The organism is Streptomyces sp. NPDC020845, from assembly GCF_044334165.1.
Lineage (GTDB): Bacteria > Actinomycetota > Actinomycetes > Streptomycetales > Streptomycetaceae > Streptomyces.
In genome coordinates, this window is the sequence record NZ_JBIRSJ010000029.1 from 1 (window position 1) to 57,079 (window position 57,079).

49 protein-coding genes and 4 pseudogenes (1 of these 53 cut by a window edge) are annotated in these 57,079 nt (G+C 68.8%); 35 read left to right on the forward strand and 18 right to left on the reverse strand.

The genetic code is table 11. From position 1 onward, the window contains the following. Window positions 1-296: 296 nt before the first annotated feature. The 5 genes and pseudogenes from panD to ACH4U7_RS48820 all read right to left on the reverse strand — a co-directional run bounded on the left by panD (window position 297) and on the right by ACH4U7_RS48820 (window position 3,605). A complete protein-coding gene (gene panD / locus ACH4U7_RS48800; RefSeq protein ID WP_398534200.1) occupies window positions 297-737 on the reverse strand; it encodes an aspartate 1-decarboxylase in 441 nt (146 codons plus the stop codon). 579 nt (window positions 738-1,316) lie between these two features. Then, window positions 1,317-1,703, reverse strand: coding sequence for a transposase (locus ACH4U7_RS48805; protein WP_398534201.1), 387 nt, complete (start codon window positions 1,701-1,703; stop codon window positions 1,317-1,319). 89 nt (window positions 1,704-1,792) lie between these two features. Beyond that, a pseudogene (locus ACH4U7_RS48810) lies at window positions 1,793-2,625 on the reverse strand (integrase core domain-containing protein). A gap of 26 nt (window positions 2,626-2,651) precedes the next feature. Beyond that, window positions 2,652-2,804 (reverse strand): annotated as a pseudogene (locus ACH4U7_RS48815) (alpha/beta hydrolase); the annotation flags it as partial. Between the two features lie 177 nt (window positions 2,805-2,981). Next, the gene (locus tag ACH4U7_RS48820; RefSeq protein ID WP_398534202.1) at window positions 2,982-3,605 is read right to left on the reverse strand and encodes a LysE family translocator; all 624 of its coding nucleotides are present in this window, start codon (window positions 3,603-3,605) and stop codon (window positions 2,982-2,984) included. Between the two features lie 109 nt (window positions 3,606-3,714). Here ACH4U7_RS48820 and ACH4U7_RS48825 point away from each other — a divergent pair, with 109 nt between their 5' ends. Next, entirely contained in the window at window positions 3,715-4,689 is a 975-nt protein-coding gene (locus ACH4U7_RS48825; protein WP_398534203.1) for a LysR family transcriptional regulator, read from the forward strand. A 248-nt stretch (window positions 4,690-4,937) separates the two neighbouring features. Here the strand turns inward: ACH4U7_RS48825 and ACH4U7_RS48830 are convergent, their stop codons facing one another. Then, window positions 4,938-5,093 carry a Tn3 family transposase gene (locus tag ACH4U7_RS48830; protein ID WP_398534204.1) on the reverse strand — a complete coding sequence of 52 codons (156 nt, stop codon included), beginning with the start codon at window positions 5,091-5,093 and terminating at the stop codon, window positions 4,938-4,940. A 276-nt stretch (window positions 5,094-5,369) separates the two neighbouring features. Between ACH4U7_RS48830 and ACH4U7_RS48835 the strand changes: the two are divergent. Then, a pseudogene (locus tag ACH4U7_RS48835) lies at window positions 5,370-5,658 on the forward strand (integrase core domain-containing protein); the annotation flags it as partial. Here the strand turns inward: ACH4U7_RS48835 and ACH4U7_RS48840 are convergent. Further along, on the reverse strand, window positions 5,632-5,991 hold the full coding sequence (locus ACH4U7_RS48840; RefSeq protein WP_398534205.1) for a TetR/AcrR family transcriptional regulator: 360 nt from the start codon (window positions 5,989-5,991) through the stop codon (window positions 5,632-5,634). The pseudogene ACH4U7_RS48835 and the gene ACH4U7_RS48840 overlap by 27 nt on opposite strands. A 342-nt stretch (window positions 5,992-6,333) precedes the next feature. Here ACH4U7_RS48840 and ACH4U7_RS48845 point away from each other — a divergent pair, with 342 nt between their 5' ends. The 13 genes and pseudogenes from ACH4U7_RS48845 to ACH4U7_RS48905 all read left to right on the forward strand — a co-directional run. Continuing rightward, on the forward strand, window positions 6,334-7,311 hold the full coding sequence (locus ACH4U7_RS48845) for a thiamine pyrophosphate-dependent dehydrogenase E1 component subunit alpha (protein ID WP_398534206.1): 978 nt from the start codon (window positions 6,334-6,336) through the stop codon (window positions 7,309-7,311). After that, on the forward strand, window positions 7,308-8,345 hold the full coding sequence (locus ACH4U7_RS48850) for an alpha-ketoacid dehydrogenase subunit beta (protein WP_398534207.1): 1,038 nt from the start codon (window positions 7,308-7,310) through the stop codon (window positions 8,343-8,345). The genes ACH4U7_RS48845 and ACH4U7_RS48850 overlap by 4 nt, the downstream gene beginning before the upstream one ends. A 243-nt stretch (window positions 8,346-8,588) precedes the next feature. After that, entirely contained in the window at window positions 8,589-9,815 is a 1,227-nt protein-coding gene (locus ACH4U7_RS48855; protein ID WP_398534280.1) for an IS110 family transposase, read from the forward strand. 52 nt (window positions 9,816-9,867) lie between these two features. After that, entirely contained in the window at window positions 9,868-11,340 is a 1,473-nt protein-coding gene (locus tag ACH4U7_RS48860) for a dihydrolipoamide acetyltransferase family protein (protein ID WP_398534208.1), read from the forward strand. A gap of 159 nt (window positions 11,341-11,499) precedes the next feature. Next, entirely contained in the window at window positions 11,500-12,327 is an 828-nt protein-coding gene (locus tag ACH4U7_RS48865) for an SDR family NAD(P)-dependent oxidoreductase (protein ID WP_398534209.1), read from the forward strand. A gap of 38 nt (window positions 12,328-12,365) precedes the next feature. Further along, window positions 12,366-13,550, forward strand: a complete 1,185-nt coding sequence (locus ACH4U7_RS48870; protein WP_398534210.1) for an acetyl-CoA C-acyltransferase — start codon at window positions 12,366-12,368, stop codon at window positions 13,548-13,550. Further along, on the forward strand, window positions 13,547-14,065 hold the full coding sequence (locus tag ACH4U7_RS48875) for a MaoC family dehydratase N-terminal domain-containing protein (protein ID WP_398534211.1): 519 nt from the start codon (window positions 13,547-13,549) through the stop codon (window positions 14,063-14,065). Before ACH4U7_RS48870 ends, ACH4U7_RS48875 begins: the two co-directional genes overlap by 4 nt. Next, window positions 14,062-14,529, forward strand: coding sequence for a MaoC/PaaZ C-terminal domain-containing protein (locus tag ACH4U7_RS48880; protein ID WP_398534212.1), 468 nt, complete (start codon window positions 14,062-14,064; stop codon window positions 14,527-14,529). Before ACH4U7_RS48875 ends, ACH4U7_RS48880 begins: the two co-directional genes overlap by 4 nt. Continuing rightward, entirely contained in the window at window positions 14,526-15,575 is a 1,050-nt protein-coding gene (locus tag ACH4U7_RS48885) for a phosphotransferase family protein (RefSeq protein WP_398534213.1), read from the forward strand. The genes ACH4U7_RS48880 and ACH4U7_RS48885 overlap by 4 nt, the downstream gene beginning before the upstream one ends. A 54-nt stretch (window positions 15,576-15,629) precedes the next feature. Continuing rightward, window positions 15,630-16,898 carry an acyl-CoA dehydrogenase family protein gene (locus ACH4U7_RS48890; protein ID WP_398534281.1) on the forward strand — a complete coding sequence of 423 codons (1,269 nt, stop codon included), beginning with the start codon at window positions 15,630-15,632 and terminating at the stop codon, window positions 16,896-16,898. Next, a complete protein-coding gene (locus ACH4U7_RS48895) occupies window positions 16,895-17,734 on the forward strand; it encodes an enoyl-CoA hydratase/isomerase family protein (RefSeq protein ID WP_398534214.1) in 840 nt (279 codons plus the stop codon). The genes ACH4U7_RS48890 and ACH4U7_RS48895 overlap by 4 nt, the downstream gene beginning before the upstream one ends. Window positions 17,735-17,912: 178 nt before the next feature. After that, on the forward strand, window positions 17,913-18,107 hold the full coding sequence (locus tag ACH4U7_RS48900; protein WP_398534215.1) for a cobalamin-dependent protein: 195 nt from the start codon (window positions 17,913-17,915) through the stop codon (window positions 18,105-18,107). Between the two features lie 226 nt (window positions 18,108-18,333). Further along, window positions 18,334-19,285 (forward strand): annotated as a pseudogene (locus ACH4U7_RS48905) (methylmalonyl-CoA mutase family protein); the annotation flags it as partial. Between the two features lie 43 nt (window positions 19,286-19,328). Here ACH4U7_RS48905 and ACH4U7_RS48910 read toward each other — a convergent pair. The 3 genes from ACH4U7_RS48910 to ACH4U7_RS48920 all read right to left on the reverse strand — a co-directional run bounded on the left by ACH4U7_RS48910 (window position 19,329) and on the right by ACH4U7_RS48920 (window position 23,698). After that, complete coding sequence (locus tag ACH4U7_RS48910) at window positions 19,329-21,131, reverse strand: SpoIIE family protein phosphatase (RefSeq protein WP_398534216.1); 1,803 nt, start codon at window positions 21,129-21,131, stop codon at window positions 19,329-19,331. Between the two features lie 94 nt (window positions 21,132-21,225). Next, window positions 21,226-22,725 (reverse strand): MFS transporter, encoded by a 1,500-nt coding sequence (locus ACH4U7_RS48915; RefSeq protein ID WP_398534217.1) that lies wholly within the window; start codon window positions 22,723-22,725, stop codon window positions 21,226-21,228. A gap of 271 nt (window positions 22,726-22,996) precedes the next feature. Continuing rightward, on the reverse strand, window positions 22,997-23,698 hold the full coding sequence (locus ACH4U7_RS48920; RefSeq protein ID WP_398534218.1) for a TetR/AcrR family transcriptional regulator: 702 nt from the start codon (window positions 23,696-23,698) through the stop codon (window positions 22,997-22,999). 229 nt (window positions 23,699-23,927) lie between these two features. Here ACH4U7_RS48920 and ACH4U7_RS48925 point away from each other — a divergent pair, with 229 nt between their 5' ends. Further along, complete coding sequence (locus ACH4U7_RS48925) at window positions 23,928-25,160, forward strand: acetyl-CoA C-acyltransferase (RefSeq protein WP_398534219.1); 1,233 nt, start codon at window positions 23,928-23,930, stop codon at window positions 25,158-25,160. 10 nt (window positions 25,161-25,170) lie between these two features. On the opposite strand, the gene ACH4U7_RS48930 is transcribed toward ACH4U7_RS48925, so the two are convergent. Beyond that, on the reverse strand, window positions 25,171-25,914 hold the full coding sequence (locus ACH4U7_RS48930) for an SDR family NAD(P)-dependent oxidoreductase (RefSeq protein ID WP_398534220.1): 744 nt from the start codon (window positions 25,912-25,914) through the stop codon (window positions 25,171-25,173). A 144-nt stretch (window positions 25,915-26,058) separates the two neighbouring features. On the opposite strand from ACH4U7_RS48930, the gene ACH4U7_RS48935 reads away from it, so the two are divergent. The 9 genes from ACH4U7_RS48935 to ACH4U7_RS48975 all read left to right on the forward strand — a co-directional run bounded on the left by ACH4U7_RS48935 (window position 26,059) and on the right by ACH4U7_RS48975 (window position 38,182). Continuing rightward, window positions 26,059-28,197, forward strand: a complete 2,139-nt coding sequence (locus tag ACH4U7_RS48935; RefSeq protein ID WP_398534221.1) for a hydantoinase/oxoprolinase family protein — start codon at window positions 26,059-26,061, stop codon at window positions 28,195-28,197. Continuing rightward, window positions 28,194-29,915, forward strand: a complete 1,722-nt coding sequence (locus ACH4U7_RS48940; RefSeq protein WP_398534222.1) for a hydantoinase B/oxoprolinase family protein — start codon at window positions 28,194-28,196, stop codon at window positions 29,913-29,915. The genes ACH4U7_RS48935 and ACH4U7_RS48940 overlap by 4 nt, the downstream gene beginning before the upstream one ends. 75 nt (window positions 29,916-29,990) lie before the next feature. Continuing rightward, window positions 29,991-31,130 (forward strand): LLM class flavin-dependent oxidoreductase, encoded by a 1,140-nt coding sequence (locus tag ACH4U7_RS48945; protein WP_398534223.1) that lies wholly within the window; start codon window positions 29,991-29,993, stop codon window positions 31,128-31,130. Between the two features lie 5 nt (window positions 31,131-31,135). Beyond that, on the forward strand, window positions 31,136-31,891 hold the full coding sequence (locus tag ACH4U7_RS48950; RefSeq protein WP_398534224.1) for an SDR family NAD(P)-dependent oxidoreductase: 756 nt from the start codon (window positions 31,136-31,138) through the stop codon (window positions 31,889-31,891). Between the two features lie 4 nt (window positions 31,892-31,895). Further along, window positions 31,896-32,840, forward strand: coding sequence for an alpha/beta hydrolase fold domain-containing protein (locus ACH4U7_RS48955; protein ID WP_398534225.1), 945 nt, complete (start codon window positions 31,896-31,898; stop codon window positions 32,838-32,840). Window positions 32,841-32,888: 48 nt separating this feature from the next. Next, window positions 32,889-35,630, forward strand: a complete 2,742-nt coding sequence (locus tag ACH4U7_RS48960; RefSeq protein WP_398534226.1) for an ATP-binding cassette domain-containing protein — start codon at window positions 32,889-32,891, stop codon at window positions 35,628-35,630. Further along, window positions 35,627-36,442, forward strand: coding sequence for an ABC transporter ATP-binding protein (locus tag ACH4U7_RS48965; protein ID WP_398534227.1), 816 nt, complete (start codon window positions 35,627-35,629; stop codon window positions 36,440-36,442). The genes ACH4U7_RS48960 and ACH4U7_RS48965 overlap by 4 nt, the downstream gene beginning before the upstream one ends. Beyond that, window positions 36,439-37,215, forward strand: coding sequence for an SDR family NAD(P)-dependent oxidoreductase (locus ACH4U7_RS48970; protein WP_398534228.1), 777 nt, complete (start codon window positions 36,439-36,441; stop codon window positions 37,213-37,215). Before ACH4U7_RS48965 ends, ACH4U7_RS48970 begins: the two co-directional genes overlap by 4 nt. A 25-nt stretch (window positions 37,216-37,240) precedes the next feature. After that, entirely contained in the window at window positions 37,241-38,182 is a 942-nt protein-coding gene (locus ACH4U7_RS48975; RefSeq protein WP_398534229.1) for a cyclase family protein, read from the forward strand. Here ACH4U7_RS48975 and ACH4U7_RS48980 read toward each other — a convergent pair. Next, window positions 38,160-39,011 (reverse strand): hypothetical protein, encoded by an 852-nt coding sequence (locus tag ACH4U7_RS48980; RefSeq protein WP_398534230.1) that lies wholly within the window; start codon window positions 39,009-39,011, stop codon window positions 38,160-38,162. The genes ACH4U7_RS48975 and ACH4U7_RS48980 overlap by 23 nt on opposite strands. A 70-nt stretch (window positions 39,012-39,081) precedes the next feature. After that, complete coding sequence (locus ACH4U7_RS48985; RefSeq protein WP_398534231.1) at window positions 39,082-40,158, reverse strand: LLM class flavin-dependent oxidoreductase; 1,077 nt, start codon at window positions 40,156-40,158, stop codon at window positions 39,082-39,084. A 226-nt stretch (window positions 40,159-40,384) separates the two neighbouring features. On the opposite strand from ACH4U7_RS48985, the gene ACH4U7_RS48990 reads away from it, so the two are divergent. From ACH4U7_RS48990 to ACH4U7_RS49015, 6 genes are all read left to right on the forward strand, one after another. After that, window positions 40,385-41,155, forward strand: coding sequence for an SDR family NAD(P)-dependent oxidoreductase (locus ACH4U7_RS48990; protein ID WP_398534232.1), 771 nt, complete (start codon window positions 40,385-40,387; stop codon window positions 41,153-41,155). Window positions 41,156-41,324: 169 nt separating this feature from the next. Next, a complete protein-coding gene (locus tag ACH4U7_RS48995; protein ID WP_398534233.1) occupies window positions 41,325-42,488 on the forward strand; it encodes an LLM class flavin-dependent oxidoreductase in 1,164 nt (387 codons plus the stop codon). A gap of 14 nt (window positions 42,489-42,502) precedes the next feature. Beyond that, a complete protein-coding gene (locus tag ACH4U7_RS49000) occupies window positions 42,503-43,273 on the forward strand; it encodes a glucose 1-dehydrogenase (RefSeq protein ID WP_398534234.1) in 771 nt (256 codons plus the stop codon). Window positions 43,274-43,282: 9 nt separating this feature from the next. Beyond that, window positions 43,283-44,116 (forward strand): SDR family NAD(P)-dependent oxidoreductase, encoded by an 834-nt coding sequence (locus tag ACH4U7_RS49005; RefSeq protein WP_398534235.1) that lies wholly within the window; start codon window positions 43,283-43,285, stop codon window positions 44,114-44,116. 86 nt (window positions 44,117-44,202) lie between these two features. Beyond that, window positions 44,203-45,090 (forward strand): LLM class F420-dependent oxidoreductase, encoded by an 888-nt coding sequence (locus ACH4U7_RS49010; protein ID WP_398534236.1) that lies wholly within the window; start codon window positions 44,203-44,205, stop codon window positions 45,088-45,090. After that, window positions 45,087-45,554, forward strand: a complete 468-nt coding sequence (locus ACH4U7_RS49015) for a nuclear transport factor 2 family protein (protein ID WP_398534237.1) — start codon at window positions 45,087-45,089, stop codon at window positions 45,552-45,554. Before ACH4U7_RS49010 ends, ACH4U7_RS49015 begins: the two co-directional genes overlap by 4 nt. 444 nt (window positions 45,555-45,998) lie before the next feature. On the opposite strand, the gene ACH4U7_RS49020 is transcribed toward ACH4U7_RS49015, so the two are convergent. Beyond that, window positions 45,999-47,588: a class I adenylate-forming enzyme family protein gene (locus ACH4U7_RS49020; protein ID WP_398534238.1), complete on the reverse strand. Its 1,590-nt coding sequence runs from the start codon at window positions 47,586-47,588 to the stop codon at window positions 45,999-46,001. 360 nt (window positions 47,589-47,948) lie between these two features. Between ACH4U7_RS49020 and ACH4U7_RS49025 the strand changes: the two genes are divergently transcribed. Genes ACH4U7_RS49025 through ACH4U7_RS49035 form a run of 3 tightly spaced genes read left to right on the forward strand, consistent with a single transcriptional unit; the run spans window position 47,949 to window position 51,213 of the window. Next, entirely contained in the window at window positions 47,949-48,719 is a 771-nt protein-coding gene (locus ACH4U7_RS49025) for a hypothetical protein (RefSeq protein WP_398534239.1), read from the forward strand. Between the two features lie 21 nt (window positions 48,720-48,740). Next, window positions 48,741-49,907, forward strand: coding sequence for a thiolase C-terminal domain-containing protein (locus ACH4U7_RS49030; RefSeq protein ID WP_398534240.1), 1,167 nt, complete (start codon window positions 48,741-48,743; stop codon window positions 49,905-49,907). Between the two features lie 58 nt (window positions 49,908-49,965). Beyond that, entirely contained in the window at window positions 49,966-51,213 is a 1,248-nt protein-coding gene (locus tag ACH4U7_RS49035) for a cytochrome P450 (protein ID WP_398534241.1), read from the forward strand. Between the two features lie 120 nt (window positions 51,214-51,333). On the opposite strand, the gene ACH4U7_RS49040 is transcribed toward ACH4U7_RS49035, so the two are convergent. From ACH4U7_RS49040 to ACH4U7_RS49055, 4 genes are all read right to left on the reverse strand, one after another. After that, a complete protein-coding gene (locus tag ACH4U7_RS49040) occupies window positions 51,334-52,590 on the reverse strand; it encodes an ABC transporter substrate-binding protein (RefSeq protein WP_398534242.1) in 1,257 nt (418 codons plus the stop codon). A gap of 116 nt (window positions 52,591-52,706) precedes the next feature. Then, a complete protein-coding gene (locus ACH4U7_RS49045) occupies window positions 52,707-53,816 on the reverse strand; it encodes a thiolase C-terminal domain-containing protein (protein WP_398534243.1) in 1,110 nt (369 codons plus the stop codon). A gap of 71 nt (window positions 53,817-53,887) precedes the next feature. Continuing rightward, window positions 53,888-56,065, reverse strand: a complete 2,178-nt coding sequence (locus ACH4U7_RS49050; protein ID WP_398534244.1) for an acetate--CoA ligase family protein — start codon at window positions 56,063-56,065, stop codon at window positions 53,888-53,890. After that, window positions 56,062-56,484, reverse strand: a complete 423-nt coding sequence (locus ACH4U7_RS49055; protein ID WP_398534245.1) for a Zn-ribbon domain-containing OB-fold protein — start codon at window positions 56,482-56,484, stop codon at window positions 56,062-56,064. Before ACH4U7_RS49055 ends, ACH4U7_RS49050 begins: the two co-directional genes overlap by 4 nt. Window positions 56,485-56,656: 172 nt before the next feature. Between ACH4U7_RS49055 and ACH4U7_RS49060 the strand changes: the two genes are divergently transcribed. Then, window positions 56,657-57,079: the 5' portion of a TIGR03621 family F420-dependent LLM class oxidoreductase gene (locus ACH4U7_RS49060; RefSeq protein WP_398534246.1), read on the forward strand. The gene runs 495 nt beyond the window's last position; 423 of the gene's 918 nt are visible here — the first part of the coding sequence; the start codon lies at window positions 56,657-56,659; its stop codon lies off the right edge, out of view.

A 57,079-nucleotide genomic window follows, 5' to 3' on the forward strand; every position in this document is an offset into this window, starting at 1 on the left:
GGTGAGGAGGGGCACCGCCACTCATGGTCGGTGGAACCAGGAACGCGACCGTCGCTGTTCGACCCAGATGGTCTTGCCCCGCGCTGCATGGTGGGGTCCTCTGCCCGACCTCGCTGTGTCGGCGGTTGGCCTGGTTGCGTTGGGCGGCGATGCGTCGAGCTCCTCTGGTTCCGTCTCGGCTATCGGGGGGCTCTGGCGCCCGGTGAGGTGGCCAGGGCGGGGAAGGCCCGGGACGGCTCCCTCGCTGAACCCGCACCACCAGCTGCTGGAGCGGGAGCAGTGGGCCGGTGAGTGGCCTATCGACCGGTAATCTCAACCAAAGCGACCGCGTGGGGGCTGCGCTCGCCGCGACCGGTGCCGGGTACCGGCTCGGTGGCGTCGGAGCCGAGGGCGACGGTGCGGTTGTCCTCGTTCACGTGCACGATCCGTGGGCGCAGGCGTCGGGCCACGGCGTCCTCGACCTGGGCGTAGCTGATGACGATGACCAGGTCGCCCGGATGCACGAGATGTGCCGCCGCCCCATTGATGCCGACGACGCCCGAACCCCGGCGCCCCTCGATGACGTAGGTCTCAAGACGGGCTCCGTTGGTGATGTCCACGAGGTGAACTAGTTCACCGGGGAGCAGATCGGCCGCCTCCATGAGATCGGCGTCGATCGTCACCGATCCCACATAGTGCAGGTCGGCCTCGGTCACCGTGGCCCGGTGAATCTTGGACTTCAGCATGGTGCGCAACATCGCGCCACCTTTCAGGTAGATGCATGGTCGCGTCCCCTGCCAGGGGTTCGCGCCGGCAGCCCGATGATAAAGCGGACGCTGCGCTACAGCGGTGCGAAGTGTGACCAAAGCCACTTTTGTTCGTCGTTGAAGCATCGCGGGGGAATGACGGCTTGTCGGCGCCGCGGGTACGGATTCAGCCGTGGAGTGAGTGGCAGTGGAAGCTGAGGCGGCTCTGCAGGTGCCAGATTCCCGTTTCATGAGTACTGCGACCAGGCTTCGCAGTCACCACTGGGCACCACATTGCGGATGCCGAAAATGGCGTCCAGCCTGGTGAGAAGCATGTTCCTGTCTAATGAGCTGCCCGCGCGTGCAGTGAGGAGTTTGGACCTGTGCTGGGTCTGACTCCGGGCGTCTACTGTACATATGCGACGCCCGGTCACGATGCCAGCCTCCAGGCAACTCGGGACGCAGAGGCCGAAAAAGGTGGACTCCTTTACTTGGCTGATTGTGCGTCAGTGTGGCCTGGGAGAACGGACCGGAGCACGCCGCTCAGCCTCGACGCAACTGGAGGTCAAGACATCCGATGCGGATGATCTGTCAAGCGGCGGCTTCGGTGGCAAGGTTTGTCGGTGCGGGAAATGCGGTTGCTTCGTCGTAGTGGATGCCGTGGGTGAGGCAGTGGTGTAGGCATCCGAGCAGTCGGTTGAAGAGGTTGCGCTGGGCGGAGGTGTGGCGGTCTCTTTGGCTTTGCGTCGGGGGTCGTAGTGGGCTCGGGCGCGGTGAGGCGGTGAGGGCCCAGACGTAGCCGGCGGAGGCCAGGCGTTGGTTTTTGGCCCGGCGGGCGAGTACCGTCACGCTTCTTCCGGACGCCCGGGTGATGGGTGCGGCCCCGGCGAAGGCTTTGAGGCCTTTTGCGTCGGTGAAGCGGGATCGGTCGTCGCCGATCTCGGCGAGCACCCTGCCCTTGTCGAGAATGTCATCCATGCAGGTCACGCAGCATGTCGGTACTCGTGCCCCCGCATCCGCCAGGATGGCATCGAACAGTGCGAGTGCCGATAAATCATCCACGCAGCTCAGGCCGCGTGCTGGTACTCGTGGAGCGCTCCGCCGAGTCGGTCTCGTCGGTCGATTTTCAGGTGGGCGAGCTGGGCTTGTTGGGCGATGGGTGCGGGTAGCGGGCGGCATGGGGCGGCTTGCTCGAGTGCCCTGTGCGGGCGGTGTTCGTTGTAGAAGGTCTCGTACTCGCGCAGTGCGTGGAGGAGGTGGCTCTGGTTCCAGATCAAGGTCCGGTCCAGGAGTTCTGTGCGGCAGGTCTGTATCCAGCGCTCCATGAGCGAGTTCATCCGCGGTACTCGAATGCCGGTGGTGACAACCTAGCTTTGGCCTGGCTGCGGAGGAAGTTGGCCCAGGTGGTGCTCTGCCGTTCGGGCGCGGGTGGGATGCCATGATCGCGGAGGATCTCCCAGACGGTGGAGGCGGCGACCTTGATCCCCAGGGCTGCGAGTTCGCCGTGGATCCGGCGATATCCCCACGAGACATTCTCCCTGGCCAGGCGCAGGACCAGGGCGCGGATCGACCGGATGGTGCGTGGGCGTCCACGTCGTCTGGGTACGCAGGTCGCGGCATGGCGCCGCCTGAGCAGTTCACGGTGCCAGCGCAACACCGTGTCGGGCCGGACCAGCAGCAGAAGGTGCCGCAGCCTGTCTTTGGGAAGGTGGTGGAGCAGGCTGGCGAGGGCAGCGCGGTCGCTGTCGGTGAAGGTCGGCTTGCCGACCTGGCGTTGCAGGACCAGCAGTTGGTGCCGGAGGACGAGGATCTCGATGTCCTTGTCTTTGTCGCTCATCGGCAGGAGGCGTAGGAACGCCAGGGCGTTGGTCGTGGCGAGGTAGGCCAGGCGCAGCAGCACGACAGATCATGATGCCGCCAGAACCCAGTGAGGGTGCTGCGAGCGGGATGGAAGTCGGCACGAACCGCATCCCACCAGTGGTGGTTGTTGGCCTGGCCCGCCAGCAGGACCAGCGGCGTCCCCTGGCCCTGGAGCTGTTAGGCGATGCGGGTTCCGTCCGGTGTCATCGCGTGTGTCATCGGCTTCCTCGCTCCCGCGTGGGATCTATCCGGGCCTGAGTGAGCGGTGAAGCCGGGGCGACCGTCTTGGTGTGCTTCGTCGCCATCAGCCGTGCAGGGCAACCTCATGGCTGCCGGTACACAAGGGCGGCAGATGGCCCGCGCGGTCGGTTGCTGGAAGAAGTACCAGCCCGGCCCTCAGACACCCGCTGCCACCGCGGCGCCCAGCCCAAGCAGGACGACGCCGGTCGTCACACTGAGCCCCCGCAGGACAGCCGGCCGCGATACCAAGGCGCGCCCTCGGCCGACGGCCCAGGTGAGCAATAGGTACCAAGAGGCACTGACGAGCGCCCACAGAGCTCCCAGGGCGACGGTCGACAGGAACACCGGGCCCTTGGCCGTCACGAATTGGGGCAGCACCGAGACGGCGAACACGCCGGCCTTCGGGTTGCCGAGGTTGGTGCTCAGGCCGGTGAGGTATCCGCCCGCGAAGCCGGTGCGGCGCCCGCCCTCGCGGGGCGGACGGGTGGAGGCGGTGGTGAGCGCGGTCCGCAGCGTGTTCACCCCGAGGATCATCAGCACGATGCCCCCTGCGATCCGGAGTACCGCGTACGCGCGCGGGCTGGCCAGCAGGGCAGCGGACAGCCCGGCCGCGGCGGCCGTGGACCACAGCAGGAAGCCGGTGGCGTTGCCCGCGAGCGTGCCTCGGACTGTGCGTTGCCCGGTTTCCAGAACCTGCCGGATCATCATGGCTTGACTCGCGCCTGGCAGCATCGCCAGCAGCAATGTGGTGGCGATGAAGACGGGCACATGCGTAGGCATGGGGAAAGAACCCTTCCAGGGATCGCGGTCGATGGGTGCACCACCAGGCTTCCTCTCCCGCACTTATAAGAGAAGTTAAAAGAGAAGGGTGCAGCGTTAGGATTATTGAATGGTGGTGGACCCGGGACAGCTCCGGCTTCTCGCGTTGATCGAGCGGCACGGCTCCTTGACGGCGGCGGCTCACGCCCTCCAGCTCACGCCCGCGGCGGTCACACAGCAGGTGGTCAAGGCCGAGCGCGACTGGCAGGTGCCCCTGGTCATCCGTGGTCCTCGCGGAGCAACGCTCACCGCGGCCGGTGCGCTGCTCGCCTCCCACGGTCGAACCGTGGAGGAGGCGTCGGACAAGGCCGAGGCGCAACTGGCCGCACTGCTCGGTCACCTCTCCCTACGGCTGCGGATCGGAACGTTCCAGGCGGCTGCCCTGCACCTGCTGCCACCCGCCCTGACGGCCCTGCGGCACCGCCATCCGGGCGCCGACGTCTCCGTCGTAGACGTGGTGTCCGGACGCGGAGCGGACGAGATCAGCGCAGGGCGCCTGGACCTCGCCATCGTCGCGTCCTGGGGCACACCGCTCGCGCCGCCCCCGCACCTACGCGCCCACCCGCTCCTGCTGGACCCGATGGTCGTGGTTCTCCCCGACGACCACCCACTGGCCACCGGGCAGCCCGCGGACACCGAACTGCGCCTAAAACAACTGCGCGACGAATCGTGGGTTTCCATCCTGGCCGGCCACGCCGCCCGCGAACAGTTCCACGACGCTGCCCGCGAGGCCGGCTTCACTCCCACCGTGCGGTTCGAGACCGAGTCCTACGACGTTGTCCAGGCCCTCGTCGGCACAGGCAGCGCTGTGGCTCTGGTATCGCGCCTGGCCCTGACCCATGCGCCCGGCACCACCCATCGCGAACTGGCCCACCCCAGGCCCTACCGCCAGCTCTACGCCCTGACCAAAACCGACGCCAGCCTCACACCACTCGCAGACATGCTGATCGACCTCCTACGCGATGTCGCCCACGACATTACCGCCACCTGGGAGGCTCCCCTGCAAGAAGAACAACGCTCATCGGACTCACCGCACGGAGCCTGAAAAGCCCCCGGTCCTGAATCGGCACCGCCTGGTCGATGGGCGGCCGGCCCCGCCAGCCGACCATCGACGTCGGCAGCCGGCTTGGCGTCGGCCCCGCCGTAGCTGGAGCTCGGGGGTGGTCGAAGCCACGGCAGTCGGCTTCGACCACCCCGCCGCGTCGTCGGCGCTTCACCTGGAGGCTGCGGGCTGCGGTTCATCCGTCCGCTGGCCGGGGATGGGCGCGGCGGGGCCGAGATCGAGACGGCTGTTCATGTCGAGCCGAACCGTCCGTACGGATTCACATGCGTCCAGAACAGCGGTGACAAGCCCCGGCGGTCCGCGTCGGTGAGCTTGTCCGCCCACCTCGGGTCCGCCAGGACCTGCTGCATCAGGAGGGTGTTGACGTGTTCTCTGAACTTCGCCATCTCGGCATAGGTCAAGCGATGTTGGCCCGGAGTCTTCTGCCTTGCCCCACGGGGCAAGGCAGAAGTAGTCAGCGGAAACCGGGGGCGCCGTCCCGTTCCTGGCAAGAAGCTGGGCGCCGGTTCTTCTCATCTGGTTCAGACAGCGGAGTGATGAGAACGGGGCCTGCCCGGCTTTCGTTCCCATACTCTGTCGAAACGTTCATTGGACTCAGCGGTGAACACCGGGCCGATAGCCGGGCGGTCCAGCGGGCGGGGGAACGCCGGGTGCTGGCCGGACAACGTGCCTCGCAGGAGTTCGCGAAGGTCTGCGCGGATCTCGGTGTGATCAGATCGCGCGGCGCGGTGCGTACGAGCGCAAACAACGCCGCCGCCGAATCGTTCGACGCGACCATGAAACGCGAAACACTCCAGGGCAGGAGACGCTGGTCAGGAGCACGAGAGGCCCGTCTCGCGGGTCTTCCGATGGGCCACCCGCTACAACACCAGGAGAAGACACTCCGGCATCGGGCAGACCAGCCCGATCGCCTACGAACAACGATCAGCTACCCTGACCACCGCCGCATGACAACCGGTGTCCACGATCCAGGGTCAAGCCCCCGTCGAGGATGTCCCGGGGGTCAGGGCGCCCCTCCTCGGCGAGCAGTGCGTCGCAGCGGGCGCTGATGTCGGCCACGACGGCCCGGCCACGCCGTAGCAGGACGGCCTCCAGCAGGGCCTCTTTCATCCCGAAGTGATAGTGCACGGCTGCCGGTGCCAGGCCTGCCGCGGCGTTGATCGCGCGCACCGAGACGGCCTCCACGCCCTGCTCGGCGAAGAGACGCCCGGCCGCGTCCATGAGGGCCTCGCGGGTCGCCTCTCCGTCGCGGGGACTCTTACGGCGTCCCTTGTGTTCAGCCACGCCCGGTCCCTCGCTGCTCTCGGCTGTTTCGCCAGTCAGTTGTTCTCGGGTGATGAGCCTAGCCGGACCAGGATGCGGCGGACCGCTTCGGGAATCAATTTGTTTCAAACAATTGATTCGATCGACTGATCGGCTTAATGTCGTGTCGCGCCGGGCGAGCGGAGCCGCCGCTTGGGCCCCTGTCCCTGCCCCCGCAGCAGGGCCGGGCGGCAACACCTCGCTGCTCAGCCGCGCACGCACCCCGCAAGCCCCCGACAACCTTTTTCTCGCATTCCCGTCCCGGTGCGACACCGAACCCCGCTGGCCGGGGCCGCCCCGCACCCCATCCCGCAAGGAGGCGGTATGGCGCCCAGGAAGCGACGGCCCACCAACGTCCAGGCCGACCCCGAACTGCTGCTGACGATGTTCACCACAGTCGCCCGGGCGCGCGCCCTGGAGGACGCCCTCGCCCTGCACATCCGAGACCACGGCTTCGCCGGGTTCTGGCATCCGGGCAAGGGCCAGGAGGGTGCGGTTGCCGGCGCCTGTGCCGCACTGCGCACGGACGATTACCTCTTCTACCAGGGGCGGGGTGCAACCTGGCCGCTGGCCAAGGGCATGGGCCTCCAGCCGATCATCGGTGACCTGCTGGGCCGGGTCACCGGCTCCACCGGCGGCAAGGGGGCGGGCGTGCCGCACTGGGCCGACCCGGCGCTGGGCATCATGGGCGAGGGCGCGACACTCGGCAGCGTCTACCCGCTCGCCGCCGGAGCTGCCCTGTCGGCCAAGATGCGCGGCACCGACCAGGTCGCCCTCGCTGACTTCGGCGACGGAACCTCGCACCGCGGGACCTTCCACGAAACGCTGATCCAAGCCGCCTCGTGGAAGCTGCCCCTCGTCTACTTCTGCGAGAACAACGGCCTCTCGGTCTCCACCCGGTTCGACGACGTCAGCCCCACCCCGAACGTGGCCGACCGTGCCTCCGCCTACGGTATCCCCGGCGTCGTCGTCGACGGGCACGACGCCGTCGAGGTCCATCGGGTGACGGCGGAGGCGGTCGAACGGGCCCGTGCCGGAGAAGGCCCCACGCTGATCGAGGCGAAGGTCACGCGGGTCGGCGGCCACTGGGAGGGCGACGCCCAGCAGTACCGGCCCGCGGACTTCCTCAAGGACTACCAAGACCCGCTGGAAGTGCTCCTCAATTACCTCGGAGACGACCACGCAGAGACCGCGGACAAGATCGTCGCGGACGCGGCGGCGGAAGTGGCGGAAGAACTGCAACGCGCCGAGGCGGCGGACCTCCCCGACCCCCAGATCATCACGAAGGACGTGTTCGTATGACGACGCTCACCGAGAACGCGCCCGCCGTCGGCGGACCCGAACCGGCGTGCCAGAGCACGCATGTGATCACCTATCAGGCGGCGCAGGGCGAGGCCCTCGTCGAGGAGATGCGACGCGACACGACGGTCTTCTGCATGGGCCAGGACCTGCGCATGGGCGGCTTCTTCGGCGGAACCCGCGGCATGGTCGACGAATTCGGCTACGAGCGGGTCCTCGACACCAGCATCACCGAGGCATTCATGGTCGGCTGCGCCGCCGGTGCCGCGATGACCGGCATGCGCCCGGTGGTCCAGATGGGCTTCGCCGACTTCTCCCTCATCGCCGGCGACGAGATCTTCCAGAAGCTCGGCAAGTGGCGGCACATGCACGGCGGCCAGTTCGAACTGCCCGCAGTGATCATCATGCCGATCGGCCCGAGCGGCGGCGCGGGGCCCGAGCACTCCGGATCCATGGAGATGCTGGGCATGCACTTCCCCGGCCTGAAAGTCGTCGTCCCGTCCGACGCCTGGGACGCCAAGGCGCTGCTGAAGGCGGCCATCCGCGACCCCAACCCCGTCCTGTACTACCCGAGCAAGCAGCTCGACTGGATCCGCGGCCCGGTCTCCACCGACCCCGACGAGATCATCCCGCTGGGTCAGGCCGCCGTACGGCGCACCGGCACATCGGCGACGGTCATCACCTACGGCTGTATGACCCGGCGGGCCCTGGAGGCAGCCGAGACCCTGGCCGGTCAGGGCATCGAGCTGGAGATCGTGGACCTGCGTACCCTCGTCCCGCTTGACCTGGATACCGTGACCACATCGGTACTGCGCACCCACCGGGCGCTCATCGTGCACGAGGCGCCGCGCACCGCCGGCCCGGGAGCGGAGATCGCCGCCGCCATTCAGGAGCGCTGCTTCTGGCACCTCGACGCACCGATCATGCGCCTCGGCGCCGTGGACGCCCCCATCCCGGCCAGCCGCCACCTGGAGCAGCACTGCTTCCCCAGCGTGGACGACATAGCCGAGGCGGCCCGACGGCTCGCCCGCACCTAATGGGGTTCATCGGGTCGTGAGTGAGACTCGATGAGTGGCCGCCAGCAGGTGAGCACTGCCCGCACCGGAACTGTTCGAGCTCTGTGGTCAGACCGTGCCCCTGCTGGTCGGCCGGGAGGCCGGACGGCTGATGGGATGGCGTGCCCGCCGGGCTGATGAGCGTGAGCACTGGATCCATGAGGGCGCGAGCTGTGTCTTCCGCAGGCCACGCACGCGATGCACGTCAAGAGGTTGGAGAAGCGGGTGCTGTTCATCGGCGAGGACTGGGCCGAAGGCCACCATGATGTCGAGGTTCAGGACGGTTCGGGCCGCAAGCTCGGGGCTGCCCGTCTGCCGGAGGGGGTCGAGGGCATCGCAAAGCTGCATGCCCTGATCGCCCGGCACGGTGGCGATGGCCTGGGGCCGGGGCAGGTGGTGGTCGGGATCGAGACCGACCAAGGCCCGTGGGTGCAGGCTCTGCTCGCGACCGGCTATCAGGTCTATGCCGTCAACCCCCGACAGGCGGCCCGGTTCAAGGAACGTTACGGCACCTCCGGGGCGAAGAGCGACAGGGGTGATGCACACGCGCTGGCCGACATGGTCCGCATCGACCGCGCTCAGCTGTGGCCGATCGCCGGGGACAGCGAGCACGCCCAGGCCGTCAAGGTCGTCGCCCGGGCCCACCAGACGCTGGTCTGGGAGCGCACCCGTACCTTCCAGCGGCTGCGCAGCACGCTGCGTGAGTACTTCCCCGGTGCGCTCACCGCCTACGCAGGACTGGAGCTGACGAGTACGGACGCCCTGGAACTGCTGGTCAAGGCACCCGCACCCGCGCAGGCGGCGAAGCTGACGAAGCAGCAGATCACCGCTGTCCTCGCGAGGCACCGGCGTCGCAACCGGGACCAGAAGGCCGCCGCGCTCCAGACCACACTGCGCCAGCCGCAGCTGGACGTCGCGGCCCCGGCTGCCGACGCCTACGCGGCCGTCGTGGCCTCACACACCCGGCTGTTGATCGCACTGAACGACCAGATAGACGCCCTGGAAGGGCAGGTGAGGGCACATCTTCTCGCGCACCCGGACGCTGAGATCCACCTGTCGATGCCAGGCATCGGCGAGATCATTGGTGCCCGGGTGCCGGCCGAGTTCGGCGGCGACCCCACCCGCTACGTGTCCGCAAAAGCCCGCAAGAACTACGCCGGCACCAGCCCGATCACCCGGGCCTCCGGCAAAATCCACGCCGTCCAGGCCCGCTACGTCAGCAACAACCGCCTCGCCGACGCCCTCCAACGACAAGCGTTCTGCGCTCTGCAGAACTCACCCGGAGCCCGCCGCTACTACGACAAGCAGCGCGCCCGCGACCTCGAGTACAACCCCGCCCTGCGACAGGTCGGCAACCGCCTCGTCGGCATCCTCCACGGATGCCTCAAAACCGGCACCCACTGCGACGAAGCCACCGCATGGGCGCGCCACGCCAACCTCGCCACAACTTGACACCCAACGCCATGGGATGTCTGACCACCCGCCGAGCCGCCGGAGACTTGATATGACGACGCTGATCGAAATCCGCCTGCCCCATATGGGTTCCGTCGAGCGGGCTGTCATCACCACCTGGCACAAGGGGCCGGGTGACAAAGTGGCCCTCGACGAACCCTTGTTGGACGTGTCGACGGACAAGGTGGAAACGGAAGTCGCCTCCCCCCAAGAGGGCACCCTGGTGGAGATCCTCGCGCACCCCGACCAGGAGGTGCCCGTCGGCGAACTGATCGCTCGGTTCGCCCCGCTCGATGCAAGCGACGCGGAGATCACCGCCGCGCTCGGGGGCGAGCCGCAGGTACCGGCGGCGCCCGCGCCCGCAGAGCCTGCACACGCGGCGCCTGCACCCGCCCCACCACAGCAGCACCCCGAGCCGGCACAGCAGACGCACGAGCCTCACCCGGCACCGTCCGGCGCCCCGCCGGTGCCCGCCGTCACGGCACGCCAGGACCTCGACGGGCTGTCGCTCGTCCTCACCAATGCCCTGCGTTACGTGACGGACCCCGCTGCCACCGACCATGCGGCGCCACCCACTTCACCGTTGGTGCGCCGCATGGCCAAGGAAGCAGGCATGGACCTGCGGGCCGTGCGCGGCACCGGCCGCGGCGGCCGCGTCACCCGCAATGACGTCCGCGCTCATCTGGAGGCCGCCGCCACACCGAAGACACCGCCGGCCCCCGCCGAGCAAGCACCTGCGACCGCACCCCCGGCTCCGCCGACGCCTTCGGCCCAGCCCGCCACCGCCACCCCGCGCCCCGACGGCTACGAGGCCATCCCCTGCGAGGAGGTGCCGCTCACCCCGACCCGCAAGGCGATCGCCGCCCACATGGTGGCCTCGGTGAGCACCGCGCCGCAGCTCACCGCCCAGGTCGACGTGGACTTCACACACCTGGCCGCCGCCCGCGCCGCGGTGAACGTCGACCGGGCACGCCAGGGCCGGGACAAGCTCAGCTACCTGCCGTTCATCGCCCGCGCCCTGGTAGCGGTGATCGGTGAACACCCCGACATCAACGCCACCTTCACCGACACCCACCTGCTTCGCTGGCGGACGGTGAACCTGGGCATAGCGGTGGACGTGGAGGCCGGGCTCTACGTCCCGGTGATGCGCGACGCCCAACGCCTCAGCCTGGACGGCATGGCCGAGACCATCACGGACCTCGCCCAGCGCACCAGGGACCGCCGCCTGACCGCGGCCGACCTGCAGGGCGGCACCATCACCATCAGCAACTCCGGCAGCGTCGGCGGTGTGACCTCCACGCCGATCCTCACCCGCCCGCAGGTGGCCTCGCTCGGCGTGCCCGCAGTGATCCGCCAGCCCGTGGCCGTCACAGGCGACAACGGCGAGGAATACATCGCCATCCGCCCGGTCGCCCGGCTCGGCCTGACCTTCGACCACCGCGCCATGGACGGCTCCGCCGCCCTCCGGGCGCTCAATGCCCTGCAGCACGCACTGCAGGAATGGCCGGCGGAGGCCTACCGCTGATAAGCCGCCCACCCGCGCGGTTGGAGCGGGAGGTCAAACCAGCCGCGCGGGTGGGCCACCACCTCGTCCCGGGCCCGACGCCAACGCATCCGGGCCAGCATTCCCCTCGACCAGACGGCGATGCATGCACGTCGTGATCAACCCTCATGGAAGGCCGCTATGACGAAGCTGGCAGGCAAGGTCGCTCTGATCACCGGAGCGGGCCGCGGAATCGGACGGGAGATCGCCCGCAAGCTCGGCTCCGACGGAGCCCGAGTACTCGTCAACGACCTTGACCGGGAACCCGCCGAGGAAACGGTCGCCCTGCTGGAGAAGGACGGCATCGAGGCCGCCGCCTTCCCGGGCAGCGTGACCGAACCGGACTTCGGCGACCGCTTCGTCAAGGCGGCGCAGGACACTTACGGCCGACTCGACATCATCGTCAACAACGCCGGCTACACCTGGGACTCCGTGGTCCACAAGACCACCGACGAGCAGTTCGACGCCATGCTCGACGTCCACCTGCGCGCACCGTTCCGCATCCTGCGGGCCGCCACCGGCGCCTTCCGCGAGGCCGCCAAGCACGATGCCGAGGCGGGGGAGCGCACCGTCCGCAAGGTCGTCAACGTCAGCTCGGTCGCCGGACTCGGCGGCAACATCGGACAGGCCGGCTACGCCTCCGGCAAGGCCGGTGTCGTCGGGCTGACCAAGACGCTCGCCAAGGAGTGGGGCCGCTACCAAGTCACTGTCAACGCGGTCGCCTTCGGGCTGATCGCCACCCGGCTCACCGAGGCGCCCGCAGGCACCGGCGCCACCATCGACGTCATGGGCCGCGACATCAAGGTCGGCATCGGCGACGAGCTGCGCGGCGCCATGGAGGCCGGCATCCCGCTGGGGCGCGCGGGCACGCCCCAGGACGCCGCCAACGCGGTGTACCTCTTCACCATCCCGGAGTCCGACTACATCACCGGTCAGGTCGTCATCGCCAGCGGCGGGCTCGTCATCTGAAAACGTCTGCCCACACACCCTCAAGGAGCGACATCACCATGCCGGGATCCGTCATCATCGGCGGGGCACGCACCCCGATCGGCAAGCTGCTCGGTGCCCTGTCCGCGCTGCCCGCCCCCCGTCTCGGCGCCGCGGCCATCGCCGGTGCGGTGCAGCGCGCCGAAATCGCCTCGGACGACGTCGACGCGGTGGTCATGGGCACCGTCGTGCAGGCTGGCGCGGGACCCAACCCGGCGCGACAGGCCGCAGCCTGCGCCGGGCTGCCCATGAGCGTGCCCGCCACCACCGTCAACAAGCTGTGCCTGTCCGGACTGCACGCGGTCGCGCTCGCGGACCTCATGGTCTCGGCCGGACACCACGACGTTGTCGTCTGCGGGGGCATGGAGTCGATGACCCAGGCCCCCCATCTGCTGCCCGGCGCCCGCACGGGCTACCGCTACGGCACGGCGACAGCGGTGGACGCCCTCGACGCCGATGCGCTGGTGTGCGCCTTCGACGGGATCTCGATGGGTGCGGCCACCGAGGCCCACCAGACCAGCCTGGGCATCTCGCGGGAGGAACAGGACGCCTTCGCGGCCCGCTCGCACCAACTGGCCGCGAAGGCGGCCCAGACCGGCCACTTCGCCGACGAGATCGTGCCGCTGACCGTGCCGGCACGCCGCGCAGAGGTGACCGTCGAAACCGACGAGGGGATCCGCGCGGACACCACCGCCGAATCCCTCGCACGGCTGCGGCCCGCTTTCGCGCCGGACGGCACCATCACGGCCGGCTCCTCCTCCCAGCTCTCCGACGGTGCCTGTGCACTCGTCGTCACCAGCCGGGAGTACGCCGAGCGAATCGGGGCCGAACCGCTTGCCGAGATCGGGGCATACGGCACGGTGGCGGGCCCCGACCCCTCGCTGCTGGCCCAGCCCGCGAACGCCGTCCGCGACGCGCTCGCACGCGACGGCTCCCTCAAGCCGTCCGATCTCGACCTGCTGGAGATCAACGAGGCATTCGCCGGCGTCGCGATCCACTCAACCCGCGAACTCGGCGTCGACCCCGACCAGGTGAACGTCAACGGTGGCGCCATCGCCCTGGGGCACCCCGTGGGCATGAGCGGCGCCCGCCTCGTACTGTCCCTCGCCCTCGAACTGCGACGCAGGGGCGGCGGAACCGGAGCGGCCGCCCTGTGCGGAGGCGGCGGCCAGGGCGACGCACTTCTGCTGAGGAGCTTCACGTGAGCACTCCTGCCACCATCGGGACGGCCAAGCCGTCGCCCACCCCGCTCATCAACCCGTCCGTCATCGGCACCTGCACCCCGCCACACACGGCCCTTGTGGAGGCGGGCCGGCTGCGGCAATTCGCCCACGCCATCGGCGAGCGGCGACCCGAGTACATCGACGAAGAGGCGGCCCGGGCAGCGTCCCGCCCCGGGCTGCTCGTGCCGCCGACGTTCCTGTTCTGCCTGGAGATGGACCGCCCCGACCCCTGGGGATGGCTGACAGACATGGAGGTGGACCTGGCCACCGTCCTGCACGCCGAGCAGTCCTTCGTCCACCACCAGCCCGCCTGGTCCGGCCAGCGGCTGGCCTTCACCTCCCGCATCACGGACGTGATCGCCAAGTCGGGCGGGGCGCTGCAGTTCGTCGTACGCGAGACGCACGTGACGGACGAACACGGGCGAGTGGTCGCCGACCTGAGCACCACGCTCGCTGTCGTACGCCCTACGGCTCCCGCTGTGGAGGAGGGCCGATGACCGACGCAACAGCACCGACCGCAGGCCGCAACACCGCCGAGGCGGCTGTCGCCCCGCTGGTGACCTTCACCCTGCCTCCGGTCACCCGCACCGACCTTGCCCTGTATGCCGGGGCATCCGGAGACCACAACCCCGTCCACATCGACATCGATGCAGCCATGGCGGCAGGACTTGACGATGTGATCGCGCACGGCATGCTCTCCATGGCCTGGGCGGGACGTGTGCTCGAGGAGGTCACCGGGCCCGGATCCGTTCAGGCCTATCGCATCCGCTTCACCGCCCCGGTCCGGATCGGCGACAGGCTGACGGTCACCGTGACCCGAGCCGGAGAACAGCAACCGGACGGCACCACACCGACCGACGTCGACCTGCTGGTGGCCAACACCGAGGGACACGTCACGGCACGGGGCACGGCCCGACTGTCTCCGCACGCCCTCAGCGCAGCAAGGAGCCGAAGCACATGACCCAGCCCGCACCGACCAGCCAGGCAATTCCCGGCGTGGACTGTGAGCGGCTCGCGCAGTTCCTGACTCGTGCTGCCGGGCCGTGGACACCCCCGCCCGAAGCAATGCACGTCTCGCTGCTGTCCGGTGGCCGTTCCAACCTCACCTACCGCATCGACTGGGGCCCCCTGCGCTGGGTGCTGCGCCGCCCGCCGCTCGGCCACGTCCTGCAGACCGCGCACGACATGCTGCGTGAGGCACGCGTGCTCACCGCACTCGGCCCCACCGACGTCCCGGTCCCTCTCATGATCGCCGTATGCGACGACACGGACGTTGTGGGCGCGCCCTTCTACGTCATGGAGTTGGTCGACGGCCTGGTCCTGCGCACCGAGGACGACCTCGCCACACTGAACGGCCCCACCGCCCGCACGTTGGCCCACGGGTTCGTCGACACGCTCGCCGACCTGCACAACGTGTCGCCCACCGAAGTGGACCTTGTCGGCTTCGGCCGCCCCGAGGGATATCTGGAACGCCAAGTCAGCCGCTGGAAAAGGCAGTTGGAAGCCTCCACCTGCCGTGCCGTGGCCGGCTTCGGGGAACTGGCCGACGGACTGGCCCGCCACCTGCCCACAACCCAGCGGCACAGCCTGGTCCACGGCGACTACCGGCTCGACAACGCCATCTTCGAACCCGGCCACCCCGAACGCCCGAACGCCGTACTGGACTGGGAGATGGCCACCCTCGGCGACCCGCTCGCCGACCTGGGCCTGTTCCACCTCTACTGGATCGGCTGGGCAGGTATCGACAACCCGATCGCCGGAACCCCCGGCCTGCATCCGGCCTTCCCCTCCTGGGAGGAACTCGCCGACCGCTACGCACAGCGCAGCGGTCTGAAGCTGGACGCCCTCGACTGGTACATGGCCTTCGCCCACTACAAGCTCGCCGTGATCCTCGAAGGCATCCACTTCCGCCATCAGCAGGGCCTGACCGTCGGCGAGGGCTTCGAAGCGATCGGCGCGATGGTGCCCCAGCTCGTCGAGCGCGGTCTCACCCACCTTCACAGCTGACCCCACCTGCGACCGCCCACGCTGCCTGGCGCCGGCACACGAATGGACACCGAGATGGACTTCTCCTTCGACAAGCACACCGAGGAACTCCGCAAGAACCTCACCGACTTCATGGCCACACACGTCATCCCGTCCGAACCCCACTTCGCGGAACCCCACTTCGTCGCCGACTCCCGCGAACACCCCGGTGCACCCGCCTCCGGCTGGGGACGCCCGCCGGTCATGGCCGAGCTGCGCGACGAGGCACAACGCCGGGGACTGTGGAACCTCTTTCTGCCGCACTCACCGCTCGGCGCCGGCTTGTCCAACCTGCAGTACGCTCCCCTGGCCGAGATCACCGGCTGGAGCCCCCAGGTCGCCCCGGAAGCGCTGAACTGCGCGGCCCCGGATACCGGCAACATGGAACTGCTGGCCATGTTCGCCACCGACGAGCAGAAGAAGCGCTGGCTGGAGCCGCTCCTCGAGGCGCGCATCCGCTCCGCATACTGCATGACCGAGCCGGGTGTCGCGTCCTCGGACGCCTCCAACATGCAGCTCACAGCGCGCCGCGAAGGAGACCAGTACGTCCTCAACGGGCGCAAGTGGTGGGCCACGGGCGCCCTTGCCCCCGAATGCGAACTCCTCGTCGTCCTGGCCGTCACCGACTCCGACGCCGAACCACGCCACCGCCAGAGCATCCTCCTCGTCCCCACGGACACCGAAGGCGTCCACGTGGTGCGCGGCCTGTCCGTGTTCGGTTTCACCGACGCGGCCCACGGCGGCCACGCCGAAGTGGCCTTCGAGAACGTACGCGTGCCCGCCACCCACCTGCTCGGCCAGGAGGGAGAAGGCGCGCGGCTGGCACAGGCACGGCTGGGACCCGGACGCATCCACCACTGCATGCGACTGGTGGGGATGGCCGAGCGGGCACTGGAGCTGATGTGTGCCCGCGCCGAAGAGAGAACCGCCTTCGGACGCCCCCTGACGGAGCAGGGCGAGGTATTGAGCTGGCTCGCCGAGGCCCGGGTACGCATCGATCAGCTGCGCCTGATGGTCCTCCGAGCGGCCTGGCTCATCGACGAGATGGGAGCCCGCGAGGCCCGCACCCAGATATCGGCCATCAAGATCGCCGCACCGCAGACCGCCGAGTGGGTCATCGACCGGGCGATCCAGCTGCATGGCGCGGCCGGCATGGCCCAGGACCTGCCGCTGGCGATGCTGTGGGCCCAGGCGCGCGGCCTGCGTTTCGCCGACGGCCCGGACGAGGTGCACCGCATGGTGCTCGGCCGCAGAGAGCTGGCACGCCAGCGAGACAAGGCCCTGAGCGGAAAGGGAACGCGATGACAACCCGAACGCAACCGTCCGGCGAGCAACTCGCCTCGTCAACATCTCCCGTCCGGGTGGAACGCGACGGTGCCGTCGTCCGCCTCGTACTGGCGTCCGCGGAGACGGGCAACGCCTTCGACCTCGACTTCGTCACCGCCCTGCGGCGCGCCGTGGAACAGATCGTGGAATGGACGAACGAGCCGGGCCGCGGCGGCGTAGGCGCCGTGCTGCTGCGGGCCGAGGGCCGCAACTTCAGCGTCGGCGGCGACCTGAAGGCCTTCGTAGCACAAGGGGATGACATCGGCCCGTACGTCACGGCGGTCGCCGGCGCCGCACACGCCGCCGTCCTCGGACTCGTGGGGCTGTCCGTCCCCGTCATCGCGGAAATCCGCGGCGCCGTCGCAGGCGGAGGAGTGGGCCTGGCACTGAGCGCCGACCTGGTGGTGGCGGCGCGCTCGGCGAAGCTGCGCCTGGCCTACACGGCCCTCGGCCTCACCCCCGACTGCGGGGCCTCCTGGTTCCTGCCCCGGCTTGTGGGCGAACGCAGGGCACTCGACCTGACGTTCACCAACCGCGTTGTGCGTCCCACCGAGGCCGAGCAATGGGGGCTGTTCAACCGGGTCGTCGACGAGGAGGACCTGCCCTCCGCCACCGAGGAACTGGCCCATTCCCTGGCGACGGGCCATGTCCACGCGCTGAGCCGGACCAAGCTGCTGGTGCGCGCCGGACGGCTCGACGAACTGCACAATCACCTCGAATGCGAGGCCGAGTTCATCGCCGACGCCGCCGCCCGCCCGGAAGTCCGGGCGGCGATGCGCCAGTTCCTGGAGGGCTCGCACCGCGGGCGCACCTGACCGGAATGCTTCCGGCGCACGAGATTCGACCGATCACCTTCGCCCTTCTGCCTGCGCCCCGTGCAGGCCCCCGCACGTGTCTCCTCGGAGGCTCCCCTTGTCCACCCCTGCAACGACGACCGCGCCATCCCAGGGTGCTTCTGCGGAGCTGTACCGACCCCAGCACCCCGTCCGCTTCGTGATCGCCTCCAGCCTCTTCGACGGGCACGACGCCGCGATCAACATCATGCGGCGCATCCTGCAGTCGCAGGGCGCCGAAGTGATCCACCTCGGGCACAACCGGTTGGTCAAGGAGGTGGTGGATGCCGCGCTGGAGGAAGACGCCCAAGGCGTGGCCATCAGCTCCGTCTGCGGCTCGGGCTCGCCGGAATGATCAACTCGATGATCGAGGAACATCGCGGCGGTGCTGGGCGGTGACGATCCGCACTCGCCCGCCTGGTCACCGGCCTGACCGCCAGCACCGTGCCTGACCCGGTGCTGCACGCGGTGCACGCGGCAGCTTCCGAGCGCAAGGTGCCCGTCCTCGGCATCACCGGCACCGGCGGCTCCGGCAAGTCCTCGCTCACCGACGAACTGGTCCGCCGGCTGCGCACCGACGGGTGTCGATCTCCGGCTACCACATCGCCGAAGCCGGCGCGAATCCCATCAGCCAGCTCGCCTTCACCCTGGCCAACGGCTTCACCTACGTCGAGGCCTACCTGGCCCGCGGCATGGACATCGACGACTTCGCACCCAACCTGTCGTTCTTCTTCTCCAACGGCATGGACTCCGAGTACACGGTGCTCGGCCGGGTCGCCCGCCGGATCTGGGCCGTGGCGATGCGCGACCGGTACGCGGACAACGAGTGCAGCCAGAAGCCGAAGTACCACATCCAGACCTCGGGCCGGTCCCTGCACGCACAGGAGATGGACGTCAACGATATCCGTACCACCCTGCAGGCACTCATCGCGATCTACGACAACTGCAACAGCCTGCACACCAACGCCTACGACGAGGCCGTCACCACCCCCACCGAGGACTCCGTCCGCCGGGCCCTCGCCATCCAGCTCATCATCAACCGCGAGTGGGGTCTGGCCATGAACGAGAACCCGCTGCAGGGCTCGTTCATCATTGACGAGCTCACCGATCTGGTCGAGGAGGCCGTCCTCACCGAGTTCGAGCGGATCAGCGAGCGCGGCGGTGTCCTCGGCGCCATGGAGACGGGCTACCAGCGCGGCCGTATTGCTGTACGAGCAACGCAAGCACGACGGCACGCTGCCCATCATCGGGGTCAACACCTTCCGCAATCCCTATGCGGTTGCCCAGGAGGCCACCGTCGTCGAACTGGCCCGCGCCACCGAGCAGGAGAAGGTCTCTCAGCTCCAGCGCGTACGCGAGTATCAGTCCAGCCACCAAACGCAGGCGCAGTCGGCCCTGGCGGCTCTCAAGCAGGCCGCCACCGCCCGGGACATTGTCTTCGCGGTCCTCATGGACGCGGCCCGCGGCTGCTCCCTGCAGGAAATCACCGAGGCGTTCTTCGAGGTGGGCGGCCAATACCGGCGCAACGTGTGAGTCGGCCGGGCCGGCGGATCGGCCGGGTGAGGCCGATCCGGCGTCAGAACGGTGGAACCAACGGTTGTTCGGTCCAGATGGTCTTTCCCGAGCGGGTGTACCGGCTGCCCCACCGGTCCGTGAGTTGAGCGACGAGGAAGAGCCCCCGCCCGCCCTCGTCCATGTCGTGGGCCCGGCGAAGCCGCGGGTGGGTGTTGCTCGGATCCGAGACCTCGCAGACGAGGGCACTGTCGCGGATCAGGCGCAGCCCGACCGGCCCGCCCGCATACCGGATGGCGTTGGTGACGAGCTCGCTCACCACCAGTTCGGTCGTGAAGGCCATCTCCTCGAGTTGCCAGGCGGCCAGCTGCCGGCTGGCCCATTCCCGTGCGTCCGCGACGACCGACGGATCGGCAGGAAACACACGGACCGCCATGTCCTGCGACGGGACTGCCCGGGTACGGATGAACAGCGCGGTGGCGTCGTCCACGCAAGGGGCGCCGACAAGCTCGGCCATGACGCGGTGGCCCGTGTCCTCCAGGCCACGATCGGCGTGTACTTCGGATTGCAGCACGCGCCGCAGCTGCCCCATGCCGGCTTCGATGTCGCCTGACGGGAAGCCCAACAGGCCATCGGTGTACAGCACGAGTACGCTTCCCGGCTCGAGGTCGATTTCGACGGGCTCGAAAGGCATGCCGCCGATACCGAGAGGTGGGCCGGGAACGATGTCCACGAGCTGAGCTGTACCGTCCGGTTTCACCAGAACCGGCGGTGGATGCCCCGCGCTGGCGAGTGTGCAGCGGCGTTCACCCGGGTCGTACACCGCATACAGGCATGTCGTGCCCAGGACCTCTCCCTGTGGGGCGGACTGTTCTTCGCGCTGTCGGTCCAGCCGGGCGACCAGATCGTCCAGGCAGGCGAGCAGCTCGTCGGGCTCCAGTTCCATGTCGGCCAGTGTCTGGACGGCCGTGCGCAGTCTGCCCATGGCTGCCGAGGCGTAGATACCGTGGCCGACCACGTCACCGATGACGAAGGCCGTGCGCACGGAGGGCAAGGTGATGACGTCGAACCAGTCGCCGCCGACCCCTGCGCCTGTGGCCGCGGGTATGTACATCCCGACGGTCTCTGCCGCGGTGTTCTCGAACAGAGCAGGGGGCAGAAGGCTGCTCTGCAGCGCTACGGCAGCCCGTTCTTCCCGGAGGGCGCGACGGGCGTTGTCGAGGCTCAGTGCGGTGAGGCAGGCGATCTGCTCGAACACGACGGCGTCGTCTTCGTCGAAGGGCGCAGCCGGGCCGTGACGCCACACGGTGACGCCCCCGAGCAGCAGACCCCGGGCACACAGGGCCACACTCAGCCCTGACTGCGCGTGTTCGGGGAGCACCGATCGGATGAGGTCGGAATCCCCGCCGAGGTTGGCTCTCAGCAGTCCGAGGTCGTTGATCAGTACGGGGCGGCCCTGCTGCAGCTCATGGAGGGCGGGCGAATCCGGCACGGTCGGCGTCTCGGCTCCTGCTCCGGGAAGCCCGGCCTGCCACCCTCCTCCGCGTTGTGCGGCCCCCAGCCTGCGCATACAGAGCCCGCCGAACCGGACTGCGGTCGGCAGCGCGTCGCCCTCGAGCACGGCCTGGGCGACGTCCACCATGGCCACGTCCGCGAAGTCTGAGCCGGTGACCAGCAGCGTGGCGAGATCCTCAGCAGTCCGTGCGGCATCCAACGAGCTCCCGAATCCTGCTGCAGCGCGCAGAAGATCAAGGTGGCGGTGGACCCGCTCGCGCTCGGCTGTGCTTTGATCCATTTCGCACTTCGCTTCTGCCGGCCGGGAAGATCGGGCAATCCGGTTATCCATGACGATATCCAGATACGTCATTATTACTCAGCGGGAAGTACCTCAGAATACGGCCGTGGCGCGGGACCGGAGCTGCCGCAGCCGCCGATCCCGCGCCACCTGAGTGCCAGATTTCTCAGGCTTGGGAGGGATCCCGCCGGGACCTGGGCCGTCCGTGGGGGATGAGTAGCCCCACGAGCATGGCCACGAGGGCGAAACCGGCGCACGCGAGGTACGCCACGGTGTAGCCCCTGCCGGTGTAGATCGGGCTGCCCTGGACGAGCTGTCCGACGTTCTGCAGAAGGATCACGTAGACGATCTGGACCGCCACGGTGGAGCCCAGCGTCTGCAGGAGACCGGTCATGCCCGCGGTGATGGCCTGCTGGTCCACGGGCGTGGCCTCGATGACCAGGTTCGGCACCGCCGCGTAGGCCAGGCTCGCGCCTGCCGCGAGCACGGTGAAGCCGAGAAGGATCTGCCACTTCTCGCTGTGCGAGAACGCCGTGTATGTGGCGCCCGCGGCCATGATCAGGGAGCCTGCGATGGCCGGGAGCCGGGCACCGATGCGGCGCATGTACAGCCCCACGATGAAGCTCGGTACACACGTGGCGATGCCGGCGGGCACGGTGAACAGCGTCAACTGCATGGCGGTCGATCCGAAGCCGTAATCGCCGCCCAGTGCACGGAGCGTCATGGCCATCATCGGAAGGACGGTGGTGTACGCACCGACCGCACCATAGGCGAGTCCCGCCACAACGATGGTCGTGAGCACCGGGCGCCGGGAGACCAGCTTCAGGTCGACCAGAGGTTCGCGAGTCCTGCGCTCCACGATCACCCACACCAGCAGCACCGCAAGGCCGCCGAAGATGCAGCCCAGCGTCTTGGGAGACGACCAGGTCCACGTGGAGGCCTCGCTGAGGCCCACCAGCACGAGGGCCACGCCGGCGCCGAGGAGGATCACACCGGTCCAGTCCAGCCGGGAGCGCGTGCGCACCTTGGACTCGGGAACGGCCAGCAGTCCCAGGAAGGCGATGACAGAGAGCGCGACGAGCAGCCAGAACACCGAGCGGAACCCGTGCTCGTCCACGAAGTAGCCGGCGATGAAGGGCGCGCTGATCGTCACCACGCCCGTGCCGCCGACGGTGAGGCTGGCTGCGAAGGCGATCCAGCGCTTCGGCAGGATGTCGCGCATCAGCGAGTAGGAGAGTGTGGCCAGCGGCAGCATCAGGCCCTGCAGGGAGCGGCCGACCAGAAGCGTCGGAAAGTTCGGGGCAAGGGCGGCGATGAGACCGCCGGCGATGCCGCCGAGCGCCCCGACCAGCATGACCTTCTTCTTGCCGTGGATGTCTCCGTACTTGCTCATGACCGGCCCGGCCACGGCGCCCACCAGGGTCAGCGACGTGAACACCCAGCCGACCTGCTGAGTCTGGTAACGGGTCGCGATCTCGGTCACCGCGGGGGTCAGCAGGCTGTAGGAGAGGCCGAGCACCTCCAGCGGCCAGAGCAGTGCGATGAGGGTGAAGACGAAAGCGGCGGTAGAGCGCACCGGGGCTCCGGGGGCCGGCTCCATGGTTCCTTCGGCGCCGTGCACCGTGGTCGGCGGCTCGAACGCCGCTCCCGATTGGGTCTGCGTCATCGCAGGACTCCGTCGAGGAGTAGGGGAAGGGATGTGTGGCGGTTCTCGCGTCGGCCCGGCGGGGCAGGAATGCGTAGGTTCCGACAGGGCGGCGACTGGCCGAAACGGATCCCTGTGGTGGGGACACAGTAGGATCGCGTCGGTTACCGGTCAAGTGATTGAAATACGTGATTTATGGATGCGTAACGCCATCGGAGCAGCGCTTGCCGTGGGCATGCTGAAGCGCCGCACCCCTGGGGGCGCGGCGCTTGTTCCGTCTTCGGCGGTTCGGCTACTTGCCGTCGCTCGCGGATGCGGACCGGGGGCGGCGCGGCCGGCGGCGCGGTGCGGTGATGCCGTCGAGGGTCATCACGAGATACTGCTCGGCCAGCTCCTGTGGCTTGAGCGCACCGCTGGGCCGGTACCAGCGGGCCGTCGTCCCGATGGCGTCGCGCACGAAGCGGTAGACCACCTTCGGGTTGAGGCCTTCGCGGAAGACGCCGGCGTCTATACCGTCCTCGAGTACGCCGGTCCACAGGTTCGCCACTTCCCGCTGCCGGTCGTCGAGGTAGGCGAAGCGAGGGAATTCGTGGAGATAGCGCTGCTCGTTCTGCAGCACGATGACCGCGGCGTGATGCCGCTCGATCGACTCGAACGCTGCCCGGACCAGGTGGCTGAAGGTGTCCCGCGGGCCGGCTTCCGACTCAATGATCTCCCGGTAGGCCGCGAGCAGTTCATCGAAGTAGCTCGTGAAAAGCTCGTCCGCGATGGCTTCCTTGGAGTCGAAGTGGTGGTAAAGGCTGCCGGACAGCACGCCCGCCGCGTCGCCGATCGCGCGGACGGTAGTCGCCTTGTAGCCCCGCTCTGCAAACAACTCCGCTGCGATCCGGACCAGTTCGGCGCGCCGCTCCGACGCCGCTCCCGAATCGGCTGGCGCCGACTTGCGGGCCCGGCGTGCGGTCGATGTGCTCTCTTGTGCGATCCCCTTGGCCACGCGGGCCAGTATCGGCTTCGAACCCCGTGTTGCGCAAATGCTTGCTCAGCTTTGTCTTGTCGTATCGGGCCGGATCGTGTCGGGCGGCGGACAGGTGTCGAATCACTTGATTCGATCAGTCGATCGGCTTAAGGTCTCGCCCGTGACCGGGCGACCTGAGCCGATGGGACCGGCTCTCGGGCCTTTCACTCGCACGGTTGCGGCTGCGGCAGAGTACGAGGAGGTACGCATGCCGGGATCAGTCATAATCGCCGGGGTTCGCACACCGATCGGAAGAGTCGCGGGAAGCCTGCGTGACCATTCCGTCGTCGGACTTGGTGCGCTGGCGATCGCAGCCGCGGTCCGCGCCGCGGGCATCGACGGCGGCGACGTCGACGCCGTGGTCATGGGCAGCGCGGTGCAGGCCGGAGCGGGCCCCAACCCCGCCAGACAGGCCGCGGCCGGAGCGGGAATCCCGATGGACGTCCCCGCGACCACGATCAACAAGCTGTGCCTGTCCGGCCTCACGGCCGTCGCGTTTGCGGACCAGCTCATCAGCACCGGTCAGCACGACATCGTCGTGGCCGGCGGCATGGAGTCGATGACAAATGCCCCCCATCTGATTCTGTCGCCGCGCCGCCGGGCAGACGACGGGCAGGCCATGGACGCGCTGGACCATGACGCCCTGCGCTGTGCCTTCGACGGGGAGCCCGTCGGGATCGCCACGGAGCGCTACCAGACCCAGTTCGGCATTCCCCGCGGACAGCAGGACGAGTTCGCCGCCCTTTCCCATGCCCGAGCATCAGCTGCCGGTAAGGCGGGTCTGCTGGCCGAGGAAATCGTCCCCGTGATCACCGCGCCCTTCTCCGGCCGCCCACCCGTCGAATACGTCGAATACGACGAGGGCGTCTGGCCCAGCCCCCTCGCGGAAGGACCGTCTGCGGCCCGATCCGCTCTGCCTCAGCACGGCGAGGGCGTCCTGCGAGGCGACTTCGCCGCCCAGCCCTCCGACGGCGGGTGTGCCATGGTCTTGATGAGCCGGGAGCGCGCGTCGCGCCGCGGCCTGAACTGGCTCGCCGAGATCGGCGCCTACGGTGTCACCGCCGGCACCGACCCCTCGCTCTTCGGGCAACCGGCGGCCGCCACCCGCGACGCACTGCGCCGAGCAGGAGGGCTCACGGTAGGGGACATCGACCTGTTCGAGATCAATGAAGCCTTCGCCGGCGTGGTCATCGCGTCCATGCGCGATCTCGGCCTCACCTCGGAACGGGTCAATGTCAACGGGGGCGGCATCGCGCTGGGCCACCCCATCGGCATGACGGGCGCCCGCATGATCCTGACCCTTGCCCTGGAGCTGCGCCGGCGCGGAGGAGGCATGGGCGTCGCCGCGCTCTCCGGGGGCGGAGGACAGGGAGACGCCGTCCTGCTGCGCGCTCCCGGAATGCCGGTGCACACCCGCCCGGAAAGCAGGGGGCCGTGCTGAGATCGGAGCATCACAGAGCTGTCGCCCCGCCGTCGATCGCGAAGGCCGCGCCCATGACGTACTCGGCCTCGGGGGCGAGCAGATAGGCGACGAGCTTTGCGACCTCCTCCGGGCTGGCCCACCGTCCAGCAGGAGTCGACTCGACCGCTTCTTTCACCATGTCGCGGTAGGGAAGGTTCATGGGTGTTGCGATGTAGCCGGGGCACACCGCATTCGCGCGGATGCCGTGCGGCCCGTACTCCACCGCAAGCCTCTTCGTCAGCCCCACCAGCCCGTGCTTCGCTGCCGTGTAGGCAACCCCACCGCCGCTGGCGACCAGCCCCGCCATCGACGAAACGTTGACGATCGCTCCCCTCGAGCGCTCCAGCATCGACGGCAGCACCGCCTGGCTCGTGAGGAACGGGCCGGTCAGGTCGACGGACAGCACCCTGTGCCACTGGTCGACAGACATCTGGTGGCACGGCGTTGCGTCGTCTGGAACCCCGGCCACATTGCACAGGAAATCGATCCCGCCCGTGGTCTCGATGACTGCCCCGACCGCTCGGCCTACCTCCTCCGCGGAGGTGACGTCCGCCGTCACCGCCACGTGGCGATCGGCGTCGCCCGCCAGCTCGCCCAGGGTCTCGTGCATCGCGGCCGTGTGGACGTCGAGCAGGGCCAACCGCGTCCCGCGCGCCGCCAGTTCGACGGCGACGGCACGGCCGATGCCGGAACCGGCGCCGGTCACCAACGCGGTGCGATCTTCGAAACCCATCACAGTGATGGTTCCCTTCGGTTCGCTGAGACAAGGGTCGGCCCGGCCCTTCACTTGACCTCGGGGTACTGGTCGTCTCTCCATATTTAACCAAGCACTTGCTTGTGTCTAGACGAGCGCTTGCTCAAGTCGTAGTCTCCGGGCATGCCACTCGTCGATAGGGACATCACGGACGGCTATGCACTGGGCATCGACGTCGGCGGCACCTTCACGGACATCGTGCTCGCCGGACCGCATGGCCAGGTCGCCGTCACCAAGTGTTTGAGTACGCACCACGACCCCACGGAGGGAATCCTGCGCGGGGTTCAGTCGGCGCTGTCCGACGCCCGAGTGGCGCCCGCCGCGGTCACCAGGGTCGTCCACGCCACCACGCTGGCCACCAACGCGATCCTGGAGCGCAGGGGCGTGCGTGTCGCCTACGTGACGACCCAGGGTTTCCGCAGCATGCTGCCGCTCGGACGGTATGCGCGGGTTGAAGAGGACCGGTACGACATTCACTTCGACCCGCCCGCTCCGCCGGTCGAGCCGGCCCGCTGCTTCGAGGTGCCCGAGCGGATCGACCACCGCGGCAGCGTGCTGGTTCCGCTCGAGGAGAGCGCCGTGTGGCAGGTCGCCGAGCAGATCGCCGCAACAGGTGCCGACGCGGTCGCAGTCTGCCTGCTGCACTCCTACGCGAACCCGGCACACGAGCGACGCGTCTCGGAGATCCTCCAGGACGTCCTTCCGCCCGACACCACCGTTGTCGCCTCCTGCGACGTCTGGCCCGAGCTGCGCGAGTACGAACGCGCCACCACGACTCTCATGTCCGCCTACGTCGGCCCCGTCATGGCCCGCTACCTGCGCAGGCTCCAGTCCCGGCTGTCGGAATTGGGCATCCAGGCAGGCGTCCAGGTCATGGAGTCGGGCGGCGGAGTGATGTCCGCCGACCTGGCCGGACGCCGCGCCGTGGCCACCATCGAATCAGGCCCCGCGGCCGGGGTAATCTCCGCGCGGACCACCGGGCTTGCCGCGGACCGGCCCGACGTCATCTCCTTCGACATGGGCGGCACCACCGCAAAGGCCTGTGTGATCCGGGACGGCCGCCCCGACGTGACGCGTGAGTTCCACGTCGGCGGCAAGGGCAGCTTCGGCGGCAGGCGCGCCGGCACCGGCGTACCGATCAAGACCCCGGCCATCGACCTCGCCGAAGTCGGCGCCGGTGGCGGCTCGATCGCCTGGGTGGATGAGTCCGGGACCCTGCACGTGGGCCCCCGCTCCGCAGGCTCTCAGCCCGGGCCGGCCTGCTACGGGCTGGGCGGCGACGAACCGACCGTGACCGACTGCAATCTCGTTCTCGGCTACCTGGATCCCGATGCCATCGCCGGTGGCACGCTCGCCCTGCGCCGGGACCTTGCCGAACAGGCTGTCGACGCGGCGCTGGCCGGACCACTGGGCACCGACCGTGCCGTCGCGGCCCATGCGGTCCACGAGATCGCCAACGCCACGATGGGCGGCGCCGTGCACGTCGTCACGGTCCAGCGGGGGATCGACCCGCGCGGCTTCGCCGTCGTGGCCTTCGGCGGGGCAGGCCCGATGCACGCAGCACGTGTCGCCGAGCGCTTCGACATCGACACCGTCATCGTCCCGCCATCCTGCGGCGTCGGGTCTGCAGTTGGGCTCCTGGTCACCGACCTGAGCACCGACCGGGTTCTGACCCGACCCATCGCGCACGCGGACGCCGACCTCGACACGATGCAACGCAGCTTCACCGACCTGGCAGCATCTGCCGCGCAGGACCTCGGGGTTCGTCTGGACGGCCCCGACGTCGAGGTGCACCGCTCGGCCGACGTCCGCTTCACCGGGCAGGCACACGAGCTCACCGTCCAGATCCCGGGTACGAGCATGACCAAGACCGACCTCGACGAGGCGGCGGACCGGTTCTACGAGGAATACCGCCGCGCGTACGGCATCCAACTGCGTGGGCCCGTCGAGTTCGTCAGCTACCGAGTGCGCGTGACTCGCGTGGTGCCCAAGGTGCCGGTGAGCCGCAAGCCGCCGGCCGCCGACGCCGAGTCGGCCTGCATCGCAGAACGCGCCGTCTGGTTCCGCGAGCACAACGGCTATGTGCAGACACCGGTCTACGACCGGGCACGCCTGCGCCTCGGCGACGACTTCGACGGCGCGGCCATCGTCCAGGACGCCGAGTCGACCATCGTCGTACCGCCCGGCTGGTACGCCCACATCGACGCTGAAGCCAATGTCGTGCTGACCAAGACCGCGAGCCGAGCTGAGGGAACCCGATGACGGACACACTGACCGCGGAGGTCCTGCGCAACGCCCTGTCCGTGGCCGCCGAGGAGGCGAGCATCGTCGTGGTGCGCTCGGCCTACTCCACGTTCATCGTGGAAGGCTCCGACGCCTCGGCCGCCATTCTCGACAAGCAGGGCCGGCTCATCGCCCACTCCGTTGCGACCACCCTGATGAACAGCATGGCCCTGTCGGTGGCCCTGCCGTGCGTCATCGAGGACTTCCCGCTGGAGGCGATGCGCCCCGGCGACGTCTTCATGACCAACGACGCCTACCGCGGCGGCATCCACACCAATGACCTGCTCGTCTTCCGCCCCGTCTTCGTCGACAACCAGGTCGAGTACTTCACCGCCACACTGATCCATGTCTCGGACCTCGGCGGCATCTCGGCCGGCGGCATGGCCACCCTCGCGAACGAGATCTTCCTCGAAGGGCTGCAGCTGCCTCCGGTCCGGGTCGCCACCGCCGCAGGCACCGACGACCAGGTCACCCGCATCCTGGCACTCAACAGCCGCACCCCGGACAAGGTGCTCGGCGACGTCCGAGCCCTCATCGCCGGTACCGCCGTCGCCGCCAGCCGCGTCGACGAACTCCTCGCGGAATACGGACCGGCGGCGTTCCGACAGGGCATCGACGACTACCTCGACCACACCGAACAGCGCACGCGGGCCGCACTGAGCCAGTTCCACGGCGGCACCTACCGCAGCGAGTACGTCATCGACGACGACGGCATCCACCCGGACACCTCGTACACCGTGCGGGTCGCAGTGACGCTCGGCGACGGGAAGGCCGTCCTCGACTTCGAGGGCACCGACGCTCAGGTGCCGGCGGCGATCAACTCCAGCCTCTCCCAGTCGCTGGCAGCAGCGGTGTTCGCGGTCCGCTGTTTCCTGGACCCCAGCATTCCCATGAACGACGGCTGCCTGCGCGTACTCGACGTCCGCCTCCCCGAGGGATCCCTGCTCAACGCGCAGTCCCCCTATCCATGCGGCGGACGCTTCATCCCCTGTTACGCCGCCATGGAAGCCATCTGGCAGGCCCTGTCGGATGCCTTTCCTGAACGGGCCATCGCCGCCTCAGGCATCCTGCAGCCCTTCACCATCGCCGCGCACGATGCGCCGTACTGGATCCATCTGGCGTACGACTTCGGCGGCGCCGGTGCACGTAGCGGCCGGGACGGACCCGACGCCACCGGCATCCACTTCGGTCTGGGCCGCAATTCCGTACCTCAGGTCGAACCCGTCGAAAGCCGCTGCCCGTTCGTCGTGGAGAGCATGGAGTACGTCGCCGACTCCGGCGGCGCCGGCCGCTGGCGGGGCGGCCTGGGCACCCGGACGGTCTTCCGCCTGCACGCGGACGCCCACATCACCACGCGGGGGGACCGGCTGCTGAATGCACCGCGCGGACGGGACGGCGGTGCAGCGGGTGCGCTCGGTGGCTTCTACCGGCTCACCGCCGACGGTGGAAAGCAACGGCTGCCGTCCAAGATGAACAACGAGCCCTTCCAGGCCGGCGAGGCGTTCGTCGTCGAGACCAGCGGCGGCGGGGGAATCGGGCAACCGGCCGCCCGCGATGTGGAACTGGTGCTGCGCGATGTGGCTGACGGCCGGGTGACAGCGGCAGCGGCTGCCCAGGCATACGGCGTCGTCCTGACCTCGGGCGGCGAGGTCGATCAAGAAGCCACCCGCGCATCCCGCGCCGCAGACAACCCCTGACAACCGTCCACTCACCGTGATCCGCCGGTGCGGTAGCGCGTGCGTGGAAGAACAACCCATACGCAAGGGAGACCGATGAAGTTCTCGATGATCTTCGAAGCCCAGACGGCCGACTCCTCGCCCGAGGCTGAGCAGCAAGTACTGCGCGACTGCGTGGAACAGGCCGTTCTCGGCGAGGAGATGGGCTTCGACCGGGTGTGGGCCGTCGAACACCACGCGCTGGAGTGGTACGCCCACATGAGCGCGCCGGAGATCTTCCTGACCTGGGTGGCGGCGCGGACCTCCCGCATCCGCATCGGCCACGGTGTGGTGTGCATGCCGTTCAACTACAACCACCCAGTACGGGCCGCCGAGCGGGCGGCCATGCTGGATGTGCTGTCGGGCGGCAGGGTCGACGTGGGCGCGGGACGGGGCGCCACCCTCCAGGAAATGGCGCTGTGCAACGTCGACCCGGAGCAGACCTACGCCCAGGTGGACGAAGCGCTGCGCCTGATCGGCTCCGCCTGGCAGAACGAGACCTTCGAGTGGCACGGCAAGCTGCTCGACATCCAGCCCCCGGAGGGCAAGTACCACAAGATCCTTCCGCGCCCGGTGCAGAACCCCCATCCGCCGCTGTACATGGCGTGCACCAAGCGGGAAACCGTCAAACTGGCCGCCGAATACGGTGTCGGAGCTCTCGTCATGGGCTTCGCCGGTCCGGACGAGATCCGCGTCTACCGCAAGATCTACGATGAGGCGATCGCGGCGCGCACACCGGAGAAGATGGTCTCCACCGTCGCCAATGACTCACTGGTCGCGCTGTGTCCGACCATCGTGCTCGACGATGTGGAAAGTGCACGCCGCTACGGCGTCCGCGGGCAGCGCTTCTTCGCCGAATCCATTGCCTACTGGTACGGCGGTGGCGAGCCCCCGACGCTCGAGTTCGGCGACGACCCCCTGGGCGACCTGGAACGGCGCAAGGAAGAGCACATCTCCCGACTGCACGAGGCCAAGATCCCGGTCAATCCCGAGACCGGGGCGACGTTCAACGTCAACCACGCCTACGGGGACGCCCAGCAGGCCATCGACTACGTGCAGCAGCTCGTCGACGCGGGCGCGGACGAGATCATGTGCCTGATCCAAATGGGCCTGGTGCCGCAGGACGTGTGCCTGGAGACCATCCGGCAGTGGGGTGAGACCGTGATCCCGCACTTCCGCAACCAGAAGAAGGCCTGAGCACCATGCCGACACTGGCGGGCAAGGTCGCGCTGATCACCGGGGCCGGCCGGGGACAGGGGGCAGCCGAGGCGCGCCGCTTCGTCGATGCAGGAGCACGCGTGGTCGTCACGGACGTACTCGCCGATGAGGGCAAGGCAGTCACCGCGGAACTGGGTGACAACGCCGTGTTCGTCCCTCTCGACGTGTCCGACGACGAGCAATGGCGTCAAGCGGCGGCGACCGCGGTCGATGCCTTCGGCCGCCTGGATGTTCTGGTCAACAACGCCGGGATCTACGGTACCCGGCCACTGCTGGAGGAGACCGCCGAGCGGCTGGAGCGGTTCTACCGGATCAACACCATCGGCGCTCTCCTGGGCATCCAGGCCTGCACCGGGGCGATGCGCGACAGCGGCGCCGGTTCGATCGTCAACATCTCCTCCACGGCAGGCCTGGTCGGCTACCCGGGGCACGCCGGGTACGGCGCCACCAAGTGGGCGCTGCGCGGCCTGACCAAGACCGCCGCGCTCGAACTCGCGCCGCACCGCATCCGCGTCAACTCGGTGCATCCCGGCGTGATCGACACGCCCATGGTCGCGGGCGCGCTGGCCGGCTCCGGCGCCGACTTCCCGCACGTCCCCCTGCGCCGCGCAGGACAGGCCGAAGAGGTTGCCGACCTGGTGCTCTTCCTCGCCTCCGACTCCTCCGCGTACATCACCGGAGGCGAGTTCACCATCGACGGCGGTGCCCTGACCGGCCCCGCAGTACCAGAAGAGGGGTGACGCCATGCCGCTGGACGCAACTGCCGCGGCGATCGTCGCCCAGATCGATGTGGTCATGTCCCGGGTCGGGACGGAGATCACCGACGCGTCGCAGGCGCGGGCCCTGATGGCCACGCCGCCCGGGGCACTCGCCGATCCGACCCCCGTCGGCTCGGTAGCGAACCGGACCGTCCCCGGCCCCCGGGGCCGCCCGGTGCCGGTCCGTATCTACCGACCGCTGGACGAACCGGCGGACCCGCCGCCCGTCATGGTCTTCAGCCACGGAGGCGGCTGGGTCTTCGGCGACCTGGACGGGCACGACGACATCTGCCGTCGCCTGGCCAACCGCATCGGCTGCGTTGTCGTCTCCGTCGACTACCGGCTCGCTCCTGAACACCCCTTCCCCGAGCCACTGGAAGACGTCTACGCGGTGGTGCAGTGGGTCGCACAACAGGGCGACAGCCTGCTGGTCGACACGGAGCGCCTGGTCCTGGCCGGCGACAGCTCGGGCGGAAACCTGGCCGCCGCGGCGGCACTGCTCGCCAGGGACCGGGGCGGCCCGCGCGTGGCCTTCCAACTGCTGATCTATCCCGTGCTCGACGCCGACTTCACCCGGCCCTCCTACGTCGAGAACGCCAAGGGGTACCTGCTCACGGCCGATCACATGCGCTGGTACTGGGACCAGTACGCCGCCGTGCCGGCCCGGACGGAGCCGTACGCAGCACCGCTGCAGGCGCCCGATCTTTCAGGCCTGCCCCCTGCCCACGTCATTTCCGCGCAGTACGACGTACTGCGCGACGAGGGCGAGAACTATGCCGAGCGGCTGCGTGAGGCCGGCGTGCCGGTCAGCGTGCAGCGCTATCCGGGGGCCTTCCACGGCTTCTTCGGATTCGGGGCCCTGCTGCCGGTCGCCCGTGAAGCGTTCGGTGAGGCCGTGGCCCAGGTACGGGCGGTACTCCACTGCTCTTGACGGATTTGTCAACTACCGCCGTCTGGTCGTGAAGTGAGAGAGGCCAGCATGTCACTGTTCATTGGATTCGTCCTTACCGGCCTCGTCTCCGGAGCGATCTATGCGCTCATGGCGTCCGGCCTGGTGTTGTCCTACACCGCTTCGGGCATCTTCAACTTCGCTCTCGGCGCCATCGGCTTCGTCAGCGCGCTGACGTACTTCGAACTGCACACCGGCGTGGGCATGCCGGCGATTCCTGCGGCCGTCATCGCCATCTGCGTGGTCGGCCCGCTGATCGGCCTGGCCCTGCACAGACTGATGTTCAACGAACTATCCAAGTCTGGCGAGGTGGCACAGATCGTCGCCACCATCGGCCTGCTGGTCGCCCTGCCGTCGCTCGCATTGTTCGTCGTCGAGCAGTTGATCAACACGTTCCACGTCGACCTGACCGACCCGACCAACCAGTACTCGGTTCCCGGGCTCGGCCCATCTCCGGCACACCACTGGAACCTGTTCGCGGGGGTGAGCGTCGACTCCAACCAACTCATCACCTTCGTCGCCGCCGCAGCCGTCGCGACCGGACTGTGGTTCCTGCTCCGCAAGACCTCCCTCGGACTGGCCATGCGCGCCACATCGGACCGCCGAGGACTGGCCGCGCTGCGGGGCATCGACCCGGACCGCGCCTCGGCGGCTTCCTGGATGCTCAGCTGCCTCCTGGGCGGACTGGCCGGAGTCCTCGCCGCTCCCATCCTCGGCCTGGACTCGGGCGGCTTCACCGTGCTCCTCGTGCTCTCCGCCACGGCCGCCGTCTTCGGCCGGCTGCGATCCGTGCCGGTGACCTTCGGCATCGGCCTGCTGCTCGGCGTCGTCCAGAACCTGGTCGCAGGATACGCCGACTTCGCCGGCGGCATCCCCGGCTTCCGGTCCTCCTTCCCCGTCCTGCTGCTCTTCCTCGGGCTGCTGTTCTTCAACCGCTCCCGGCACCGGGTCGCCGGGTCCGTCGCCGAGGACGCGCCTCCGCCCGACTACCTGGCCGACCTGCCGCCCTGGCGCCGGATACTGCCCTGGGCGGCCACGGTCCTCGTCCTGCTCGTCTGGTTGTTCACCTTCGCCTCGGACTTCTGGGCCGGCCTCGCCGCACAGGGCCTCGCCTTCGGCCTGATCTTCCTGTCGTTCGTGATCGTGACCGGCATCGGCGGCATGGTCAGCTTCGCGCAGGCGACCTTCGTCACGGCCGCGGCCCTCACCACCGGTGCGCTCACCACACATGGCGTGCCATTCGGCGGCGCGGTCCTTGCCGGCGTGCTCACCGCCACCGTACTCGGGGCCCTCGTCGCACTCCCGACCCTGCGCCTGGGCGGACGCGTACTGGCACTGTCGACCCTGGCGCTTGCCATGATCGGCGACAAGCTCCTCTTCCAGCTCGACTGGATGACGAACAACCAACTCGGCTGGGACCTGCCGACGGTGGCCGTAGCGGGCTTCAGCCTCACCGACCCCAGGGCGATGACGGTGTTCCTGCTGCTGGTGGCCGGGGTCGTTTCCCTCGGGATCATCAACCTGGAACGGTCGAGCACCGGCCGCGCCATCCTCGCGGTGCGCAGCGCCCCGGCCGCGGCAGCGACGCACGGCATATCGGCGACCCGGACCAAACTCGTGCTCTTCATGTCGTCGGCAGCCGTCGCCGGACTGGGCGGTGTGCTCGCCGCGATGTACAACGGCCGGATCATCAACACCGACTACCCGGCGTTCGCCGGATTCTTCTGGCTCGCCGTCGTCGTGGTCCAGGGAGTGCGAAGGGTCGGGCCGGCCCTGCTCGCCGGATTCCTGGTGGCGATGGGACCGCAGGTGTTCTCCTACGTCACCGACTCACCCCACATCCCCAACATCCTCTTCGGCGTGGGCGGGATGGTGCTGGCCAAGTACCCGGACGGCGCCGTCTCCCAGTTCTCCGAGATGCGCCACAGGCGACGCCAACGCAAGCGCGCTCAGGGCACCGACACCGCTGAGGCGGTTCCCGCGCCGACCGCCCCGGTGGTGAAGGTGACCGAACCCGCCCCCGCGGCCTCTGATCAGCCCGCCGAGCCCGCTGTCCTCGAGCTCCGGGGAATCGACGCCGGCTACGGGCAGGTGCCGGTGCTGCGGGGCGTCGACCTCGTCGTGCGCCGGGGTGCCGTGGTCGCCCTGCTCGGCACGAATGGCGCCGGCAAGTCCACCACGGTCAGTGTGGTCACCGGCCAGGTCGCCGTGACCGGCGGGCACGTCATCTTCGACGGCACCGACGTGACGGCGTGGCCCGCCCACCGGCGCGCCCGGGCAGGACTGTTCACCGGGCCCGAGGCCCGAGGCGTGTTTCCCGGTCTGACCGTGGAGGAGAACCTCGGTACCTGGCTGCGCGACGCGGATGAGATCGCCCAGATCTACGACCGTTTCCCGATCCTTGCTGAGCGCCGCCGCGGCCCTGCCGGAGTCCTGTCAGGAGGAGAGCAGCAGTTGCTGACCCTCGCCCCGGTACTGGTAAGGCCGCCGAAGCTGATTGTCGCGGACGAGCCGGCCCTCGGCCTGGCCCCGCGGGTAGTCGACCAGATCTTCGAGGTGTTCGCGGAACTGCGAGACCGCGGTGTCTCGCTGCTCCTGGCTGAGGAGAAGGTCCATGACGTCCTGGCCATCGCCGACGAGGTCGTCTGCCTCGCCACCGGACGCGTGACCTGGTCCGGTCCGCGGGAGGCGGCCGACGAGACCCGACTCGCCGAGGCCTACCTGGGAATCGAAGCCGGACCCCCGACGAACCGGAACACGGTGCAGGCATGAAGACAACAGTTGACGACCGGCAGTCACCAGATGCGACGTCCGCCAGCGCCCCGGCCGCCCTGGAGATCGAGGACCTCACGGTCCGCTTCGGCGGCGTACGCGCGGTGTCCGCCGTGTCCCTCAGGGCCGCCCCTGGCGAACTGCTGGGCCTCATCGGCCCCAACGGAGCCGGCAAGACAACGCTCTTCGACGCCGTGTCCGGGCTGAACCGGCCTGCCGCAGGACGCGTGCTGCTCTCCGGACGGGATGTCACCGGCGAATCAGCCCTGGCCCGGTCCCGGCTGGGACTGCGCCGCACCTTCCAACGACAGCAGGTCTTCGGCCGGCTCTCCGTGCTGGACAACCTGCTGGCCGCACTGGAGTGGCACGGCGGAGGAGGCGGCTTCATGGCGGACGTCCTGGCGCTGCCATCCCGCCGCCGACGCGAGCGCAGCCGCCGCGAGCGGGCCGAGGAGACCCTGCGCGAGGTCGGACTGTGGGAGCAGCGCGACACCTACGCCGGCCATCTGCCCGTCGGCCTCGCACGCATGATGGAGCTGGCCCGCGCCGTGGTCGACGAACCGTCCGTGCTGCTCCTCGACGAGCCGACCTCAGGACTCGACGACGCCGAGGCCGAACGTCTCATCGGAGTCGTCCACCAACTCACCGAGAAGCGCTCCACAGCCGTCCTCCTCGTCGAGCACGACGTGCGGTTCGTCATGAACAACTGCGGGCGTGTCGTCGTGCTCAACCTGGGCGAAGTGCTCATGGAAGGCACGCCCGAGGAAGTGGCAGCCGACGAGTCGGTGCGCACCGCATACCTGCGGGGATGACACGAAACAGGAGGAAACACGTGAGTGATGCTCCCGACCCGAAGGGCAGAACGGCCTTGGTGACCGGGGGAGCGAGCGGTATCGGAGCCGCGATCTGCCGGGAACTCGCCGCCGCGGGGACCCGCGTGCTGATCGCCGACGTCGACGAGGCCGGAGCCCGTCGCGTGGCCGACGAGCTGCCCGACGCTACCGCTCTCGCCGTTGACCTCGACGATCAGCACGAGGTGGCCGCGCTCGGCCGCGACGTGATCGACCGGTTCGGCGGCGTCGACATCCTGGTCAACAACGCAGGGGTCAGCACGGTCGAGCCGTTCGCCGAGAGCGACCCGGCCACCTGGGACCGCATGTGGCGTATCAACCTGCGGGCACCGATGCTGCTCTCCCATATCTTCCTGCCGGGGATGGGGGAACGCGGATGGGGCCGGCTCGTGTTCATCGCCACCGACGGCGCCCGCGCCGGAGCCGGCGGCGAAAGCGTGTACGCCACGTGCAAGGCGGGACTGTTCGGCCTGGCCAAAACCCTCGCACGCGAAGCCGCCCGGCAAGGTGTCACCAGCAACGTGGTGTGTCCCGGACTGGTCGACACCCCGATGCTGCGCAGGGTCGGCGAGGAACGTCCGGGAATGATGCAGGCGCTCCTGCGCACGGTGCCGGTTCGCCGCGCCGGACAACCGGAGGAGGTGGCAGGCCTGGTGACCTACCTCAGCAGTGACTCGGCGGCCTACGTCACCGGCCAGACGATCAGCGTCAGCGGCGGCGTCACGATGGCGTGACTGTTCACACCACAGGAGGCAAGCGATGGACGACCTGCACGCCGCCGTGCCGGCCGAGGGCAACTGGGGCCGCTGGGGCGAGGACGACGAACGGGGAGCAGCCAACCTCCTCACGCCCGAGGCCATCCTGGCCGCGGTCGGGACCGTGCGCGAGGGACGGCTGCTCAGCCTCGGAATGCCCATCCGCGGTTCGACCTCCGGACCCGCCCGGGCCTCGGTCCCGCACCTGCCCGGCCGGCCGCTGCCCCAGCACTTCATGTCGGTCGACGGCGCCGACTACCGGGCCGGGGCGCGGCTGATGAACGGGGTGATCGGTGTGGCCGACGACGCCCTGATGATCTCTCACCACGGCACGACGACGCACATGGACGCCCTGTGCCACATGTGGCGGGGCGAGGCGCTGTACAACGGCCACTCCGCCGCCCGGGTCCGCTCCTACGGGGCGACTCGCTGCGGTATCGAGAAGGCAGGGCCCCTGGTGGCGCGCGGCGTGCTGTTTGACGTGGCGGCCCACCTCGAGGTGCCCTACCTGGACGAGACGGTGCGCATCGACGCCGGCCTGCTGGGGGACATCGCCAAGACAAACGGCATCGAACTGCGGCCCGGAGACGTAGCGGTGGTCCGCACCGGCTGGCCGACCGTCTACGAAACCGACCGTGCCCGCTACCAGGGCGGACAGCCCGGGCTCAGCCACGACGGCGGGCGCTGGCTGGCCGACCACGACGTCACCGCGGTGGCCTGCGACAACGCCGCCGTGGGTGCCTTGGCCATGGACGGAAGCTTCGACGCGGGACCCGACGAGGATCTCCACCTGCTCCTGCTGTGGAGCCGTGGCATCTACCTGCTGGAGATGCTGTGGCTGGAGGAACTGGCGCGCACCGGCCGGCACGACTTCCTCCTCGTCGCCGCCCCGCTGGCCATCGAGGGCGGCACGGGCAGCCCCGTCAACCCGGTCGCCGTGCTCTGAGTGACCTCACCCTCCTCATGCGCGGGTCAGGAAAGTACTTGCGCCAGGTGCTGTACTGCTCCAGCGGATCGCCGCCCAGCCGCCAGGGCCAAGGTGTCACTGTGGCTCCCACCGCCCGGAAGGCGTTCGCCGCGTCGCGGTGCCGGGCATGGGCCGCCAAGTAGGCGAGCACGTTGAGGTCGGCCAGGGCCGCGGCGTGGCGGAGGAAGCCTGGCCGCGGCCAGGTGGACAGCGCACGGCTGAGGACACTCTCGGCGAAGGGCTGGTTGAAGATGCGATCGGCGAGCAGGCCGGTAAGACCGTCGCCGGTGACGGCCCTGCGGTAGCGGCCCAGTAGGACATGCGGCTCCAGAGCTGCGGGCGGTGCTCCGAACGGCATCCTCGCCATGGCGCTGTCGACGAATGCGTTCTGCTGGGTGGACGAGCCACACTCCTCGGGTGAGAGGTAACCCAGCATCTGTAGGTATCCCTCGCGGTGCCAGGGGTCACGGCGGATGATCTCGTCCCAGACGGGAAACCCTTCGCGAGGGTTTCGTCGCAGGTCACGAAGCACGCCGAGCAGCACGGTCCACGGGCCCGGATCTGCGTGCCGGAGCCGCGCGGCATGGTGGCAGGCCCCGACGATGTCCTGAGCGTCGTCGAGCCGTCCGCGCGGCGTCCGTGGAGCAGATCCGCCCATGCGTGAAGCAGCAGAAGATCGGCGCTTTCGGGTCGGCGACGAACCGAACACGGCGCGCAACGCGCCCGCGATGATCGGGCCGAGAACGGTCGTCAGCCCGATGCCGGAGGTCGCGATGCTGATCGCGAGGGCCAGCAGGCGCTTGGGCAAGAAGCGGGTGCTGGCTGGTGAATGCCACGAGTTTGCGCGCCCGCGGTTCCCACCCGGAAGGGAGTCGATCTCAGCGGAACGCCGGGATGACCTCCTTGGCGAAGAACCGCAGCGTCTTCTTCATCTCGTCGAGGGGGATCGGGCGCGTGCTGCCGAAGTCGCACATCAGCTGGGAGTAGCCGAACTCCTGGAGCATGCGGATCTGGGAAATGACCCGCTCGGGATCCCCGATCACCTCCAGCTGCTCCCATCGGAAGTCGTTGTCGACCGAGCCACCCTTGAGATAGCGGTCCTGCCAGTACTCGAAGCCCTTGGCGACCTGGCCCGTGGCCGAGTCGATCGGGGCGCTCTGGGCGTTGAAGATGCGGGAACGGTCGAAGAGCTTCTCGAAGCGCTCCTGGTCGGCCCGTGCCTGCTCGACGGTGGGGGCGACGTACACCGCGCGCGTGACCACGAGTTCGATGTCTGTGCCGTCATGCCCGGCGGCGGACGCTGCGGCGTGCCAGGCCTCGGCAGCGCGTCCGACCCGCTTGAACGGCGCTGCCGGATCGGCCAGGATCGGCAGGCCGCGCGCGGCGTACAGCTCGACGGTCTCGGGACTCACCGCGGCGACGTACACCGGGGGATGGGGCTTCTGCTCGGGCTTCGGCACCAGGGTGATCGTGCCGGTGCGGTAGTACGGGCCTTCGTGGCTGAAGTCGTCTTGGGTCCATAGTCCCCGGATGACATCCAGGCCCTCGTTGAACCGGTCACGGGCCTCGGCAAGGTCGAGGCCGAATGACTCGAACTCCACGCTCTGGTAACCGCGTCCGATGCCGAAATCGACACGCCCTCCCGAAAGCACGTCGAGCTGGGCGATCTGCTCCGCGATGTGGACCGGATTGTGCAGGGGCAGCACCACGATGCCCGTGCCCAGCCGCAGCCGTTCGGTCCGTGCGGCGATGTACGACAGCAATGCCGGCGTGCATGGCACGACGCCGTAGTCGCGGAAGTGGTGCTCGGCAATCCAGAAGCCGTCGAATCCGAGTTCCTCCACGTACTCAGCCAGTTCCAGGTTGTAGTCGTACACCTCGCGGACGCTCATGCCGTCGAAGCGGTGGAACAGGTTGAACGTGGAGAACTTCATGGGCCGTCGCGGTGCTGACACTCTGCGCTCCTCAGGGGACTGGACGGTTCGACGATCCGGGGCCACGGCTGCATTCCGGCTCTCACGGCAGGTACACCGGGACACCCACCGGCGCGGTCGTCGGTCGTCGGACAGCGTCTGCATATGACAGACGATCCAACTAGCAGACCAAGCGTTAGCTTGGTTTGTACAGTAGCAGTGCGACCGCCGTCCGAGAAGCGGACCGCAGTACTGCGAGGAGGCAGACATGAACGACTTCACCGACCGCCCCGGCGCGGCCGTCGTCGCCGGAGCCACCGGCGGTATCGGTGCAGCCATCACCCGGATGTTGGCCGAGCGGGGCAGCGACGTCGCCCTGACCTACCGGAAGAACGCCGATGCTGCAGATCAACTGGCCGGCGATGTCCTCCGGTCGGGGCGGCGGGCGGCCACCTGGCAATTGGACCTGTCCGACGAGGGGGCGACCGGGCGTTTCCTCGAGGAGGTCGTCGACCAGTTCGGCGGCATTCACACGGTCGTGTACGCCGCGGGACCGCATGTGCCCATGGTGCATCTCAGCCGTGTGTCACCTGCACAGTTCCGTCGGCAGGTCGAGCAGGACGCCATCGCGTTCTTCAATCTCGTCCAGCCTTCGCTGCCGCACCTCCGCGACTTGGAGGGATCTCTCGTCGCGGTGACCACGGCCGCCACCCGCCGCTTCCCCGTGCGGGACGGCCTCTCGGCGGGCCCCAAGGGGGCCGTGGAGGCACTGGTACGGGGCATAGCGGCCGAGGAGGGACGCTTCGGCGTACGGGCCAACTGCGTCGGCCCCGGAATGCTGATGGACGGCATGGCGGCCCGGTTGATGGACTCCGGTGACCTCGACGAGAAGGCGCTCGACGTCACCAGGGCCAACATCCCGCTGCGCCGGTTCGGGACCGCGCGGGACATCGCCGAGGCGGTCTGCTTCCTGGCGTCAGACCGGGCCGGATTCATCAGCGGGCAGACGCTCGACGTGGACGGGGCGTACGGAGTCTGACCGTGCAGCGACCTTGACAGGGCTCGGGTGCCGCAACAAGCTTACAACCAAGCATGCGCTTGGTTGTTAAATATGGCGGTGTGCCTCCCCGCGAGCCGCAAAGAGGCGCCCGAGCGGGCGTGAACAGGGACGGAGCTGAAGCTGTATGGCCCACGAGGTTCGAAACCGGATGCGATTCGGGGTCTTCCTGCCGCCGCTGTATCGTCCGAGCGGCAATCCCAGCTGGGACCTCGAGCGCAGCCTGCAACTGGCGGAGAAGCTGGACACTCTCGGCTTCGACGAGCTGTACTTCGGTGAACACCACTCCGGCGGCTGGGAGATCTTCGGAAGCCCGGAGATCATGATCGCAGCCGCGGCGCAGCGCACGCGACGCATCAACCTCGGTACCGGTGTGATCTCGCTGCCGTACCACCACCCGTTCAACGTTGCGGACCGCGCCCTCCTTCTGGACCACCTCACCCGCGGCAGGGCCATCATCGGCGTCGGTCCCGGCGCACTGCCGTCCGACGCCGCCATGCTGGGCATCGACTACACGACGGCCCGCGAGCGCATGGAAGAGTCGCTGGAGGCGATCCTGGCCCTGCTCGAGCAGGACGGCCAGGTCGACCGCAAGACCGAGTGGTTCGAACTGTGCCGGGCCCAGCTGCACATGAAGCCCTACACCCGGCCGCGGCCGGAAATCCTGGTCACGGCGGTCGCCTCCCCGTCGGGGCCGCGCCTGGCAGGCCGGCTGGGTCTCCCCATGCTGGCCCTCACCGTCTCCACACCGGCCGGCAAGGAAGCGCTCGCCGAGCACTGGCGGATCGCCGAGGAAGAAGCGGCCAGGGCCGGCCAGCCGGCACCCGACCGCGCCCGCTGGCGCCTGGTCACGCCCATGCACATCGCACCCACCGCGGCCAAGGCCGAAGACCAGGTCGCCTACGGCATCGAGGACTCGGGCGGGTACTTCTTCCGGGACGCGGGCATCCTGCGCAACCTGATCGAATCCGCCGGACTGCCCCCGGACGCCTCGAAGACGGATGTCTTCCGGGGCACGGGCATGGGCGTCATCGGCACCCCGCAGGACGCCATCGAACACATCGAAGGCCTCCAGGAGATCTCCGGTGGCTTCGGCACCTACCTGATCATGCTCCAGGACTGGGCCGACCACACGGACACCCTCCGCTCGCTGGAGCTGTTCGCCGAGTACGTGATGCCGCACTTCCAGGACGCCACCGTTCGCCGCGAGGAGAACTGGTCGACGTTCCAAGCTGATTCGGAACGAGCCATCGAGGTCGCCAACGAGGCGGCACGCAAGGCGCGTGAGACGTACGAGCGGAGCCAGAGCCGATGACAACGCAGAGCACGGTGGCCTCCAAGGAGCGGCTGAAGGGCCGAGTCGCCCTGGTCACCGGCGCCGCCCGCGGTCAGGGGGAGGCGATCGCCCGGCTGTTTGTCGCCGAGGGCGCCAAGGTTGTCCTCGCCGACGTGCTGACGGAGCCCGGCGAGAAGCTGGCAGCCGAACTCGGCGATGCCGCACGGTTCGTCCGCCTGGACGTCGCCGACGAAGACCAGTGGCAGGCCGCGGTCGACCTGGCCGTCGGCTCGTTCGGACACCTGGACGCCCTGGTCAACAATGCAGGCATCCTCCACATGGCCTCCTTGTCCGACACCACGGCAGAGCAGTTCCGCCGCGTCGTGGAGGTCAACCAGGTCGGAATCTTCCTCGGCATGAAGGCCGCCGCGCCGGCCATCGCCGCAGCGGGCGGCGGGACCATCGTCAACTCCGCGTCGATCAACGCATTTGTCGGAGTCGCCGGGACCACCGCCTACTCCGCTTCCAAGTGGGCGGTACGTGGTCTGACACGCACCGCGGCCATGGAACTGGGCTCTAAGAACATCCGCGTCAACACCGTTGCCCCGGGCAGCGTGGCGACCGCCATGATCGCACCGGACGGGGTCGAGGCAATGCCCGAGACAGCAAAGGAAGCTTTCGCGAAACTGCCGCTCGGCCGCGTCGGCCGGCCGCAGGAGATCGCCAGCGCGGTGCTGTTCCTCACCAGCCATGAGTCGTCGTACTGCACAGGTGCCGAATTCATCGTGGACGGCGGGTCGTTGGCTGGCCCGGTGTACGACTGAGGAGCAGGAATGAACACTTCGACAGGCTCCCCTTCGCTGGACGGCGCAGCCGCGATCGTCACTGGTGCCGCCCAGGGCATCGGCCGCGTCACGGCTCTCACTCTCGCCGCACAAGGCGCACGGGTCACGATCCTCGACATCAATGGAGACGGCGCCCACGCCGTTGCCGACGAGGTACGGGACGCCGGCGGCGAAGCACACGCCGCGGTCGGCGATGTCGCCAAGGAACCCGACGTGGCCCGAATGGTGGAAGAGACGATTTCCCGTTTCGGCCGGCTCGATGTCCTGGTCAACAACGCGGTTGTGTATGACCGTGAGATCGAGGGCCAGGATCTCAACGTCGTCTCCACGCCAAACGAGGTGTGGGATCGCACGATGGCCGTCAACCTGCAGGGTGCCGTGCTCGGCTGCCGACATGCCATTCCTGCCATGGTTGCCGGCGGGGGCGGCTCGATCGTCAACGTCGGCTCCACCGCGGGATTTAGCGGCGACACCAACCACGTCGCCTATGCCGCCTCGATGGCGGCGAAGTACTCGCTGACCCGCTCGATCGCCACCTCGCACGGAAAGCTCGGGATCCGCTGCAACGCCATCGCCACCGGTCTGGTGCTCAGCCCGACGGCGCGCGGCAACCTCGACCCCGTCAAGCTGGGCGTCTACCGCGACAACCTCCTGGTTCCGGATTTCGCCGAACCTGAGGACATTGCCTCGATCATCGTCTTCTTGGGCTCCCAGGCGGGCCGCTACATCACCGGACAGACGATCATCGCGGATGGCGGCTTCCAGGCCCATCAACCCTGGCACGCACAGGCGCACATCGTGCATCCCGACGCCGTGCTCTGAGGAAGCGTCTACCCCCAACACTCGGCCGGCCGGTCCAGTGTCCTCCGGCCGGCCGATCCTTCTCTTCGCTCTGGAGGCGGTGACGCATGCTCTTCGGGCTGCAGATGTTCCCGACCGACTATTCGATGACACCGATCGAGCTGGGCGCCGCCGCCGAGACACGTGAATTCGAGTCCGTGTTCTTCCCGGAGCACAGCCACATTCCCGTCTCGCGCGATTCCGCCTCGCCCACCGGGGAGACCCTGCCACAGGAGTACTCGCACGCACTGGACCCGTTCGTGGCCATGGCGGCCGTGGCCGCCACCACCTCACAGGTGCGTATCGGGACGGCCATCTGCCTGGTCGCGCAGCGCGACCCCATCCTGCTGGCCAAGCAGATCGCCTCCCTCGACGTGGTATCCGGGGGCCGCTTCCTGTTCGGGGTGGGCGCAGGATGGAACGTCGAGGAGATGCGTAACCACGGAACCGATCCGGCGACACGATGGCGGCTTCTGCAGGAACGGATCGAGGCCATGACCGCGATCTGGACCCAGGACGAGGCCGCCTACCACGGCACGCTGGTCGACTTCGACCCCCTCTGGTCATGGCCCAAGCCAGTACAGCGCCCGCGCCCACCCGTGCTCGTCGGCGGGGGAGGGCCGCGCGTACTGCACCGGGTGCTCGCCTACGGCGACGAATGGATGCCGTTCCGCGACGGCAGCGACGACTGGACCTCGGCCGACTTCAGATCCGGCCGCCCTGAAGCGTTCGACACCGAACTCGCCTCGCGCATCGACGAGTTGCAGCGCCTTGCCACCGAACACGGCCGCGGCCCCGTACCCGTCACCCTGTTCAACGCCAAGGCCCACCCCGACGCGATCGAGCGGTACGCCGCCATGGGCGTACACCGCTGCGTCTTCTGGCTTCCCTCCGAGCACGCGGACGTGCTGCTGCCCCGCATCGACCACATAGCAAAGGAGTGCTTGCCCCGATGAATGAGCCGCTTTCCGGGCACGTGGCCGTGCCCCACCTGATCTACCGGTACGCCGAGCTCCTCGACTCCGGTGACTTCGCAGGCGTGGGCGAGCTCTTCGCCGACGCAGTGATTAAGGTGCAAGAGACCGGGACGCAGTACACAGGCCGCGACGAAGTCGCGTCCATGTACGAAGAGTGGGTGCGGATCTACCCCGACAACGGCACCCCGCACACACGGCACATCACCACGAACCTGATGCTCGACGTCGACGACCACGCGGGCACCGCCACGTGCCGCTCATACGTCACCGTCCTGCAGTGCACCGACGTGCTGCCGCTGCAGCCAATCCTGTCGGGTCGTTATCACGACAAGTTCCGCCGGGTCGAGGGCATATGGCGGTTCGAGCACCGACACATGATCAACGAATACCTCGGTGACTTGAGCCAGCACCTCATGCAGAAGTTCAAGGCGTCCGCCACATAGCCCATACCGCAGCTCGAGCAGGGTGAGCCAACTTCGGCTGTGGTCAGGCACGTTGGGGCGGGTGAGCTTCGACGGCCGCCTCCAAGCTGTCGGCGCGGCCGGCTACGGATCCATGAGTGTGTTCCCCTGGGATTGCCGCCCTCCCGGCTCGGGTACATCGCGTGGACCGAAGATGCGGCGCCGGGCCGCCGCAATCAATGTCCGTCTCGCAGCGCTCGACCCGCTGACAACCTGGCTCTCGCGGTGGGAGCCAGGCATGGACGTCACAGCTGAGGCGCCGCAGACTGCGGCGAGCGCCGCCGGGGAAGCCCCGCACCATCATCTTCCCGACTCGCCGCGGTGCCGCGCGCCGATGCTCTCCAACGCCCGCCGGGGATGGCATGCACACCCCTGGCGGGCCTGCGCGCGGTCTGCTCGGCTTCCTTCTCTATCGGCGTTCGGCAATCACGGCCCTGTTGCCTCGGAGTTCGCGACGGTGAGATGCCCCCACCGGGTGCGGATGTCCCGGCGCAGCAGCTTGCCGCTTCCGCCCGAGGAGTCCTGCGCGTGGGGGAGTGCGTCGACGATCACCACTGCGTCCGGCTGCGCCTCGTCGGGCAGGCGGCGGGCCAACTCCTCCCGCACGGTGTCTGGATCGAGGTTGCGCCTCGGTGCCGCCTGCACGGCGAGCAGGATCTGCTGGCGCTCCGCGTCCTCCGGCACACCGACTGCGCCGGCCTCAGCGACACCGTCGATGCCCAGTGCGGCGTCCTCGACTTCACCGGGTAGCACGTAGCGTGTCGGCGTGCGGATCGCGTCCTGTCGCCGGCCGAGCACGGTGAGCGTACCGGTGGGGTCGAGGATGCCTATGTCGCCGCCGACGTACCAGCCGTCGCGCAGCACGCCGGCGGTGCGCTCGGGGTCAGCGTCATATCCGCGCATCAGGTGCGGTCCGGTCAGCCACACATCGCCCACCTCGCCCACCAGGCGCCGTCCCTCGGCGTCGACCACCCTGACGGCGCACCCGGTCCGGGCCCGCCCAGAGGCCCGCACATCCTGACTGTTGTCGTGCTGATGTCCCACGACGGTGTAGGGCGCCTCCGTCTGGCCGTAGTACGAGCACAGCGCCACACCCGGCAGCCGGTCCAGGATGCGCTGCCGCAGCGAGGGGAGCAGGGGCTCGCCGCCGAGCAGAATCACGCGCAGCGACGACAGGTCCGCCTCGGCCTGCCCATCGGTGGCGAAGAGCTGACTGAAGAAGCTGGGAATGACGCTGATATGGGTGATCTTCTGAGCCGGTACGGCCTCGAGGAAGCGGGCCGGACCGAAATCGTCCTCGAGCACCAGATGCATGCCGGCGTAGAGGGCGGGGCCGGCGATGGCGAAGTATCCGACGCCCCAGATGATGGGGCCGGTGCCGAAGACGGAGTCGTTGTCGTGCGGCACGTCCAGCCACTGCTGGGCGGTTGCAAGAGCGCTCGCATGGGTGTGGACGACGGCCTTGGGCAGTCCGGTCGTGCCAGAGGTGAAGAAGAGCGCGAGTTCGTCGTCGTGATGCGCGCCGAGCTCCGGCTCCTGGTCCGAGGCTTCCTCGGTCAGCTGGTCCAGGTCGACGGAGTCTGCAGTCGCACCGCCCAGGCGCAGCCACCGCGACACCTGCGGCAGTTTCGGAGTGATTCCAGCGGCGAGCGCGTCGAAGGCTCCTTCGTAGACAAAGGCGCTGCACTTGCTGCGTTCGACCATCGTGGTCGTGATGTCGTCGCTCCAGTAGGGGTTGAGCGTGACGAGTGTCACCCCGAGCTTGGCCAGCGCGAGGTAGGTCTCGGCGATGCCCAGCGTGCCACGGAGCAGGACCGCAACGCGGTCGCCGGCGCCCACCCCGGCCTGCTTGAGCGCGTTCGCACGGCGGTTCACCCGCGCATCGAGGTCTGCGTAGGTGAGGTGGAGGCCGCCCTCGTACGTGACGGCGACCCGGTCGGGATGGCGCCGTGCGCCCGCAGTGATCACCGCGTGGGCGTAGTTGCCGTAGGGCGACGGGACTTGTCGTTCTCGCACGTTTCCTCCTTGTACCCGCACAGTGATCAGCCGGGGTGTCCGCCCGGGGCATGCTTCAGGATCTGGCTACTCGCTGGTCAGCTGGCAGGTACGGCACCCATGGCATCCAGGGGCACCGCGTGCCGCGTTCCGGCACGTAGGGGTGGCGAACGTTAGTGTTCGTGCGGCGATGGTCGGGGGTGTGCGGCCCGACCGGGCGGGCGCACTTCTTGACGCCGTGCTGAAACAAGGTAGGACGCGGAGCCGGTCCAATCAAGCGGTTGCTTGGTTCTCTTCCGTTGACCCCTATGCCTCACCCTTGTAACTTGGACCAAGCAAGCGCTCGGTTGACGGGTTGGGTGAGGATGAGAGGGAACGAACGTGCACCGTGGCATTTACCTGCTCGAAGAGGTCTACTTCCATCCGATGAACTCGCAGCGGCCGCTGGAGTACCTCAAGTGGCTCACCAACTACAAGCGAGAGGATGAGCAGATGGCGACCGGCGGGTCGCAGCTGACCAGCGGTCTGTCCGTCCGCTCCAGCGACATCGACCTCGTCGGAGCCTTCTACGCCGTCGGCATCACAGGTCACGAGCAGTTCAAGGCCGTCACCCTGTGGGACTGCGTCGGCGGCTGGGACGGTGGCTGGCGGCAGATGATGGACATCTACGACAACGTCAAGCCGGAGCTGTTCCTCTCCAACATCGACGATCTGCGGCACAAGGCGTTCTCCCGGCCCATGGGAGCCGTCCAGGGCACGCCGGACCTGCAGGCGCTGAAGGCTGAGGAGTACACCGCGCCGTTCTTCCTGCACGAGGTCGCCCAGGTTCGCCCCGGCGCGGCGCTGGACTACCTCGCCGCGGTACGGGAAGAGCGCGCGCCGATTCTCGCAGACCACGGACACCGCCTCGTCGGCCTGTACGAGGTGCTGCTCAGTGACACGGAAGTCGTCACCTTCTGGGGCACGGACCTCGACGCGCACCTCGCCCTGCAGCGCTCGCGTGACGCCGCGCTCGGCCTGGATGACGAGGTCGACCCCGACGACCGGCTGCTGACCTGGCAGAAGCGGTCCCGCGAGTTCCTCGACGGCCCCTGGCGCGAGACGCTCCTGGCCCCCTACCCAGGCTCGCGGCTGGCACCGCGCAACAACTGATCTGATCCCGAGGAGCTCGAGATGGCCGAGGGAACACTGCGCGACCGGGCCGCCGTTGCCGGCGTCGGATGGACGCCGTACTCCAAGAACTCCGGCGTCAGCACCCTCACTCTGGCCCAGCGGGCGATCAAGGCAGCGCTGGACGACTGCGGTCTCACCCTGGCGGACGTGGACGGGCTGGCAACGCACTCCGTCGGGGACGCCGTCCCCGCGGCGGTCGTGGCGCATTCCCTCGGCGTCAGCGACCCCCGCTTCCTGGTCGACCTCGTGGGCGGCGGGAGCATGTCGGCGGCGACGGTCGGGGCGGCGGCCATGGCCGTGGCCACCGGGCAGGCCGACGTTGTCGTGTGCTGGAGGGCCCTCAACGCACGCTCGGAGTTCCGCATGGGCGGCACCGGCCGTGCGGCTCCCACGCTGGTGGAGTTCCAGTACCAGGTCCCCTACGGCCTTCTCACGCCGCCCCAGCAGTACGCGATCGTCGCCCGCTCCTATCTGGGGCGGGCGGGCGTGACCGCGGAAGACCTGGGCAGGGTGGCGATCACACAGCGGGAGCATGCTGCCAAGAACCCCCGGGCCATGATGCGCGAGCCATTGACCATGGACGCCTACCTCACCTCCCGGTGGATAGCGGAACCCCTCCGGCTCTTCGACTGCTGCCTGGAGACAGACGCCGCGGTCGCCCTCGTGGTGACGAGCGCTGAACGCGCGCGTGACTTGCGCAGACAAACCGTGCTCATCAGCGGTGCGGCCACCGGCGGCGGGCACAGCCTGTACTCCGGCGGCCGCACCGATTTGTCGGTCAGCGCGGTCCGCGAGATGGCCCCCCGCCTTTACACCGCGGCCGGCGTCGGCCCCGAGGAGGTCGATGTCGCCGAGCTCTACGACGCCTTCACCCCCCTGGTGCTCATGCAGCTGGAGGACTACGGGCTGTGCCCGACGAGCGAGGCGGCGGCCTTTGTCGCCTCCGGGGCAACCAGGCTCGATGGAACGCTGCCGGTGAACACGCACGGCGGACACCTGTCGGAAGGCTACGTGCACGGCCTCAACCACGTGGTCGAGGCCGTTCTGCAGCTCAGAGGCAGCGCGGGGGAGCGGCAGGTGCCCGACGCGGAGGTGGCGCTGTGTTCCGGCCAGCCCGGATACGTCTCCGGTGTCACGTCGGCCGTGCTGCTGAGGCGGGACCACTGACTCCCTCAACCCCGAGACGCACCCCAGCTTCCGACACCAGCCGGGGGCGGGAGATGTTATGTCTGAAGACGCACCGCTGACCCTCGCCGACGTACCGGCCATCGATCTCACTGGAGAACCCTTCCGCACGAATCCCGCGGCCGCCTTCGACGCAGTCCGCCAGAAGACCTGGATCATCCGGACGGTGCGCGGGTACGAAGTGCTGGACTACGGCATCGCGCAGCAGATGTGTGTCGATCCGCGGATCGACAGCATCGGCCCGGACTATTACCGGAACCTCGGCGCCTCGGAACAGGTCATGTGGTACGCCACCCAGGCATCGTTGCCGATGATCGGGGGCGAACGCCACGACCGGATCCGCCGGGCCTTGCAGCGCGGGTTCACCCGCCGCCGCATCGACTCGCTGCGGCCGCAGATGCGCTCCGTCGCGACCAGGCTCATCGACGCCCTTGCCGATCGGGATCCGTTCGACCTCGTCGCCGACTTCAGCACCATCTACCCCCTTGAGGTGCTCTGCGCGCTGATGGGCGTACCGGCTCAGGACGTCGGCCGGTTCGGAGCGTGGACGATCGATCTCGGACTGCTCGCGCGATTCCCGCTCGAACCACACCTGGCGCGCATCGACGCCGCGATTACTGGCCTGCGCGAATACTTCCGCGAACTCGTCGCACACCGCCATCGGCAGCCGGGCGAGGACTTCGTCAGCACCCTGATCGCGGCCCAGAAGGAGACGGGACGGCTGACCGAGGACGAACTCCACGGCGCACTGCTCAACCTTCTCTTCGCCGGGCAGGACACCACGCGCTACCAGTTCGGCTGGGTGGTCCAACTGCTCCTCCAGCATGAAGAGTGGGAGCGGCTGGACACCGCACCGGAGCGCGTTCCTCGCGCGATCGAAGAGGCGATGCGCCTCGAGCCGACCCTGCACATCCTGCTCCGCAAGGTCGTCGCCGACGTCGAGTACCGCGGGCTCGTGCTGCCGGCCGGAACCCTGATGGCGGTGAACACCTATGCGGTGAACCGCGATCCTGCGGCGTTCCCGGGTCCTCACCGGTTCGACGTGATGCGTGCCAACGCCCACCGGCACTTCGGCTTCGGTCATGGCGGTCACCTCTGCCTCGGCCACGGGCTCGCCCGCGCCGAGATGGCCGAGGCGCTCACCCTGTTCGTCGAGCGGCTTCCCGGCCTGCAGTCGGCAGGAGAACCCGGTGGTGTCACCGGGTTCTCCTCGATGACCGGGGCGGAGCGCATTCCCCTGGCGAACCGGCAGCAGCGGCAGGACCGGCCGATCGGGGCGCCATCCTGAAAACCTGGACGCTGATCACGATTCCGCGCGTGTCACGGGAAGTGGGGGGTGACCCGGCTTGCCGGGTCACCCCCCACTCGTGTCCGCCGGGTCAACAACTCGCGGACGCAACCGAAAAGCTCAACCTGTGAAATTGAACGTCTTGCACACCAGGGGTGCCGCCAGCTTCCAGTGGCCGTTCTTGACCCGCAGCAGCGACTGGCATCCGTTGGGCGCCGTACGGTCCGCCGGGAACGACACGTTGCCTCCGTAGGGGCTCTTTATGGTGATGTTCTGGGCCGCCTTGAGGAAGCTGTCGACGGTGAGGTCCGTGCCGGCCTTCTGCAGGACCTGGAGGAAGACGTCGGCGGTCGCGTAGCCGACCCCCATGTCCTGGCTCCATTCGAAGTTCTTCTTCCCGGTGGCCTTCTCCAGGTCGGTGCGCATCTGCTTGGCGGCTGCCGAGTCGGAGGCCAGCGGCTCGATGGGAGCAGAGACGTACGCACCCTCGAAGGCCTTGCGCACCTGCGGATTCTTCAAGGTGCTGTCGCTGTAGCTGATTCCGTCCAGGACCGTGCCCTTGAAACCGGCGTCCTTCAGCGCCCCGAACAGTCCCGCGTTGAAGGGGGTGGCCATGGTCGAGAAGATGATGTCGGGCGCCTTGCCCCCGTCGCTGGTGACCAGGCGGTTCACATAGGGCGACCAGTCCGTCGGAACGCTCGTCTGCGGAACGGTGTTCTGAACGGAGACGACCTTGAAACCGAGGCTCGTGGCACTGGCCTTCGCGATCTTGTTCACCGCCTTGGTGACGGCGTCGTCGTGCCCGATGACGGCAACGCTGCGTCCCTTGGCCGGCCCGGTCGCCTTGACGAGCGAGGTGAAGAAGCCTGCGGACTGCGGACCCGGCTTCGTTGAACCGGTGCAACCGTCGAAGCTGAAGGCGACCTCCGGCCCGCACCACTCCGGCGCCGAGTAGCCCCAGCCGAAGTAGGGGACGTTCTGCTGCTGCAGGAACTTGGCCCCGGCGAACATGAACGTACTCACCGGGACGACGGCGAAGACCTGCTTCTGCTGGACGAGCTTGCGCGCCGCCGCGATGTCCTTCGCCTGGTCGGCCCCGTCGTCCTCGGCGCCGATGAACTCGATCTTCCGGCCGTTGACGCCGCCCTCGGCATTGGCGCGGTCGAATCTCGCCTTCGCTCCGATCTCCGTCGCGGCGTTGCTGGCGCCGTAGGAGGACGTTTTGACGATCAGTCCGCCGACCTTGACGCTGTCTGCGGTCACGCCTCGGGTGGCGTCGGACTGGCTGCCGGCGCCCTGACTGCCGGGCGCACTGGTGGAACACCCGGCGGCCGCCAGGGCCGCGATGGCCAGTGCGGCGATGAGTCGTCGATGCACGATCGACTCCCTTCATGAGGTGCAGGGGCCCGGAATGAACCGAGCAAGCAATTGCTTGGTTAAGTTCGTCCCTGGGGAGCCCCCCTGTCAAGGGCTATGACGCGTGCTCCGTGCACTCAGCCGCGCACGAGGATCGCGGCACTGCCGTAACTGCCGCCGAAGCCGGTGCACAGCGCGACCTGGGGGTCCGGTACCTGCTGGGTGCTGCCGTCGCCGCGCAGCTGCCGCACCGCCTCGGCGACGTTGTTCATGCCGTGGACGTATCCCTCCGACAGCAGGCCGCCGTTGAGGTTGACGGGCATACTGCCGTGAAGCCCGGTCTGCCCATCCCGTACGAAGGCCCCGGCCTGGCCGCGCGGGCACAGCCCGAAGTCCTCGAGCTGCTGCAGTACGAGGAACGAGTACGCGTCGTACAGCTGCGCCACATCAATGTCATCGGGTGTCATCCCGGCGGCCTTGTACAGCGGCTCGGCGAGGTACGCGGAGAAGATCCGGCCCACGTCCGCTGCCTTGTCCATCGTCGTCGAGCCGGGGCCACCGCCCCGCACCACGGCATGGATGCGCGGGCTGCCCGGGCGTACCACGTCGGCCACCTCGGCCCGCGTAATGACCAGCGCCGCGGCGCCGTCCGTCTCCAGGCAGCAGTCGAGCCGGCGCAGCGGCGTCGCGACGTACGGATTGCTCCGATACTCCTCGGCGCTGACGGGCGTACGCAGGACGGCACGCGGATTGGCCGCCGCGTGTTCCCGGGACCGCATGACGACCGCGGCCAGGTCGCGCTCCGTGGCCCTCGTCTCGTACATCCAGCGTTGCGCGGCAAGGGCGAAGAGATGGACCGGCCCGAGCATGCCGTAGGGCAACGTGAACTGCTCGTTGCCGCTGCTGCCGAGGCGCAGCGCGGCCTGTCCCATCCGCTTGCCGGACCGCCCGTTCAGGGCCCGGTAGACCAGGACGGTCGAGGCGAGGCCGGAGTCGATGAGCATGGCCGCATCGCCGAGGATGGATGCGGCCTGGGTTCCGCCACCGTAGAACTCATTGGTCCACACGGGATCGGCCAGCCGCAGGGCGGCCGCCACGGTGTTCACCGGCGCTGAGTCGTTGAGGTGGTACGTCAGCACGGCGTCGACGGATGAGGCGTCCATGTGGGCGTCGGCGAGCGCGTCCCGGGCCGCTTCGACGGCAAGTTGCAACTCGGTGCGACCGGAGAGGCGGGACAGCTCGGTCATGCCGACGCCGGCGACCGCGGCGCGGCCGGAGAAGGACTGGCGCCGTGAACCGAACGGCCCGCCGGGCGGAGTCAGGGCCGGCCTCCCTCGGTCCGGCGCCGCGCGAAGCGCTGTGCGGCGGCAATGGCTGTGGCGGCCTCGTCGAAGGAGCGGAACAGCGGCAGCCGGGTCTGCGCGGCGAACTCGACCAGCCGGGCCGCGTCTTCCGGCCGGGCAACGTCGAGGTTGCGGGCCACCACCGCGAGCCGCACCGGCAGGCCGCGCCTGTGCACTGCGGTGAGGGTGTCGATGAGCGGGGCCAGGCCTGCTGTGCCGTAGCTGTAGTACGCGGCCACGTTGACGTGTGCCAGGACGTCGCCGAAGGGCTGGTCCCGCACGATCGCCTCGAGCGTGTCGCCCAGCAGATCAGCGGGGGAGGCCGGCCCGACAGGGATCTCCACCGGGTTGGCCACGCTCGTTCCCGCCCCATGTCCCAGGGCACGCAGGCGCTGCCGAATCTCCTCGGTCAACGGCGTGAGCGTCACCCCGGCCCGGTCACAGGCGTCGGTCGCCAGCACGGAGGCGCCACCGCCCAGACCCGTGACGAGAACTCCGTCAGTGGCGGCGTCGGTCAGGTGCTGCAGATAGGCCAGCGTCGCCAGAAAGTCCTCCAGCGTGTCCACGAGCGTGGCCCCGCAGGCCTCTGCGACGGCCTTCCACACGCGGGGTGCGCCCGCCATCGATCCGGTGTGCGAGGACACAGCGTGGGCGCCCTGCCGGCTCAGCCCGCCCGGCAGGATCACCACGGGCTTGCGGCCCGATGCGCGGCGCAGAGCCTCGACCAGACGGTGGCCGTCCGTCACGCCCTCCACGTACATCCCTATGACCTCGGTTTGGGGATCGTCCACCAGCCAGTCCACCAGCTCGGCGGGTGTGACGTCGATGGCGTTGCCAACACTGATGACCTTCGAGTAGCGCACGCCGCGGGATCCGCCGACCGAGACGACGTCGCCGGACAGCCCACCGCTTTGTGACACCACGGACACCGTGCCGGGCTCGCGCGGCGAGCCGAGGGCAAAGGCCTGGCGGCCCGCCGGACTGTAGACGCCGATGCAGTTGGGCCCCAGCAGCCGCGTCGAGGTGCCCTCCACGGCCTTCATCAGCCGCTCTTCGAGCGCGGCTCCGGCCTCGCCCATCTCCCGGAATCCGCCACTGACGACGTGGATGAAGGGCACCTCGCCCGCGGCCTGCGCAACCAGGTCCACCGCGGCGGCGGCCGGGACGGCGACCAGCAGGTAGTCGACGCCGCCCGGGACCGCGGCGATGGACGGGTAGGCCGGAACGCCGTCGATCGTCTCGGCGCTGGGATGGATGGCGGTGAGCCCGTCCGTCCACCCGGCGTCCTTGTACGCGGCCAGGAAACGGTTGCCGAAGCCCGTTCCCCGCGTCGAGGCGCCGGCCACGGCGATGCTCCGCGGGGCAGCCAGGCCGCTGAAGTCGGTCTGCCGGCGGAATGCAGGTGCGGGCAGCTCCTCGGCGGCCAGGATGAGCCTCGCGTCCAGGGCGGTGACACCGTCCGCGGTCGCGAGCACCGGATTGCACTCGAGCTCCAGCAGATGGGAGCCCAGTCGCGAGAGCAGACCGTCTTCGCCGGCGAGGGTGAGCAGGAAGGTGACGAGCGCGCCGCGGTCCACCGGTTCAGCCCCCCGTGCGCCGTTGAGCAACGGGGCGCCCGGAAAGCCGTCGACGAGATCCTCGGCGTCCGCCCGGCTCAGCGGTGCGATCCGCAGTGCGTTCACGTCGAGCAGTTCGGTCGCCACGCCGCCAAGACCCAGCATCACGACATGCCCGAACGCCGCGTCCCGCAGCACCCCGACGATCAACTCCGCCCCGCCTGGGTGCTGTTCCTCGACGAGGAAGCCCTCGGCGGTGATGCCTGCCCTACGCAGGCCGGCCGCCATGTCGGCTGCGGCCTCGGCGACCGTGTCGTGTGCCAGGCCGAGCCGCACCCCGCCTACATCGCTCTTGTGGATCAGACCCTGTCCGTAGGCTTTCAGGGCCAGCGGGGCGCGTAGTCCTGCCGCCGCCTCGGCGAGCTGTGCCGTGTCCTGGACGGCATGCCCTGCCGGTACGTCGAGGCCGTGCTGGCGCAGCAGCGCCTTGACGGCGTGTTCCGGGACCACGATGCGCTGCGGTCCCGCGTCCTGCTGCGGATGCGGCGAACCGGCTTCGAGCAGCTCCGCGAGCGAGGACTGACTGGCGACTGTCATGCTTCTCCTTGGGTGACCGGGCTCCAGGACAACAGCGCGAGAGGGGCCGCCCCGTCAGCGGGGGGAACGTCGGTGAAGCCGGCCTGCACCGGCATGCCGACACGCAGTCCGCCGCCGTCCGCGGGACCTGCGTATCCGCCGGGCAGCAGAAGGTTGTCCTGGTCGTCGAGGCGTACCAGCAGGACGACGTACGGGACCTGCACGCGTGGGTTCGCGGTGCGCCACGTAACGTTCCACGAGGCCACCGTGCCGGTCCCGCGGGCGGGAGCCCAGGACCAGGAGAACACTCCGCAGTCACCGCACATCTCGCGGGCGGGCCAGCGCAATCGTTCGCACTCATCGCAGCGCTGGACCAGCAGCTCGTGACGTCCGAGCGCCTCCCACCACGGCGTGGAGTCGCGGTCGGGAACAGGAGCCACGACGAGATCCCTGGACGCCATCCGTGCCCTCCGGGTAATCGCCCGGCCGCGCGGCCGGGCTTCCCGGCGCCGCCTCCGGGGTGGATGATGTCCTCAACCTACCAAGCGCATGCTTGGGTGGTCTAGGGTCGGTCAGGGAAGAGCCGACACCTCACAGCGAGGAGAATCCACTATGGCCGCACGCCCATTTCGCTTTGGTGCCGTCGTCCGTCTCGCCTCATCCGGCAAAGAATGGGCGGATAAGGCACGCCGCCTGGAGGACGCCGGATTCGATGTCCTCCTGGTGCCCGACCACTTCACGGGTCCGCGCTTCGCACCAGTGGCCGCGATGATGGCTGCCGCCAATGCGACCACCAGGCTGCGGATCGGCACCATGGTGTTCTCCAACGACTACCGCCACCCGGTCGTCCTCGCCAAGGAGGCGGCGACACTCGACGTACTGTCCGAGGGGCGGCTCGAACTCGGCATCGGCACCGGCTGGATGCGCAAGGAGTACGACGCGACCGGCATCCAGTTCGACCCTCCCAAGGAGCGCTTCAACCGGCTGAAGGAATCCCTGAAGGTGATGAAGGGCTGCTGGAGCGAGGGCGCCTTC

Coding starts and splice junctions, on each gene's coding strand:
- panD (WP_398534200.1), bottom strand. CDS start 737: ATGTTGCGCACCATGCTGAAGTCCAAGATTCACCGGGCCACGGTGACC.
- ACH4U7_RS48805 (WP_398534201.1), bottom strand. CDS start 1,703: ATGGATGACATTCTCGACAAGGGCAGGGTGCTCGCCGAGATCGGCGAC.
- ACH4U7_RS48820 (WP_398534202.1), bottom strand. CDS start 3,605: ATGCCTACGCATGTGCCCGTCTTCATCGCCACCACATTGCTGCTGGCG.
- ACH4U7_RS48825 (WP_398534203.1), top strand. CDS start 3,715: ATGGTGGTGGACCCGGGACAGCTCCGGCTTCTCGCGTTGATCGAGCGG.
- ACH4U7_RS48830 (WP_398534204.1), bottom strand. CDS start 5,093: ATGGCGAAGTTCAGAGAACACGTCAACACCCTCCTGATGCAGCAGGTC.
- ACH4U7_RS48845 (WP_398534206.1), top strand. CDS start 6,334: ATGGCGCCCAGGAAGCGACGGCCCACCAACGTCCAGGCCGACCCCGAA.
- ACH4U7_RS48850 (WP_398534207.1), top strand. CDS start 7,308: ATGACGACGCTCACCGAGAACGCGCCCGCCGTCGGCGGACCCGAACCG.
- ACH4U7_RS48860 (WP_398534208.1), top strand. CDS start 9,868: ATGACGACGCTGATCGAAATCCGCCTGCCCCATATGGGTTCCGTCGAG.
- ACH4U7_RS48865 (WP_398534209.1), top strand. CDS start 11,500: ATGACGAAGCTGGCAGGCAAGGTCGCTCTGATCACCGGAGCGGGCCGC.
- ACH4U7_RS48870 (WP_398534210.1), top strand. CDS start 12,366: ATGCCGGGATCCGTCATCATCGGCGGGGCACGCACCCCGATCGGCAAG.
- ACH4U7_RS48880 (WP_398534212.1), top strand. CDS start 14,062: ATGACCGACGCAACAGCACCGACCGCAGGCCGCAACACCGCCGAGGCG.
- ACH4U7_RS48885 (WP_398534213.1), top strand. CDS start 14,526: ATGACCCAGCCCGCACCGACCAGCCAGGCAATTCCCGGCGTGGACTGT.
- ACH4U7_RS48890 (WP_398534281.1), top strand. CDS start 15,630: ATGGACTTCTCCTTCGACAAGCACACCGAGGAACTCCGCAAGAACCTC.
- ACH4U7_RS48895 (WP_398534214.1), top strand. CDS start 16,895: ATGACAACCCGAACGCAACCGTCCGGCGAGCAACTCGCCTCGTCAACA.
- ACH4U7_RS48910 (WP_398534216.1), bottom strand. CDS start 21,131: ATGACGTATCTGGATATCGTCATGGATAACCGGATTGCCCGATCTTCC.
- ACH4U7_RS48915 (WP_398534217.1), bottom strand. CDS start 22,725: ATGACGCAGACCCAATCGGGAGCGGCGTTCGAGCCGCCGACCACGGTG.
- ACH4U7_RS48925 (WP_398534219.1), top strand. CDS start 23,928: ATGCCGGGATCAGTCATAATCGCCGGGGTTCGCACACCGATCGGAAGA.
- ACH4U7_RS48930 (WP_398534220.1), bottom strand. CDS start 25,914: ATGGGTTTCGAAGATCGCACCGCGTTGGTGACCGGCGCCGGTTCCGGC.
- ACH4U7_RS48935 (WP_398534221.1), top strand. CDS start 26,059: ATGCCACTCGTCGATAGGGACATCACGGACGGCTATGCACTGGGCATC.
- ACH4U7_RS48940 (WP_398534222.1), top strand. CDS start 28,194: ATGACGGACACACTGACCGCGGAGGTCCTGCGCAACGCCCTGTCCGTG.
- ACH4U7_RS48945 (WP_398534223.1), top strand. CDS start 29,991: ATGAAGTTCTCGATGATCTTCGAAGCCCAGACGGCCGACTCCTCGCCC.
- ACH4U7_RS48950 (WP_398534224.1), top strand. CDS start 31,136: ATGCCGACACTGGCGGGCAAGGTCGCGCTGATCACCGGGGCCGGCCGG.
- ACH4U7_RS48955 (WP_398534225.1), top strand. CDS start 31,896: ATGCCGCTGGACGCAACTGCCGCGGCGATCGTCGCCCAGATCGATGTG.
- ACH4U7_RS48960 (WP_398534226.1), top strand. CDS start 32,889: ATGTCACTGTTCATTGGATTCGTCCTTACCGGCCTCGTCTCCGGAGCG.
- ACH4U7_RS48965 (WP_398534227.1), top strand. CDS start 35,627: ATGAAGACAACAGTTGACGACCGGCAGTCACCAGATGCGACGTCCGCC.
- ACH4U7_RS48970 (WP_398534228.1), top strand. CDS start 36,439: ATGACACGAAACAGGAGGAAACACGTGAGTGATGCTCCCGACCCGAAG.
- ACH4U7_RS48975 (WP_398534229.1), top strand. CDS start 37,241: ATGGACGACCTGCACGCCGCCGTGCCGGCCGAGGGCAACTGGGGCCGC.
- ACH4U7_RS48990 (WP_398534232.1), top strand. CDS start 40,385: ATGAACGACTTCACCGACCGCCCCGGCGCGGCCGTCGTCGCCGGAGCC.
- ACH4U7_RS48995 (WP_398534233.1), top strand. CDS start 41,325: ATGCGATTCGGGGTCTTCCTGCCGCCGCTGTATCGTCCGAGCGGCAAT.
- ACH4U7_RS49005 (WP_398534235.1), top strand. CDS start 43,283: ATGAACACTTCGACAGGCTCCCCTTCGCTGGACGGCGCAGCCGCGATC.
- ACH4U7_RS49010 (WP_398534236.1), top strand. CDS start 44,203: ATGCTCTTCGGGCTGCAGATGTTCCCGACCGACTATTCGATGACACCG.
- ACH4U7_RS49015 (WP_398534237.1), top strand. CDS start 45,087: ATGAATGAGCCGCTTTCCGGGCACGTGGCCGTGCCCCACCTGATCTAC.
- ACH4U7_RS49030 (WP_398534240.1), top strand. CDS start 48,741: ATGGCCGAGGGAACACTGCGCGACCGGGCCGCCGTTGCCGGCGTCGGA.
- ACH4U7_RS49035 (WP_398534241.1), top strand. CDS start 49,966: ATGTCTGAAGACGCACCGCTGACCCTCGCCGACGTACCGGCCATCGAT.
- ACH4U7_RS49045 (WP_398534243.1), bottom strand. CDS start 53,816: ATGACCGAGCTGTCCCGCCTCTCCGGTCGCACCGAGTTGCAACTTGCC.
- ACH4U7_RS49050 (WP_398534244.1), bottom strand. CDS start 56,065: ATGACAGTCGCCAGTCAGTCCTCGCTCGCGGAGCTGCTCGAAGCCGGT.